This window comes from Tardiphaga sp. OK245, from assembly GCF_900108575.1.
Lineage (GTDB): Bacteria > Pseudomonadota > Alphaproteobacteria > Rhizobiales > Xanthobacteraceae > Tardiphaga > Tardiphaga robiniae.
Window position 1 is genome coordinate 688,825 of sequence record NZ_FNWZ01000001.1, and the last position, 57,462, is coordinate 746,286.

Consider the following 57,462-nt stretch of genomic DNA (forward strand, 5'->3'; position numbering starts at 1 on the left):
CGGAATATTGCGCCCGTGAGCCAGCGCCACGATCGCCCGCATATTGCCTGCCGCATATTGCTGCTGGCAAGCCAGGCGTTGCGCGAACATCACATCGAGCTCGGCATCGGACTTGCCGCCCTTGCCGCGATAATAGGTGCGCAGCTTCTCCTCATCGCGGAACTGGCGCTGGCCAGGCGTATGATCCATCAGTGACATCAGCCGAACGTTCGGCTTCGCCAAGAGTGCCTTCGCTTCCTCGACCACGGTCGGCATCGGAATCTCGCAGCGCAGATGCAGGAAGTGATCGACCCGCAGGAGACTGGCTTCGCCGGCAGAGGCAATCGAATCCACCAGCAGGCCGGCGTAGCTGTCGATGCCCTGGCTTGAGTCCTCGCAGCCGACCCGCACCGAGTCGAGCACCGTGGTGATGCCGGACGTGGCAAGTTGACCGTCATAGGAGACGACGGCAGCGATGGGATCCCAGAACACCTTTGGCCGCGGCATGAAATGGGCTTCGAGATGATCGGTGTGCAATTCGATCAGGCCGGGCATAATCAGATCGCCGCGCGCATCGTCGCTACCGCGTGGCGCATCACCCTCGCCGAATTCGGCGATGCGTCCACCAGCGAAGGCGATCCAGCCCTTGTCGATGACGCGGTCGGCAAGAACGATCCTGGCGTTGCCGATGACGGTTTCGGTCGATGATGCGGTCATGGTTCTCTTTCTCAGGCAGCAGCGGCGAAGGATGCGACGTCCACCAGCCGGCCGGCGATCAAGTGCCGCACTTCGTCGTCATGCACAATGGCAACCATGGCGACGCCGGCACGTTTTTTCTCGGCGACCAGTTCAACGACCACGGCTCGGTTGGCGGCATCGAGCGACGCAGTCGGTTCATCCAGCAGCAGGATCGGCAGATCGGAGATAAAACCGCGCGCGATATTCACGCGTTGTTGCTCGCCGCCGGAGAAGGTCGAGGGCGGCAGCTTCCACAGCCGCTCGGGAATGTTGAGGCGCTTAAGCAACGCACCGGCACGCGCATGGGCCTCCTCGCGCGTTACGCCAGCAGCGAGCAGCGGCTCGGCCACGACATCGATCGCAGCCACACGCGGCACCGCGCGTAGGAACTGGCTGACATAGCCGATGGTGTCACGGCGCACACCCAGGATCTCGCGCGGCTCGGCGGTGGCGATATCGATGACATCACCGTTGTGGCGTACGCCGATGGTGCCGCCGTCGCAGCGATAATTGCCGAAGATCATCTTCAGGATCGACGATTTGCCGGCCCCCGACGGGCCCGACAGCACGACGCATTCGCCGGGTGCCACATGGAACGAGACGTTGCGCACCACCGGCAGGCGGATGCCGTCCTGCAAATGCATCACGAAGGTCTTTTCGGCGTTGCGGATATCGATCATCGGAATCATGTGGACCTCACGCCGGCAGGATTGAGGAAACGAGCAGTTGCGTATAGGGCTCTCTGGGATCGTCAAGCACCTGATCGGTGAGCCCCGTCTCGATCACGCGACCGCCCTGCATCACCATCACGCGATGCGACAGCAACCGCGCCACCGCGAGATCGTGCGTCACAACGATCGCGCTAAGGCCAAGCTCGCTGACCAGCGTACGCATCATGTCCAGCAAACGGGCCTGCACCGACACGTCGAGACCGCCGGTCGGTTCGTCCATGAAGACGAGACGCGGTTCAGTGACGAGATTGCGCGCGATCTGCAACCGCTGCCGCATGCCGCCCGAATAGGTCCGCGGCGCATCGTCGATCCGCTCAGCCGAAATTTCCACACGCTCGAGCCACGAGGTCGCCGTGTCACGAATTTTGCCGTAGTGATTCTGGCCCACAGCCATCAGCCGCTCACCGACATTGGCGCCGGCGGAGACGGCCATGCGCAGCCCCATCGCCGGGTCCTGATGCACAAAGCCCCAGTCGGTGCGAAACAGGAAGCGCCGCTCGGCTTCGCCCATCGCCGCGAGATCGCGGGTCACGCCGTCGCGCATCCGGTAGGAGACGCTGCCGGTGGTCGGCGCCAGTTGGGCGGAGAGCATCTGCAGCAGTGTCGATTTGCCGGACCCGGACTCGCCGACAATGGCCAGCACCTCGCCGGAATAGAGTTCGAAGGACACGTCGCGGCATGCCGCAAGACGGCCATAAGATTTTCCCAGGTTTGCCGCAACGAGCAACGGCTCGTCACTCGCAGTCGCGCGCGCCCCCGGTGCAGTTGAATTCGCTGTCACATCAAGCATTTGCGCTCTCCGCATAGGGCGCAGCATTCTCGCTGCCGCGATACCCCTGTGATTGCCGCGTTTCGCAATAATCGGTGTCGGAGCAGACGAACATCCGGCTGCCCTTGTTGTCGGTGACGATCTCGTCGAGATAGCTATCCTCGGCGTTGCACAGTGCACAGCAGGCCTTGTGCTTGTAGGGCTCGAATGGATGATCCTCGAAATCCAGCGACACCACCGATGTGTAAGGCGGGATCGCATAGATCCGCTTCTCGCGGCCGGCACCGAACAGTTGCAGCGCCGCGCAATTATCCATCTTCGGATTGTCGAATTTCGGTGTCGGTGACGGATCCATCACGTAACGCGCATTGACCTTCACCGGATAGGCATAGGACGTGGCGATATGGCCGAAGCGCGCGATGTCTTCATACAGCTTTACATGCATCAAGCCGTATTCGGCGAGCGCATGCATACGCCGCGTCTCTGTCTCGCGTGGCTCGAGGAAGCGCAGCGGCTCCGGGATCGGCACCTGATAGACCAGCACCTGATGGGCCTGCAGCGTCGCTTCGGGAATGCGATGCCGTGTCTGGATCACCGTCGCATCGCCCGTGCTCGTGGTCACCGCAACGCCGGCAGTTTTCTCGAAGAATTTACGGATCGAGATCGCGTTGGTGGTGTCGTCAGAGCCCTGGTCGATCACCTTGAGCTTGTCGACGGGGCCGAGAATCGCCGCCGTGACCTGCACGCCGCCGGTGCCCCAGCCATAGGGCATCGGCATTTCCCTGCTGGCGAACGGCACCTGATAGCCGGGGATCGCGATCGCCTTGAGAATGGCGCGGCGGATCATCCGCTTGGTCTGCTCGTCCAGATAAGCGAAGTTATATGTCGGCGCGTTCATTCCGCGGCCTCCTGAAGAGCAACTGGCGTCTCGTTGGCATCGGCGAATTCCTTGCGCAGCTTGCGGAGCAGGCCGAGCTCGGACTGGAAGTCGACATAATGCGGCAGCTTCAGATGCTCGACGAAGCCGGTCGCCTGCACATTGTCGGAATGCGACATGACGAATTCCTCGTCCTGCGCCGGCGCCTTGATGTCCTCGCCGAGTTCGCGTGCACGCAGCGTGCGATCGACCAGCGCCATCGACATCACCTTGCGCTCAGACTGGCCGAAGGCGAGACCGTAACCGCGGGTAAAGCAAGGCGCCTCGGTATCCGAGCCCTTGAACTGATTGACCATCTGGCACTCGGTCAGCGTGATCGAGCCAAGCGGCACGGCAAAGCCGACATCCTCGGCCATGAATTCGACCTCGACTTCACCGAGGCGAATCTCGCCGGCGAAAGGATGGTTACGGCCATAGCCGCGCTGCGATGAATAGCCGAGCGACAGAAGAAACCCTTCATCGGCCCGCGCAAGATTCTGAAGGCGCAGATCGCGGTCTGCCGGGAAGCTCAGCGCATCGCGGGTGAGATCGCCGACCGGCTTCTCGGGATCTTCGATGGGCGACGTTTCAATCAGGCCGTCGCGGCCAAGAATATCGGTGACGCGCGGCATCACGCCCGGCTCTGCATCGGTCATGGCCGGCTGCTCGGGCGAGGATTCGCCGGTCAGCACCGGATCGAGCAGACGATGCGTATAGTCGAAGGTCGGGCCGAGCACCTGGCCGCCCGGCATGTCCTTGAAGGTCGAGGAGACGCGGCGACGCACCTGCATCTGCGACGTATCGACGGGTTCACTCGAACCGAACCGCGGCAGCGTCGCGCGGAAGGCGCGCAGCAGAAAGATCGCCTCGATCATGTCGCCGCGTGCCTGCTTGATGGCCAGCGCCGCGAGCTCGCGGTCATAGAGCGAGCCTTCGGTCATCACGCGATCGACGGCGAGGCCGAGCTGATTGGAGATCTGCGCCAGCGATATTTCCGGCACGTCGCGATCGCCGCGGCGTTCATGAGCGAGCAGACGATGCGCATTCTCGATGGCGCGTTCGCCACCCTTGACGGCGACATACATGCTCAGCCCTCCTTCGCGACAAGGCGCGTGGTGCGCGGCAGCGCGACGATGGATTCGCCGGAGACCAGCACGAGATCGATGCCGCGGGGAAACAGCGAGGCATTCAGCGCAAGACGATCCAGCAGATTCGGCACGCCGATCGCGGCGCGCAGGATGGTGGCGCCGTCGATCCCGGGACCGCGCAATTCATAGGTCGGGCCTTCAGTCAGGCTCGCCACCTGCAGAATGATCGTGGTGGAGCGATCCGGATATTCGCCGGTGCCGAAGGCGAAGTGCTCGAAGGACGGTAGCGCAGCGGGATCGGCCACCACGGCAAAGGCGCACACCGCCGGATCGGCAATCACAGGCGCGCTGGTATGAAACTTGATCCACTTGGCGACATCCATGGTCGCCGCCAGCTTGGCATCGAGCCACACCGGCGTGTCCTGATCGAACAGCGTCAGCGCGATGGCCGCCGCGCCGCGCATCATTGGCGCAGGTACGCCCGAAACAGCCTGAATGCGCTGCACGGTACCCGGACGCGCCATCGCATCCATCACCGAACGGAAGGTCGATTGCGCTGCAAGCACCTTGTCCGCGAAACCGGCCGGCATTTCCGCAACTGTCGTCATGATCAGCCCTCCCCGCGCACGAGCGTGTAGAAATCGACTTTGGTTGCCGCCGTCTCTGCGGCCTTGCGCTTGCTATCGGCGACGACGCGCGCGCGCAGCGGCGTGAGCACCTTGGTCTCGACAGCATCTGAAAATTCACAGGTCTGGATGAGTGCATCGCAGAGCGCGATCAGCTGCGCCTTCGCGCCGTCACGACCGAGTGTGTAACCGAAGCCAACCTCGCCGCTGGCAAGCCGTACAGCGGCACGCGACACCGTCGCTTCGCCGAGATTGAATGGCGCGCCATCGCCGCCGATCCGGCCGCGCAGCATCACCAGGCCGTTTTCCGGCTGACGCAGTTGTTCATGGGCGGGAACAGCCACTGCATCGAGATATCCGGCGATATCCGCCGTGGCGCAGTGCCCAAGCACCCCCATCGCCTCACGGCGCCGGGCCTGCTGGTGGTTCAGGGAGGATGAAGTCATGTCACCGTCGCTCAACAAGTTGTATGATTTACTAGACAACTTTATAGGCGGAGGCAATGACCGTTTCGTGACAGCGGCACGATTTTTCGCTAATGCGTGGTCGACATCATTCCGGGACCGATTTTGTGACCATTCAGGACAAGCCAACAGGCGTGGCACTTTGGCGGCATGTGGCCGACGGCATCGAGCGCGGCATTGCAGATGGCCGCTATGGTGCGGGCGAAAAGCTGCCCGGCGAGACTGAACTGGCTGACATCTACCGCGTCAATCGCCACACCGTGCGCCGCGCCCTCGCGACCCTGGCCGAACGCGGCCTGGTGCGCGCCGAGCGCGGGAGCGGCACCTATGTGGAATCGCCAAAGCTTGCATATCCCCTGCGATCACGCACGCGCTTCTCGGAAATTGCCGGTGCCGGCGGGCGCGAGCCGCAAGCGCAATTGATCGGAGCCTGGGACGATGTGGCAACACGCGATCTCGCAAGGCAGCTTGGCCTCAAAGCCGGCGCTCCGCTGATCCGCATCGAGGCGCTGCGCCTCGCTGACAAGACGCCGATCTGCGTCGGCACCAACTGGCTATCCGCCGAACGCTTTCCCGATTTCGGCAAGGTCTATGAGCGCGTGCGCTCGATGACCAAGGCCCTGGCGCATTACGGCATCAAGGACTATCGCCGCGCCTCGACGAAGGTCACCGCAGGGATCATCGATGCGACCGATGCGACACGGCTTGGCGTTGCACTCGGGCGTCCGATCTTGATTGTCGATTCCATCGATGTGGATGCCGACGGCACGCCGCTGAGCGCCACGCATTCGCGCTTCGTCGCCGAGCGCGTCGAATTCGTGGTCGATAGCGGCTCGCTTTAGTTAGAACGGGTCGGTGCCGAGACCCGGCACATCGGCCGGACGCGGCCCCGGCGCCGGCCACAGGAAACGGCGATCCTTCTCGGCAATGGCCACATCGTTGATGCTCGCCTCGCGGCGGCGCATCAGGCCGGCCTCGTCAAACTCCCATTGCTCATTGCCATAGGAGCGATGCCAGTTGCCGGCGTCGTTATGCCATTCATATTGAAAGCGCACGGCAATGTGATTGCCGTCGAACGCCCACAAATCCTTGATCAGCCGATATTCGTGCTCCTTTGCCCATTTACGGGTGAGGAATTCGACGATCGCCGGGCGCCCCTGAAAGAACTCGCCACGATTGCGCCAGGTCGAGTCCTCGGTATAGGCGAGCGACACTTTCACCGGATCGCGTGAATTCCAGGCGTCCTCGGCCATGCGGGCCTTCTGGGCGGCGGTCTCTCGGGTGAAGGGCGGAAACGGTGGACGCGACATGGGACCCTCGGCTTTGCGATGTTGCAGGCATTGTAGCCCTGCCGCATGCGGAGTCGATGCCGTTTCACCTATGGGGCGATTGCTAAATCTGATCGGCCTTCATGGCGATCCGCAGCGCTTTCGGAATCGGCTTGGCGCGGCCGCCGGACACAAAGGCCACCTTGACCTTGGCCTCAAGCAGCAACTCATCGCCGCGGCGCACTTCCTGCCCGAGCAGGATCGAAGCGCCCCTCACCTCTTGTGGAACCGTGACGACGTCAAGCAGATCGTCCAGGACTGCCGGTTTTAGAAAATCAATTTTCATCGAACGAACAACGAAGGCAAAGCCGGGCGCATCCTCTCGCGCTTCTTTCAGAAGCTCTTGTTGACTCGTTCCGAGCAAACGCAAGTAATTCGTTCTGCCGCGTTCCATGAAACGCAAAAAATTCGCGTGATAAACAATCTGGCCGGCGTCAGTATCTTCGAAATAAACGCGGACCGGCATATGATGACGACCGTCGCGAATTTCGCCATCAAGAGAGGCTGTCACAGGGAGATTCCTCTTATCACACTCCGGGGAGTAATCGTCTCGCACAGAGGCACCTTCCCCAGCAAGTGCCAATCGCTTTGGGCTTGAACCTTGCTTGGGATGCACCTGGAATCTTGGTCGCGGGAACGCGCATCTCTTTGTCGAATGACAATCAGCCGGCGTTGGTCAGTGTCCGGCCGATTCCCGGCTCATTTTCTCCAAAAGACCGCGCATCGCGTCGATCTGCGTGCCGAAGCCTGCCCAATCCCCAGACCTCAACAGCTTCATTGCCTCGTTATAGCGATCAAGCGCCTCCTGCGCCCTGTTTTCCGCAGGGCTCGCACGTGGCATTTCCGTCGCAGCACTCAGCGATGTCGGCGACGCGTTAGTTTCGATGAAGAGCGCGGACAAGGCCTCGGCAAGCGTGTCTTTCATGACGACATGCTCGCCGTAGGCGGCGATCACGCGCTTGAGCTCCGGCAAGTGTCCGTGGACCGCGCGCAGGTACAGCGGCGACACGTACAGGATCGAATTCTCGATCGGGATCACCAGAAGGTTTCCGCGGATGACCCGTGAACCCATCTGGTTCCACAACGATATTTGCTGGGAGATCTCCGTGTTCTGATGAATGCGCGCCTCGATCTGGAACGGTCCGTAGACGAGCTTCTCCTTGGGAAATTCGTAGACGATCAATTTTCCATAGTCAGGAGCGTCGCAGCGCGCTGCCAGCCATGCGATCATATTGTCGCGTCGGCTTGGCACCATGGGGATCATGATAAAGAACTCGGCCTGGGTTTCTCCGGGCAGCCGCATCACAATGTAGTAAGGGACCATCGGCGCGACGCCGTCGCCGGCCGGCTGGCGCGGAAACTGCCAAAGATCCTCCCGGTTATAGAAAACGTCGGCAGATGCCATGTGATAGGTCTGGTAAAGCTGCGCCTGAATCAGGAAGAGGTCCTCGGGATAGCGAATGTGCTTTTGCAGATCGGACGGCATCGCCGCAAACGGCTTGAATAGCCCCGGAAAGATTCGCTGGTAGGTGGCCGCGATCGGGTCCGCCTGGTCCATCAGATAAAAGTCGACACTGCCGTTATAGGCGTCGATGACGGCCTTCACGGAATTGCGGATGTAGTTCAGATTGCGGCCGGGCGCAGGCTGCGCAGAGGGAAAATAGTTACTGGTTGTATAGGCATCCTGGATCCAGAACATCCGCCCCTCGCTGATGACCAGATAGGGATCGTGGTCGAGGCTGAGGAACGGGGCGATCGTGCGTAGCCGTTCCCCGATATTGCGCCGGATCATGATCCGGCTGTCGTCGGTGATGTAGCTGGAGAGCAGCAGGTTCATGTCGTTGAAGTGGTGAGCGAAGATGATTTTTCGCACCATACCCGTCAGCGGTACGCCACCGGCACCGTCGTAGACCGTGTATGCGTTTTCACTCCCCTTCGGATAGTCGAATTCCGGCGTGGTCGTCCGGACGACAACGTAGTTGCTCTCCTCTTGTCCATAATAAATGCGCGGTTCGCGGATCTCGGGACCGCCGTCCGCAACGGGAGGAATATCCCGCAGGTAAAGCAGCGGAAGCCCTTCAGCGCTCTTGTGCATTACCGGGCTCATCACCGCTCCATTGCCGTGGGTGAACAGCAGGTGGAGGTTGACCCACGTCTGGGCGTTCGGCGGAAGCAGTGAGGATCTGAGCTCGCGTGCCGATAGCATCACGCTCTGATAGGTGCCGCGAAGCCAGTAGCGGTCGACATCCAGGTCACTTAATTTGTAGTAGGTGCGTATCTCCTGCAGCTGGGCGTAGGTATCCGCCAGCGGCTGCCCGTCCCACAATCTGATGTTCTCGATGGTCGCCTTGTTGGCTTCGAGTGTCGCGAAGGTAAGGTCCTGTTCGGCAGGAAAGGGCTTGGCGGCGATCTTGTCGAGATTATAGGCTTCCCTGGTCAGACGGATGCTGCGTTCGATGTAGGGCCGCTCCAGTTCCAGTTCGTTCGGTTTCACGTAGAACCGCTGAAACAGCATCGGGATCACGCCGGACAGCAGGAAAGCGCCCCCGAAGACGAGCAACATCGCGGCAGTGGGGAGCCAGTAGGTACGCGCCCACAGGTTCGCCCACGCGGCGCATGCCGCGACGATCGAAAGCCCGATCAGCAACCAGAGAACGGGTAGCTGAACGTGGACATCGGTGTAGCTCGCGCCAACCACTACGCCATTGTCTCCGTAGAGCAGCAAATAACGGTCGAGTCCGTAGGACCATGCCTTCACCGCAAAGAGCAAGCCGAGCAGCGCCGAGCCGTGAGCAACCGCTGTCGGTGATATCGACCACCGCTGGACCTGGTATTCGATCTGACCATGCAGCCAATAGATCACTGCGGCGAGAAGTGCGCTCATGAACAGCGTTAGCAATGCCCAATTCTTGATGGCGATATAGGCGGGCAGAGAGAACAGATAGAATCCAATATCTTTGTCATACAGCGGATCATTCGCGCCATATGGCACCTGATAGAGGAACTGCAGAATGATGCTCCAGTTGCCGACCTCCTCCCATGCAACAAGCAGAGCGAGGAATCCGGCGCCGCCAGCGATGGCAAGGCGCCATGGCAACCGATCGCGCATGAATTCGAACGGATCGGGCGGCACCGCAGTGGCCGCGAGCTTCCAGTCGAAGTCGACGGGAAGCCCGCCTCGCCGCCGTCGAACAAGAAAAAGTGCCAGCCTGGCGTTCGCCCACGCAATGACGGCAGTTGCCGCGAAGACGACGGAAAAGACGGCGGCTTTCGCGCCGATCGATGTCCAGAAGACCTGCGAATAGCCGACCGCGGAGAACCACATCCAGTCGACTAGGAAGTCGCCGACAATCGCGAGAAGGATCAGGCAAATTCCGGAGAAGATGGCAGTCACAATCACCCCGACCACGGCGTTTCGCCCTGGCGTCTTCCGTTCGGGCCCGGTAATCCCGATCGTCATGAACGGATCATAGCAGAACGGGAGAGGTGGCGGTGCCTGTCTTGAGCCCTCGCACCTGTTTTTTCTGCGTCGGCCTTCCTACATCAGAACTGAGGCGCGCATCGCCTTAGGTGCGCCCAATCGGGAGAGCGCTTGTCATGACCGATTTCGCCGGTCTTGAAGCCCGTTTTGGTGCAGGAAACTATGCACCATTACCGGTCACGATCGTCCGCGGGGCTGGAGTCTACGTGTGGGACGAGGCTGGCAGACGCTACATCGACATGATGGGAGCGTATTCGGCGGCAAGCTTCGGCCATTGCCATCCGCGCCTCGTCAAGGCGCTGACAGAACAGGCACAACGCCTGGATACGATTTCGCGCGCTTATTTCAGCGATCGGCTGGGGCCTTTCCTCGCGAAGGCTTGTGCACTTACCGGTATGGACGCCGCGTTGCCGATGAACAGCGGCGCGGAAGCCGTCGAGACGGCGCTCAAGGCGGCACGTAAATGGGCCTACAGGGTCAAGGGAGTGCCGACTGACCGGGCCGAAATCATCGTCGCGGAGGGAAATTTCCACGGCCGTACCATCTCGATCGTCGGCTTTTCTTCGCAAACCCAATATCGCGACGGCTTCGGGCCGTTCCCGCCCGGCTTCACGCGCGTGCCGTTCGGCGATGCGCCGGCGCTTGCCGCGGCCATTACCCCTGACACCGCGGCCTTTCTGGTCGAACCAATTCAAGGCGAAGGCGGGATCAATGTGCCGCCCCCTGGATATCTCGCTGAGGCCGCGCGCATTTGCAAGGCGAACAACGTGCTGCTGCTGTGCGACGAGATCCAGAGCGGTCTGGGACGCACCGGACGTCTGCTCGCGTGTCAGCATGAAGGAATAACACCCGACGGTCTGATGCTCGGCAAGGCGCTCGGTGGCGGGATGTTGCCGGTTTCGCTTTTCCTCGCCCGTCGCGAGGTCATGCAGGTTTTCACTCCGGGTGACCACGGCAGCACGTTCGGAGGCAACCCGATCGCATCAGCGGTTGGATTAGCCGCCCTCGACACACTGATCGACGAGCGATTGATTGAACGCGCCGCGACTGTCGGCGCGCATCTCCTCGATCGGCTCTCCGCGATCAAAAATCCGATCATTCGCGAGGTACGCGGTCGCGGTTTGTTTGCGGGGGTCGAGTTACACCGCAACATGGCTAGTGCCGGTACGGTGATCAGCCGCTTGCTTCAGGCGGGAGTGCTGACCAAAGATACTCACCGGAACACGATACGCTTTGCGCCCCCCTTGATTATCGACAAGTCACAGGTGGATTGGGCCGTAGACCGATTGACCGAAGTACTGGACGAGATCGCCGCATCGACGGTTCAGGCCTAGCCGCCGCCAATATGGGGCAAGGCTGCTATCTGAGAACTACCGAAGCCAAACGAAAAATTTGCCTGCATGCGATGCAGGCCGTCGGCGATGGCGCCGTCGAGATGGAAGGTCGTAGAACCGGTCATAACGAAAAGCCGTGAGCTGCGAGTGGCAGCACATGATCGCGCGTCAAGGGCGCCAGGACGATAGCCTCGGGCGCAGTTGGATTGATCCAAATCGCTTCGGCGATCTCGGCCTGGGGTGCGATCGCTCCATCCACCTTCACCGCATAAACACTGGCCTGCACCCGCCATCCCGGCTCATTCGCGGCGACGCTGTTGAATTGCCCAAGTGCTTGCGCGGAGCCCCGCACCATCCGGCAGCCGAGTTCCTCGCTGATCTCGCGCTCCAGCGCGGCCAGATCGTCCTCGCCAGCATCACGCTTGCCGCCCGGCTGCATGAAGGCCTCGGTGCCACGCTTGCGCACCACCAGCATGCGCCCTGCGTCATCGCGGATCAGCGCAGCGACGACGCCGATGATCTTGTCAGTCATTGCGAACTACTCCTCGTCGCCCGAACCGAACAATCCGATCTGGCTCTCATCCCGTTTCGGCTCACTCAGTCCGAGATGCTTGAACGCATGCGAGGTGAGCAGCCGGCCGCGCGGGGTGCGCTGCAAATAACCGCACTGGATCAGATAGGGCTCGATGATGTCCTCGATGGCATCACGCGGCTCGGACAGCGCGGCCGCCATGGTCTCGACACCAACGGGGCCACCAGCATAGTTCATGGCGATGGTGGTGAGATAGCGGCGATCCATCGCATCGAGACCCGCACTGTCAACTTCCAATGCGGACAGCGCGTGGTCGGCGATTTTGCGATCGATCGCTGACGCATCCGCAGCGGAGGCAAAGTCACGCACACGGCGCAACAGACGCCCGGCGATGCGCGGCGTGCCGCGGGCGCGGCGCGCAATCTCGTTAGAGCCTTCAGGGGTCATGCCGATGTCCAGCACGCGGGCACCGCGGGTGACGATCTTTTCGAGCTCGTCGATCGTGTAGAAATTCAGCCGCAGCGGAATGCCGAAACGATCGCGCAGCGGATTGGTCAGCAGACCCGCACGGGTGGTCGCGCCGACCAGCGTGAATTTCGACAATTCGATTTTCACCGAGCGTGCCGCAGGGCCTTCGCCGATGATGAGATCGAGCTGGAAATCCTCCATCGCGGGATAGAGCACTTCCTCTACTGCAGGGCTGAGACGGTGGATCTCGTCGATGAACAGCACATCGCGCTCTTCGAGATTGGTCAGCAATGCCGCGAGATCGCCGGCCTTGGCGATGACGGGACCGGATGTCGCGCGAAATCCGACGCCGAGTTCGCGCGCCACGATCTGCGCCAGCGTGGTCTTGCCGAGGCCGGGCGGCCCCACAAACAATGTGTGATCCAGCGCCTCACCGCGCTTGCGGGCGGCATCGATGAAGATCTGCAAATTCGCGCGCGCCTGTGCCTGGCCGACGAAATCGGCCAGCGACTGCGGGCGCAGCGTGGTGTCGCCGACATCGTCGGAGCGGCGCTCAGGTGTAACCATGCGATCGGGTGGCGTATTCATGATGCGACGTTACCACGGTGCAACGGCCGCGCGAACCACCAGCACAGGCTGGCTGGAATCACGGCAATGCCCGCGAGCAATGCGGACAGCGACAGCGCTTGCGTGAGCGATCGAACGCCGGGCAAAATCACTGCCGACGATTCCGAGGGCTGAACGAACATTCCAAAACCGATGAAGCCGGCAATGCCGACGGCCGCAGCGAGCCACGCCATCCAGATCGTGTTTTGCCCAGCATAGACGGCGGACAGCGCAAAGACGACGCCGGCACCGAGCGACGGCAGCAGCGCGGCCAATGCAGCAACGAATGCCAGCAACCACAGTGCAATCGAGACAAGCGATCTGAAACCATCGAGATCGGCGACAGAGAAGATCAATTGCAGGATCGAAGCACCCAGACCGACGACGAGCAACGATACGAGCGCAGCCACGGATAGCGAACCGACAATACCGAAGATCGCGACAATGCCGATCACACGGGCGATTCTGGCAAGGCTCACTTCGCCAATTCCTTCAGCCCGAGCTTGATGAGTTGCGCCGTTTCCGCACCCTCGCCTGCGCTGCGCGACGCGGCTGCGACGGCGGCCGCAGCCTGTGGCTGGCCATAGCCGAGATTGACCAGCGCGGAGATCGCATCCCTGACGGCGCCTGGTGCGCGGTTGTCGTCCATCGCACCGGCGAGTTGCGCGACCACCGGATCGACCGACGCAAAGGCCGGCGCCTTGTCCTTTAATTCGCTGACGATGCGCTCGGCCACTTTAGGGCCGACGCCCGGCGTGCGCGCCACGGCCGTCTTGTCGCGCAGCGCGATGGCATTGGCGAGGTCGGCCGGCGGCAGCGTGCTAAGCACGGCGAGCGCGACCTTGGCACCAACGCCCTGCACGGTCTGCAGCAGGCGAAACCATTCGCGCTCCATATCGCTGCGGAATCCGAACAGCTTGATCTGGTCTTCGCGGACATAGGTTTCGATGGCGAGCACCGCAGCTTCGCCCGCCTGCGGCAGTGCCTGCAGCGTGCGAGCGGAACAATGCACCTGATAGCCCACGCCCTGTACGTCGAGGATCACATAGTCCTCGCCATAGCTGTCGATCAGGCCTTTGAGCTTGCCGATCACGCGCCGACGACCTTGAGGCGCAGTGCCGTGCTCTGACGGTGATGCGCATGGGTGATGGCGATGGCCAGCGCGTCGGCCGCATCGGCGGATTTCGGCTCAGCCTTCGGCAGCAGGATCTTCAGCATCATCTGGATCTGGTTCTTGTCGGCGTGGCCGGCGCCGACCACGGTCTTCTTCACCTGATTGGGCGCGTATTCGGCGACGGCAATGCCAAACATCGCCGGCGTCATCATGGCGATACCGCGCGCCTGGCCGAGCTTCAGCGTCGCGACGCCATCCTTGTTGACGAAGGTCTGTTCGACCGCAGCTTCGGCCGGTTGGAAGTCGCCGAGGATCTTGGCGAGACCTTCATGAATGCCGAGCAGCCGGCTCGCCAGCGGAAGATTGTCCGGCGGTTCCACCGAACCGCAGCCGATATAGGTCAGCCGGTTGCCGTCGATCTCGATCACGCCCCAGCCGGTGCGGCGCAGGCCCGGATCGATGCCGATGATACGGACAGGAGGGCGAATCGGAGGGTTTGTCATCCCACAGGGATAACGCCGGACGGCAGGGAACGAAATAGAAACGCGAAGCCGTCCCAAAGGAAAGAGAGGGAAGCTGAGCCCCTGCTCAGCCGCCCATCTTGGCCATCAGCGCGTCGGACACCTCGAAGTTGGCATAGACGTTCTGCACGTCGTCATGCTCGTTCAACAGGTCCATCAGCTTGATCAGCTTTTCGCCGGTCTCGTCATCGACCGAGAGCGTGTTCTGCGGCTTCCAGATCACCGCCGCCTTACGGGCTTCGCCGAATTTGGCTTCCAGTCCCTTGGCAACCTCGCGGAACGTCTCCTGCGAGGCATAGACTTCGTGGCCGCCCTCGCCCGACACCACGTCATCCGCGCCAGCCTCGATGGCGGCTTCGAGCATGTCATCGGCCGAGGCCTTGTCGGCGTCATATTCGATCACGCCGACATGGTCGAACATGAAGGAAACTGAGCCGGTTTCACCGAGATTGCCGCCCGATTTGGTGAAGTAAGAACGGATGTCGGACGCGGCGCGATTGCGGTTGTCGGTCAGCGCCTCGACGATGACGGCGACGCCGCCGGGGCCGTAGCCCTCGTAGCGGATTTCATCGTAGTTCTCGCCGTCGCTGCCGATCGCCTTCTTGATGGCGCGCTCGATGTTGTCGCGCGGCATGTTCTCCTGCCGGGCGGCGATCACGGCGGAGCGCAGCCGGGCATTCATCGACGGGTCGGGCGTCCCCATCTTGGCAGCGACGGTGATTTCGCGCGCCAGCTTGCTGAACAGCTTGGACTTCTGGGCATCCTGCCGGCCCTTGCGGTGCATGATGTTCTTGAATTGGGAATGTCCGGCCATGCGGTCTCTCTTGAAGCGTCAGGGTAGTTAGGGCTGCGGCGCGGGGTTATAGGCCGCGAAATCGGCAAAATCAAAAATTTGCAGCCGAATCCGGCAGATCTTCGCAATACCGCGACCGACCTTAACCATCACTTCACGCCGAGGTGCAAGGCTACCCGCATAGATTGTATTCATTGGGGTCACCGATGGCGTTTGGACTGTTCCGCAAGCGGCAGCCGGAAGCGGCTGAAGCGGTGATGATTGCTGAAAACGCAGCACCTTCTGTGGCACCGCAGCATCCTGAACCAGATACCGCTCGGGACATCCTTGAGTTGCTGGAACTCGAGCTGGGCGCGCTTATCCGCCAGCTCGAGCGTGCCGCGACATCCGTCGCCGGCGGCGCCAAATCGACCGCCACTACCCTCTCCGCCATCCGCGCCCGCACCGACGTGCTGGCCGACCGCAGCAGCGCCGCGCAATCCACCGCCACGACCTTCGCGCAGGCCGCCGACAAATTCACCCACTCGGCCGAGGGTATCGGCGCCCAGGTGCGCGATGCCAGCCGGCTTGCGGACGAGGCCGGCGCCGCCGCGCATGAAGCCAGCGCCAATGTGGACCGGCTGCGCGATTCCTCGGCCGCGATCAGCAATGTGCTTGAGCTGATCGCGCAGATCGCCCGGCAGACAACGATGCTGGCGCTGAACGCAACCATCGAGGCAGCACGCGCCGGCGCCGCTGGCCGCGGCTTCTCGGTCGTCGCCACCGAGGTCAAGGCGCTGGCGGTGCAGACGCAGAACGCCACCGAAGAGATCAGGAAGAAGATCGACACCCTGCAGCGCGACGCTGCGAGTTCGGTCGATGCGGTGCATCGCATCTCCACCGCCATCGACGCGATCCGCCCGGTGTTTGCCAATGTCAACGGCGCGGTCGCCGAGCAGAACGCGACGACCAGCGAGATGTCGCACAATGCCACCACCGCCTCGCAATTCATCGTCTCGGTCGGCAACAGTGCCGCGGAAATCGATAGCGCTGCAAAGGAAGCGGCTGCCCATGGCGAGCATGTCGCGCAGGCCGGCCAGGCCGTCACGATGTTTGCCTCACGGCTGAAGTCGCGCTGCGCGGTACTGCTCAAACAAAGCGAGCGCGAAGACGAGCGACGACGCGAAAAGCTGCCATGTCACCTCAATGTCGATCTTCAGGCGCGCGGCGGCCAGATCCGCGCACCGGTCTATGAAATCTCGATGGACGGGATCCTCATCGGCGGACCAGACGCGAACCGGCTTCCGTTGCACGACATCGTTGCTGCTGAACTCAGCGAGGTCGGCCCCTGCCGCCTGCGCATTGCCGAACATTCCCCCGCCGGCGCACAGGCACTGTTCGTCGCGCCCGACAACCATCTCATCAGCCGGATCGAAGACCGGCTATGGGCTATTCATGACGAAAACACCGAATTCGTCACCCGCGCCATTGATGCCGGCGCCGCGCTCAACAAGATCTTTGCCGACGGTATTGCATCCGGCGCTATCAGCATCGACGACATGTTCGACGACAACTACGTCGAAATCCCTGGCTCCAGTCCGGTGCAGTACCGGACAAAGATTCTCGGCTGGGCCGACCGCGCACTCCCCGAATTCCAGGATGCGTTTCTGGCCAAGGACACCCGCATGGCGTTCTGCGCCATGATCGACCGCAACGGCTATCTACCGGTACATAACAGCATCTATTCCAAGCCGCAGCGCCCGGGTGATGTCGCCTGGAATACGGCCAACTGCCGCAACCGCCGCATCTTCAACGATCCGGCTGGATTGGCCGCCGGTCGCAATACACGTTCCTACCTGATCCAGAGTTATGCCCGCGACATGGGCAACGGTCAGACCGTGATGATGCGCGAGATCGACGTGCCTGTGCGCATACAGGGACGCCATTGGGGCGGCTTCCGCACGGCGTACAAATTATGATTTGGGTTTGTAAACGGCGCTGCGCTGCCACCTGAGACCTGGCGCAGCGCCGCCTATTCCGTCTGCGAGTGGGCTAGCAGCCGAAACTGCCAAGGCGTCCTAGCCGCCGCTCGTTCGACCTTCCGCATTGTCATCTCCGCCGTATGAACCGCCGCCATATCCATATGGCGCGCGGTATCCATATGAACCGGGGCCGGCACCAAATCCGCGATAGACCGTTACGGGGGCGCTTCCCTCATACCGCGCGTGAGAGGACATGATCCGTCGATGCTTGCTGGCAGCGCTATGCCCGTCCTTGGCCTGCGCGGTCCAGCTCGCAGTGCCGGCGATCAGTAAAGCGGCGCCCAACAGAATGAATTTATTCATCACATCTTTCCTTGGTCAATCAGCCCCGCGACCTCAGATGCGCACACTTGGCTCTCAAGGTAGCGCCAATCACGCGTAGTTGAATTTCGGCTTGCGGTACCCCGTCCTGCATGGACAGCGGCGGCGAGACCCATCGGGGCCATTTCCCCATTCGCCCCGGGGCCTGGGAGGCAGTGTCACACCGCTGACATTTGCATCGGTCCATAACCGTGGACCCATTCGATACAAGCGGAGCTGCCATGACCGAACATTCCCTCGACGACGCGCAAGCAATCCACGACCGCATTCGTGCAGAGATGCTGGACGGCTTCGACGAAGAACTCGAGCTCGAGATCGATGACGACCGTCTCGACGCCCTGACCAACGAAATGTCCGACCACAGCCCGGCGGAGACCATCGAGCGACGCCTCTATTTCAAGGAACTGTTCCGCCTGCAGGGCGAATTGGTGAAGTTGCAGAGCTGGGTGCAGCAGAACAAGCTCAAGGTCGTGGTGATCTTCGAGGGTCGCGATTCCGCTGGCAAGGGTGGCGTCATCAAGCGGATCACCCAGCGGCTCAATCCACGCGTTTGCCGCGTTGCCGCACTCCCCGCGCCGAATGAGCGCGAACGCACCCAATGGTACTTCCAGCGTTACGTCTCGCATCTCCCCGCCGGCGGCGAGATCGTACTGTTCGATCGTAGCTGGTACAACCGCGCCGGCGTCGAGCGCGTGATGGGTTTCTGCACCGAGGATGACGTGGAGGAATTCTTCCGCTCGGTGCCGGAATTCGAACGCATGCTGGTGCGCTCGGGCATCATCCTGGTCAAATACTGGTTCTCGATCACCGATGAAGCGCAGCACCTGCGCTTCTCGATGCGCATCGCCGATCCGCTCAAGCAGTGGAAGCTCAGCCCGATGGATGTCGAGGCGCGCACCCGCTGGGAGCAATACACCAAGGCAAAGGAAGCGATGCTCGAGCATACGCATATTCCGGAAGCCCCGTGGCATGTGGTGCAGGCCGTCGACAAGAAGAAGGCCCGCCTGAACTGCATCGCGCATCTGCTCGAACAGCTTCCCTATCAGGAAGTCGAGCATCCGCCTGTGGTCCTGCCTGCACGCGTACGCAATCCCGACTATCACCGCACGCCGGTGCCAGCCGAAATGTATGTGCCGGAGCGGTACTAGCCCCACAGTCGGCAGATCGCGTAACGTTTTTCGGGCAGGCCGAGCCTAACGCAACCGCAATATTCTTTTGAATAAAAGTCATCCGACGCCCACGAGGAGGGCGTCGGATGACGTCGCGCAGATTTTACCGCGATTTATCCGACAGACACGCTCGCGCGACATACAAACCAATGTATAGTCCTGCTGCATCTTATTGCTGCTTTTGAAATGATGACCGTACGCCTATAGTACCGTCGTTGGTCGATGACGAACCATTCGCCATTGCATCATCGAGTCGAGCAAACGGGGGTCTCACTGTGGCAAATCTCAATATCAACGGCGAGCAGAAGTCCTTCGACGCACCAGACGACATGCCTCTGCTCTGGGTGCTGCGCGATATTCTCGGCATGACCGGCACAAAATTCGGCTGCGGCGTTGCGCTATGCGGAGCATGCACTGTGCATATCGACGGCAAGGCCGTGCGCTCCTGTCTGCTGCCGGTCAGTGCGGTGAGCGGACGCGCCATCACCACAATCGAAGGCGTCGGCACCACACCGGTCGGCGCCAAGGTGCAGAAAGCCTGGCTCGACCTCGAAGTCATTCAATGCGGTTACTGCCAGTCCGGGCAGATCATGTCAGCGGCGGCGCTCCTCGCTTCTACGCCAACCCCTGACGATTCTGACATCGATGCCGCCATGGCCGGAAATATCTGTCGCTGCGGCACCTATGTCCGGGTGCGTGAAGCGATCAAGCATGCTGCCTCCGAACGGCAAACCTAGGAGTCGGCCATGAAACTTGCAGACAACATGCTTGTTGCGACCAGTCCTGCAAACAAGCCTTCTGGCCTGTCACGGCGCAATCTGCTCGCTGGCGCCTTTGCCGGTGGCTTTATGTTCGCCTTCCAGCTTCCGGTCCGCGCGGCCAATGAGCCGACGCAACCTCCCGATACGACGGAGGGCAAATTCGCCCCCAACGCCTTCATCCGCATCGACACCACCGGCAAGACGACACTGGTGATGCCGCAAGTCGAGATGGGGCAAGGCATCTATACCGCCATCGCCATGATCCTCGCCGAAGAGCTCGACGCCGACTATGCGCAGATCACGCTGGAACATGCGCCGCCCAGCGACAAGCTCTACGGCAATCCAATTTTCATCATCCAGGCGACCGGCGGATCGACTTCGGTGCGTGCATTCTGGAAACCTCTACGCAATGCCGGCGCAACCGCGCGTGCGATGCTGGTGCAAGCCGCAGCTGAACAGTGGCAGGTCGAACCTGCGAGCTGCACGGCGTCGAACGGGCAAGTGATGCATACGGCCAGCGGGCGCAAACTGTCTTATGGCGAGTTGTGCGACGCCGCCGGCAAACTCACGCCGCCGAAGGACGTCGCGCTCAAGGACCCGAAAGACTTCTCGGTGATCGGCAAGCCGCTGAAGCGCTTCGATACACCGGACAAGGTCAACGGCAAAACGATCTACGGTATCGACGCAATGATACCGGGCATGACATTCGCGACGCTGGCACAATGCCCGGTGTTCGGCGGCAAACTCGCCAAGGTCGATGACCGCGCGGCGAAGAAGATTCCGGGCGTGCGGCAGATCGTGGTGCTCGACGACCTCGTGGCCGTGGTCGGCGACCACATGTGGGCCGCTAGGTCCGGGCTCGAAGCACTCGACATCACCTGGGACGAAGGGCCCAACGCCAAGATCAGTTCAAAGGACATCTGGGCGCATTTGCGCACGGCCAGCGAAACGGACGGCGTGATCGCCAAATCCGTTGGCGACATCGCCAAGGGTCTCGCCACCGGCGAACGGATCGACGCGTCCTACGAGATGCCGTTCCTTGCGCATGCGACGATGGAGCCCTTGAATTGCACGGTGCACTTCAAGGGAGATTCCTGCGAGGTCTGGACGGGCACGCAGATCATGTCGCGGGTGCAGTCCGAGGCTGCCAAGGCCGCTGGCTTGCCGGTCGACAAGGTGACGGTCAATCAGCACATGATCGGCGGCGGCTTCGGCCGCAGGCTTGAGCCTGACATGGTCGTGGCGGCGGTGCGCATCGCCAAACAGGTCAATGGACCGGTCAAGGTGGTGTGGACCCGCGAAGAGGACATCCAGCACGACATTTATCGCCCCGTCTATCGCGACAACATTTCGGCGACACTGTCCAACGGCAAAGTGGTCGGCTTCAAGTACAAGATCGCAGGCTCGGCCGTGATCGCGCGTTGGCTGCCGCCTGCGTTCCAGAAGGGCATCGACATCGACGCCATCGATAGTGCTGCGGACCAGCCCTACGACTTCCCGCATTTCCAGTGTGAATATGTCCGTGTCGAACCGCCGGCGGTGCCGACCGGCTTCTGGCGCGGCGTCGGCCCGAACAATAACGTGTTCGCGATCGAGAGCTTCATGGATGAGCTCGCTCGCAAGGCCGGCAAGGATCCCGTCGTGTTCCGGCGTGAATTGCTCGGCAAGGCACCACGGATGCTGGCGGCCCTCAATCTCGCGGCGGAGAAGGCCAACTGGGGTCAGCCGCTGCCAGCGCGCGTCGGACGCGGCGTGAGCATCCAGCCCACCTTCGATACTTCGATCGCGACTGTGGTCGAAGCGGAGGTGGATTCTCAGGGCGAGATCCGTCTGCGTCAGGTCAACGTGGCGGTCGACACCGGCATCGCTGTCAATCCCGACACCATCGTGGCGCAGATCGAAGGCGGCATCGTGTTCGGCCTCACCGCCGCGCTCTATGGCGACATCACCATCGAGAAGGGACGTGTGCAGCAGTCCAATTTCCACGACTATCGCATGCTTCGGATCGACCAGATGCCGAAAATCAATGTCCACCTCATCAAGAGCGGCGAAGCGCCCGGCGGCATAGGCGAGTGCGGCGTGATCGGTGGCCCGCCGGCACTGCGCAATGCGATCTATGCCGCGACTGGCGTTGCGTTGCGCAGGATGCCGATCGACCGTGATGCGATCGCCGAGAGGAAGAAGTCATGACGCCCGCCGCACGTCGCATTCTCGGCAGCGTCATTGTGATCGGTGTCGTGGCTGCAGCCGGCGCTGCGCTCTATGTGCGCGGCCCCGGACCGATGGCCTTCTCGGGTGGGCCGAAGGTAGCGCTGGCCGACTACAAGGGCGCCAATCCGACCGGCGTTCCCGCCAACATGACCAGCGCCAGCCCGATCGAGCGCGGTGAATATCTCGCGCGTGCGGCGGATTGCATGGTCTGCCACACTGCGCCCGGCGGCAAGGAATATGCCGGCGGCTTCGCATTCAAACTGCCGTTTGGCACGCTGTATTCGACCAACATCACACCGGACAAAGAGACAGGCATCGGCAACTACACCGACCAGCAGTTTCTCGACGCCGTTCGAAGCGGCAAGCGCCACGACGGCGCCCGGCTCTATCCGGCAATGCCCTATACGTCCTACACCTATATGACCGATGCGGACACGCTCGCGGTCAAGGCCTATCTGTTCAGCCTCGCACCGGTGCGCGCAGCGCCGCCTGAGAATACGCTGGCCTTTCCGTTCAATCAGCGCTGGGCAATGACATTCTGGTCGGCATTGTTCAATCCCGATACGCGCTTCGAACCCGATACGTCGCAAAGCCCGGAATGGAACAGGGGCGCCTATCTCGTCGAGGCGCTGGCGCATTGCGGCGAATGCCACACGCCGCGCAATCTCGGCTTCGCGCTCGACAACCGCAAGAAATTTGCTGGCGCGCTGACCGCCGGATGGCGGGCCTTCAATATCACCTCGGACAAGACGACGGGCCTTGGCAACTGGAGCGACGACGATGTCGTTTCCTATCTGTCGGTCGGACATGCCAAAGGTCACGGCACCGCTTCAGGGCCGATGGGCGAAGCCGTGGACCACAGTTTCAGCAAGATGGCGCCGACGGATATCAAGGCGATGGTCGCATTCCTGCGCACGGTGCCGGCGGTGCCCTCACCTGATCTGCCCGCGAAACTCGCGCCACCCGCACCGCCCTCGCACAGGGACGGCATGACGGCGAACGCGCTTGGCAAGACGGTCTTCCAGGGCGCCTGCGTGAGCTGCCATGGCTGGACAGGCGAGAGCGCACTCTCGCCCATGGCCACGCTGACTGGCGCGTGGGCCGTTAACGATCCCGGCGCGACGAACGTCGCGCAGATCGTGATCTCCGGCACCAAGCGGCATACGCCGCAAGGCGCACTCTCGATGCCAGCTTTCGGCAAGAGCCATTCAGATACGGAGATCGCGGCTGTCGCGAATTACGTGACCGCGCGCTTCGGCAGCAAGGGATCGCAGATCACGGCAAGCGATGTCGCGGATTTGCGCAAACAGACGGAGCAGTAGGCCGAACTAGGTCAGCCAGAACTCGGGCACGGCCTGCGACAGCCGGCCACCGAGCCGCACAGGCGCGATCCGTGATGCGAGGCCGGTCTTGTCATCGGTTTCGACCGCAACGCCCGACAAGGTCGCCGGGCCGAAGGCGGGCTCGAAACGGCCGGAGGGAATGCCGGTCGTGAAGCGCCTGACAGGCTCTTCCTTCTGCATGCCGATCACGGAATCATAGTCGCCGGTCATGCCGGCATCGGTCATGTAGGCGGTGCCGCCTGCGAGGATCTGATGATCAGCGGTCGGGACATGCGTATGCGTGCCGACGACGAGGCTCACGCGGCCATCGCAGAAGTAACCCATGCCCTGCTTTTCGCTCGAGGCTTCGCCGTGGAAATCCACCACGATGGCGTCCGCGGCTTCCACCAGCGGACAGGCATCGATCTCCTTGCCGACAGCGCTGAACGGATCGTTGAGTGGCTCCATGAAGACACGCCCCATGGCGTTGATTACAAGCGCACGCGCACCGTTCTTGGCGTCGATCAGCGCAGCGCCGCGGCCCGGCGTGTGGCGCGGGAAATTCAACGGACGGATCAGACGCGGCGCGCGTTCGATGAAGACCAGCGCCTCTTTCTGATTCCAGGCGTGATTGCCGAGCGTCACCGCATCGGCGCCAGCGTCGATAAGATCATTATAGATCGTCTCGGTGATACCGAAGCCGCCGGCGGCGTTCTCGCCATTGATGATGACAAGATCGAGTTTCCAGTCGCGGATCAGGCCCGGCAGTTTTTCGAGGATCACCACGCGGCCGGTTTTGCCGACCACGTCGCCGATGAAGAGAATACGCAAGTCAGATGCTCCGAAAATCGATCGTCCGGGTTTCGGTTAGCACATAATCCAGCGCCACGTCGTGTGGTTGCATGGGAATGGCCTCGATTTCCTGGGTGTCGAAGGCCACGCCCACGGCGATAAATGGCTTGATGGCGTGCAGTTGCGCGAAGGTGCGATCGTAATGCCCCGCGCCATAGCCAATGCGGTGGCCGGCGCGGTCGAATGCCGCGAGTGGGACCAGCAGGATATCGGGGATCAGTGGCGGCGCGTCCGGTGCTGGTTCCGGAATGCCCAGTGAACCGCGCACCAGCGCATCACTCGGGCTCCAGATCCGGAACATCAGGGGCTCATCACGGGCGATGATCACCGGGAGCGCCAGTCGCGCCCCCTGGGCGGCGAGATGCTGCATCAGCGGAATTGGATCGATCTCGCTGCGGATGGGAGAATAGCCGGCGACGATGTCGCCGGCCCTGACCGGAAAAGGCAGCCCACGCGCTGCGATGGCTTGTGCGGCTGCCGACCGTTCGGCCTCGCTCAGCGCCGTGCGGCGTGCCAGCGCGGCGATGCGGAGCTCAATCTTTGTCGGAGTGGGCGGCGTGTCGGACATGCCATACGATAGGCTGTCCGCAGGGACTGCGGAAGCGCAGCACCGGTCTTCGCGATCATCTTTGGCGATCGAGGCTAAGATTGCACGGCAAACGCCACGCAAGGGCCACAGCCATCAAAAAAGTAAAAGTGCGAAGCCACGATGGCCGTTGAAGCACTCGATCCCGGAGCACCTACGAAAGTAGGTGGGCACCATGTGACCAGGTCCACGGACCTGGTCAGGGACAGTTCCCTGAAGGATCGATAAGGCCCCGGGGATATATGGCTCCTGACGCGCGACGCAGCCTCGCCTGAGCAATGTAGGGGTTATGAGACGGATGCGCCAGTGCCCGCTTGGCATCAAAGCCTGCGTTATCCAATAGCAACGCCGCCGCCGATGGTGCGGTTGAGCACCTGGGTGGTCTTCTCGATCCGCTCTGCCGCAGCATTCAGGGCCGCGGCAACCGCCGTCTGCGTCGCCCGTGCGCGATCCGCGGCGACAACGCGCACATCGCGTAATGCGGCGAGTTCTTCCTGCAGGGCACGGATCTGCTGATTGGCATCGACCAGTTCGTCGGCAATGGTCAGTGCCGCCATCACCGTCAACCGCGCATCGCCGATCTCACCGAATTTGCCACGCAGGTTTTCGACGCGGGATTCAAGACTTTCCGCCAGCCGCAGCAGGCGGGTCTCCTGCCCCTCCTCGCAGGCCATGCGATATTGCCGGCCATTGATTGTAACGTTGACGTGGCTCATCTCGCTTTACTCATGCGCATTGTCAGTCGCCAGCACCGCACGGATGGTGCCAATGGCGGTGTCGAGCTTGTCGGCGATCTCGCGATTGGCGCGCTCCAGCCGGCGCGATTTCACCAGCGTGCCATCAAGCTCATCCGCCAGCCGGGACCGGTCAGCGCCAAGCGCCTGAATGCGGGTGGCCAGCTCATCCTCGTCGCGATCCGCCTCACGACGGCGCTCGACCGCACTTTCCAGAGCATCCAGCGCTGCCATCAACCGCCGCGTGGCAGAGTCAATCTCCGCCGCACCGCCATTGGCGGGATCGGAGGCTGTGAGATGGGCGGGTCGTTCGATCATACTGGGTTACGCGGGACCTTGGGTGTGATGCGACGGGAGCTCAAAAACCACGGCTCCGCAAGCCTTTAGGCCCTGAAACTTAGGTTGCAAGCGAGCCGGACGCAACAAAGCTTAAAAGCTATGCACCGCAAAGCCGACAAAAACCGCCGGTAGATATCCACAGACCAGAACTGTCCGGGAGACCTTGGACTCCCAGGAACCCAGATGCTATCCACCAGTTTCTCCTAAGCGATCCCAACATCTCGCTGCAGACCGCCCCTCTTGCGGACGCAGAATATTCCATTCCCTTCAATTTAAACGGAAACCGACATGGCGCAGGTTGATCACTCGAAAATGGCCAACGCGATTCGTGCCCTCGCCATGGACGGCGTGGAAAAGGCCAAATCCGGTCACCCTGGGCTGCCGATGGGCGCCGCCGACGTCGCCACCGTGCTGTTCACACAGTTCCTCAAATTTGACGCAGCCGATCCGAAGTGGCCGGATCGCGATCGCTTCATCCTCTCGGCCGGTCACGGCTCGATGCTGCTCTATGCCCTGCTCTATCTGACGGGCAACAAGGAGATGACGCTCGACCAGTTGAAGAACTTCCGCCAGCTGCATTCCAAAACTCCGGGTCATCCCGAGAATTTCCACACCTCAGGCGTCGAGACCACCACGGGTCCGCTCGGTCAGGGCATCGCCACCTCCGTTGGCTTCGCGCTCGCCGAGCGCATGCTGGCCGCCGAATACGGCGATATCGTCGATCACTACACTTACGTGCTGTGCTCCGATGGTGACCTGATGGAAGGTGTCAGCCACGAAGCTCTGGCCATGGCCGGTCATCTCAAGCTGTCGAAGCTGATCTTCCTTTATGACGACAACGGCATTTCCATCGACGGTCCGCTGTCGCTTGCCGACAGCGTCGATCAGGTCGCACGCTTCAAGGCCCATGGCTGGAATGCCGTGCATGTCGATGGCCACGACCAGGTCGCCATCGCCGCTGCGATCAAGCAGGCGCAGGCGTCCGACCGCCCATCGATGATCGCCTGCAAGACCAAGATTGGCTTTGGTGCGCCAACCCGCGCCGGTACCTCGAAGGCCCACGGCGAACCGCTCGGCGCGGAAGAACTCGCAGGCGCCAAGAAGGCACTGGACTGGAATTACGGCCCGTTCGAGGTGCCCGATGATATCCTGCAGGCCTGGCGCAATGTCGGCAAGCAGGGCGCATCGGCGCACGCGGACTGGCAGAAACGTTTTGATGCCCTTCCGGACGACAAGCGCAGCGAATTCACCCGCCGCAACGATCACGTTCGACCGACAGCCATGGCGGACGCGATCCTCACGCTGAAGAAGAAGCTGATCGCCGAGCCGCAGACCGTCGCGACTCGCAAGGCGAGCGAACTCGCGCTCGAAGCGCTGGTGCAGGTCGTGCCGGAAATGGTGATCGGTTCGGCCGATCTCACGCCATCGAACAACACCCGCACCAAGGGCGCCATCGAAGTGAAGCCCGGCGAATTCAAGGGTCGCTACATTCACTACGGCATTCGCGAAATGGGCATGGCCGCAACCATGAACGGCATCGCGCTGCATGGCGGCTTCATCCCGGCCGGCGCGACCTTCATGTGCTTCACCGACTATGCGCGACCGGCGATGCGCATCTCGGCGCTGGCGCAGATCCCGGTCATCTACATCATGACCCACGACTCGATCGGCCTCGGCGAAGACGGCCCGACCCACCAGCCGGTGGAGCATCTGGCCGCGATGCGCGCGATGCCGAACATGCGCGTGTTCCGCCCCGCGGACACGGTCGAGACTGCCGAATGCTGGCAGCTCGCCATGGAGAAGACCAACGGCCCAACCATGCTGGCCCTGTCGCGCCAGAACCTGACGCCGGTGCGCACCACCCATCACGACGACAATCTCTGCGCCGCTGGCGGCTATGAGTTGATCGCGGCCAAGGGCAAAGCCGCCGTGTCGATCTTCGCCTCGGGTTCGGAAGTCGAGATCGCCGTCGCTGCGCAGAAGCAACTGGCCGACAAGGGCATCGCGACGCGGGTCGTATCGGTCCCCTCGCTCGAACTACTGCTGGAGCAGCCTGAAGAGCGCCAGAAGGCGATCATTGGCGACGCGCCGATCAAGATCGCCGTCGAAGCCGCGGTCCGGTTCGGCTGGGATGCCGTGATCGGACACGATGGCACCTTCATCGGCATGAAGGGCTTCGGCTCGAGCGCGCCGGCCAAGGAGCTTTACAAGCTGTTCGGCATCACGGCCGAGGCCGTGGTCGAGGCTGCAACCAGCAAGCACAACGCGGCTTAACTCTATCGGAACGCTGGTAAATTTGACACATTGCACCAGCGTTCCATTCAGGGCATGAAACGCCCGTCACACGTCACTATATGAAGGCCCTCACGCGAGGTTTGAGCCTAATAAAAGGGAGAAGTTGAATGGCAGTCCGGGTTTCGATCAACGGTTTTGGCCGCATCGGCCGCAACGTCCTGCGGGCGATCTACGAGTCCAAGCGCACCGACATCGAAGTCGTCGCCATCAACGATCTGGGGCCGGTTGAAACCAACGCCCACCTGCTGCGCTTCGACAGCGTGCATGGCCGCTTCCCCGGCGACGTCACCGTCGACGGCGACAGCATCCAGCTCGGCAACGGCAACAAGATCAAGGTCACTGCGGTGCGCGATCCGAACACGCTGCCGTGGAAGGATCTCGGCATCGATATCGCGCTCGAATGCACCGGCATCTTCAGCGCCAAGGCGAAGGCGACGTCGCATCTGACCGCAGGCGCCAAGCGCGTGCTGGTTTCGGCTCCGTCCGATGGTGCTGATGCCACGATCGTCTACGGCGTCAACCACAAGAGCCTGACCAAGGAGCATCTGGTCGTTTCCAACGGTTCGTGCACCACCAACTGCCTGGCGCCTGTCGCCAAGGTGCTGAACGAGACCGTCGGTATCGAAACCGGCTTCATGACCACGATCCACGCTTACACCGGCGACCAGCCGACGCTGGACACGCTGCATAGCGATCTCTATCGCGGCCGCGCCGCTGCGATGTCGATGATTCCGACCTCGACCGGCGCCGCGAAGGCCATCGGCCTCGTGATGCCCGAACTGGCCGGCAAGCTCGACGGCGTTTCGATCCGCGTACCGACCCCGAACGTCTCGGTGGTCGATCTCAAGATCATCGCCAAAAGGAGCACCACAAAGGAAGAGATCAACGAAGCGATCAAGAAGGCTGCGGCCGGCGAGCTGAAGGGCGTGCTCGGCACTACTTCGCACCCGAACGTGTCGATCGACTTCAATCACGATCCGCATTCGTCGACCTTCGCCTTCGACCAGACCAAGGTGCAGAACGGCACGCTGGTGCGCGTGCTCTCCTGGTACGACAACGAGTGGGGCTTCTCCAACCGCATGGCCGATACCGCCGTCGCGATGGGCAAGCTGCTCTAAGACACGACCGTTATCCCGGACGCAGCATAAGACGCCGCGTCCGGGAGCCAACGAATGTAGCGGTCCCCGCTTCGCGGCGCGCCGCTCTGCGCTGACCGGCGTTTGGGACACAACATCATGACCAATTCTTTCCGCACCCTCGACGACGTCGATGTGAAGGGCAAACGCGTTCTCGTGCGCGTCGATCTCAACGTACCCATGGATGGTGGCAAGGTTACCGACGCAACGCGGCTTGAACGCATCGCGCCGACCATCACCGAAATTTCCGACAAGGGCGGCAAGGTCATCCTGCTTGCGCATTTCGGCCGCCCCAAGGGCCGCGACGACAAGAACTCACTGAAGCCCGTTGCTGCAGCACTTGCCGATGTGATCAAGAAGCCGGTCGCCTTTGCCTACGACTGCGTCGGCGACGTCGCAGCCAAGGCCGTTGGCGCCATGAAGGACGGCGACGTTCTCTGCCTTGAGAACACGCGCTTCCATTCCGCTGAGGAGAAGAACGATCCGGCTTTCGTCGCCGAACTCGCCAAGCTCGGCGACATCTGGGTCAATGACGCATTCTCGGCGGCGCATCGCGCCCACGCCTCCACCGAAGGTCTCGGCCACAAGCTGCCCGCTTATGCCGGCCGCACCATGCAGGCCGAGTTGGACGCGCTCGGCAAGGCGCTGGACGCACCGACCAAGCCGGTGATCGCCATCGTCGGCGGCGCCAAGGTCTCGTCGAAGATCGATCTCCTCGAAAATCTCGTCACCAAGGTCGATGCGCTCGTGATCGGTGGCGGCATGGCCAACACCTTCCTGCATGCGCAGGGTGTCAAGGTCGGCAAGTCGCTGTGCGAGAAAGATCTCGCCGCCACCGCGCTGCGGATCATCGACAAAGCTGAAGCGTCGGGCTGCGCCATCATCCTGCCGGTGGACGCCATCGTCGCATTCCACTTCGCCGCCAACACACCGTCTCACGCCTACGGCCTCGATGCGATCCCCGATGAGGGCATGATCCTCGACGTCGGTCCGCAGTCGATCGAACGCATCAACTCGGCCATCGACGATGCCGCCACGCTGGTCTGGAATGGCCCGGTCGGCGCATTTGAAATGACACCGTTCGACCGCGGCACGGTTGCCGGCGCCAAACACGCAGCGGCGCGCACCAAGGCGAAGAAGCTGATTTCAGTAGCCGGCGGCGGCGACACGGTGGCCGCGCTCAATCACGCCGGCGTCGCCGATGACTTCTCCTACATCTCGACCGCCGGCGGCGCCTTCCTCGAATGGATGGAAGGCAAGCCGCTGCCGGGCGTGGAAGTGTTGAAGAAGTAGCAGCGGTAAATTTTTGCCCGCAAGACTTGTGGTCGCCGCAATGTTTATGGTATGTTCCTGCTATGGCAGACGAACCGATCAAGATCACGACGGACATCCTCATCGCGATCCGCGATGATATTTCGTCGTTTCGTAGCTCGGTTGAACAGCGTCTTGATCGGCTGGAAGAAATAAGCCGTAAGCAGCGTCGGGACGCTGCCGGCATGCTCGTGATGATGCGTGCGACTGCTGGCGATTTCGACGAGCGCGTGACTGAAGTGGAAGAGCACGTCGCGGCACTCGAAGCTCGCGAACATTAGTTACCGGGAATTCCATTAGCTGGAACGCTGAGCCATCGTGGCGATTAACGTTGGCTGTATGCGCGACTGATGGCGTCTTGGATTCGCCGTCTCCTCGCGCTAAGAGCCATATATCCCTCGGCGCGGCGTTTGCGCCTGTCCCAATTTACAAGGAGCTTCCTGCATGGCCCGTATTACGTTGCGTCAACTGCTCGATCACGCGGCAGAACACGATTACGGAGTGCCGGCCTTCAATATCAACAATATGGAACAGGCGCTGGCGATCATGGACGCGGCCAACTCCGTCGATGCGCCGGTGATCATCCAGGCCTCCCGCGGCGCCCGCTCCTACGCCAATGACATCATGCTCAAGCACATGATGGACGCGGTCACCGAAATCTATCCGCACATTCCCGTCTGCGTGCATCTCGATCACGGCAACGAAGCAGCAACCTGCATGACCGCAATCCAGGCCGGTTTCACCTCGGTGATGATGGATGGTTCGCTCAAAGCGGACGGTAAGACAGCGGCGGACTGGGACTATAATGTCGGCGTGACCAAGACCGTCACCGACATGGCCCATCTCGGCGGCATCTCGGTGGAAGGCGAACTCGGCGTGCTCGGCTCGCTGGAGAGCGGCATGGGCGAGGCCGAAGACGGCCACGGCGCCGAGGGCCAGCTCAGCCATGACCAGCTGCTGACCAATCCCGACGAGGCCGTGAAGTTCGTGAAGGAGACGCAGGTCGACGCGTTGGCGATTGCCATGGGCACTTCGCACGGCGCCTACAAGTTCACCCGCAAGCCGGACGGCGATATCCTCGCCATGAACGTGATCGAGGAAATCCACCGCAAGTTGCCGAACACCCATCTGGTGATGCACGGCTCGTCCTCGGTCCCGCAGGACCTGCAGGATATCATCAACAAGTTCGGCGGCCAGATGAAGCCGACCTGGGGCGTCCCGGTGTCGGAAATCCAGCGCGGCATCAAGCACGGCGTCCGCAAGATCAACATCGACACCGACAACCGGATGGCCATGACCGGCCAGATCCGCAAGGTGCTGAGCGAGAACCCCAGCGAATTCGACCCGCGCAAATATCTGAAGCCGGCGATGGAAGCGATGGTGAAGCTCTGCAAGCAGCGCCTGCAGGAATTCAATACCGCCGGCCAGGCCAGCAAAATCAAAAAGGTGCTGACCACGGCCGAAATGGCCAAGCGTTACGCATCGGGCGAGCTGAACGCGAAGATCGCCTGAGCCCAAACTGCCAATTGACTGCCATTCAGCCTGCCATACAGCCTATGGCAGGCTGAATTTTTGCCGGAATCGGATGCGGAGGGGCTCATTGGCCGGCCAGATGCTCGGATTTTGCCCGAGAACGGTCTAGATTGACCTGCAGGACTAGCCCCGCTCAGGACATGCCCATGAATCTCGCCGAACTCAACAAAATCGCCCGCGCCATGACCGCGCCGGGCAAGGGCTTGCTTGCCGCAGATGAATCGTCAGGCACGATCAAGAAGCGCTTCGATGCGATCAGCGTCGAGTCGACCGAGGACAGCCGCCGCGATTATCGTGAAATGCTGTTTCGCTCGCGCGAGGCGATGAGCAGCTACATTTCCGGCGTGATCCTCTACGACGAGACCATCTGGCAAAACGCCAAGGATGGCACGCCGCTGGTGCGGCTTATCGAGGAAGCCGGCGCCATTCCCGGCATCAAGGTCGATGAGGGCACGCAGGCCTTGCCGAACTGTCCCGGTGAGCTCGTCACAGCGGGCCTAGACAAGCTCGCCGAGCGTCTTGCCAAATATTACGCGCGCGGCGCGCGCTTCGCAAAGTGGCGCGCGGTGATCGATATCGGTGCCGGGATTCCCTCGATGACCGCAATCTCGGTCAACGCGCACGCGCTCGCCCGCTATGCAGCGCTATGCCAGGCCGCACAGATCGTCCCGATCGTCGAGCCCGAAGTGCTGATGGACGGCGATCACGACATCGACCGCTGCGTCGAGGTGACGCAACGCGTGCTCAACAAGACGTTCCAGGAATTGCGAGTCCAGCGGGTCGCGCTGGAAGGCATGATCCTGAAGCCGAACATGGCCGTCTCGGGCAAGAAGTCGAAGACACAGGCTGGTGTGGCTGAAGTGGCCGAGAAGACCGTGCGCATGCTGAAGAACTGCGTGCCCGCATCGGTGCCCGGCATCGCATTCCTCTCCGGCGGCCAATCTGACGAAGATGCGACCGCGCATCTCGACGCCATGAACAGGATCGGCAGCCTGCCCTGGCCACTGACATTCTCCTATGGCCGCGCGCTCCAGGCAGCGCCGCAAAAGGCATGGTCCGGCAAAGCCAACAATGTGCCCGCCGGTCAGCAGGCCTTCACCCATCGTGCACACATGAATTCACTCGCCAGCAAGGGCGAGTGGACGACTGATCAAGAACAGAAGGCGCTATAATCTTGGCTTCCAAACCCGTCCCGCCACCGCCGATGCCGCGCCTCTATCTCGCGACTCCCGTCGTCGAGGATCCGTCAGCGCTGGCCGCGAACCTGCCTACTCTTCTTGAGAAAGCAGATGTCGCTGCCGTCCTGGTGCGACTGGCGACGACCGACCAGCGCACCATGATCACGCGCATCAAGGCGCTGGCGCCTGTCATCCAGACCAACGGCGCCGCGATGCTGGTCGAAGGCAATGTCGAGCTCGTCGCACGCGGCGGCGCCGATGGCGCGCATCTGCCCGGTCTCGCTCCCCTGCAGGATGCACTCCCCTCGCTGAAGCCTGATCGCATTGCAGGCTGCGGCGGATTGTCGACGCGCCATAATGCGATGGCAGCGGGCGAGGCCGGTGCCGATTACGTGCTATTCGGCGAACCCGACCCGAACGGCCAGCGCCCATCGGCTGACGCCATTGTCGAGCGCCTTCAGTGGTGGGCCGAATTGTTCGAACCGCCTTGCGTAGGCTTCGCCACAACGCTCGATGAGGCCAGGGAATTCGCAGCTGCCGGCGCTGACTTCGTGCTGGTCGGCGACATCATCTGGAACGACGCGCGCGGTGCTGCTGCAGCCTTGATGGACGCAGAGAAGGCAATCCAGCAGGGATACGCGACGCTCGTCTCGGGGCAGTCCAAGGTCGAACAGGAATAACGCCGGAATGAAAATTCTGCGTTCCCTCACTGTAATTGCCGGCTGCCTGACCTGGGCAGCCAGCGCGACCGCGCAGATTTCGCTGACACCGCCGGGGGCGCAAACGCCACCACCGGCTGCAAGCAAGGCAGCGCCAAAAAAGGCGCCGGCACCGGCGAAAGCGCCGACAGCCGCGAAGAAAGCTCCTACGCCGCCTCCTGAAAAGTCCGCGCAGCCTGCAGAAGCTGCACCAACCGACCCCAATGCCGATCTGGTCTATGGCGCCTATCAACGCGGCCAGTACAAGACCGCTTTCGACCTCGCCAGCAAGCGCGCGCAGGAGAACAACGATCCGAAGGCGATGACCATGCTTGGCGAACTCTATGCCAATGCATTGGGCGTCAAACGCGATTATGCGAAAGCTGCAGAATGGTATCAGCGCGCGTCGGAACGCGGCGACCGCGAGGCCATGTTCGCGCTGGCGATGCTGCGACTGTCGGATCGCGGCAATGTCGGCAAACGCGATGAGGCCGTGAAGCTGCTGGCATCCTCCGCCAAGCTCGGCAATCCCAAGGCCGCCTACAATCTGGCGCTGCTCTATCTCGACGGACAGACGCTGCCGCAGGACGTCAAGCGTTCGGCCGAATTGCTCCGCGTCGCCGCCGATGCCGGTAACCCCGAAGCGCAATACGCGCTGGCGACGTTCTACAAGGAAGGCACCGGCGTCGAGAAAAGCATCGACAAGGCGGTTCGCCTGCTCCAGGCGGCATCCCTGGCCGACAATGTCGACGCCGAGGTCGAATATGCCATTGCGCTCTATAACGGCACGGGAACCCCCAAGAACGAGGCTGCGGCCATCGCCTTGCTCCGCAAAGCCTCCAAACAGAACAGCCCGATCGCCCAGAACCGCCTCGCCCGGGTACTGGCGCTCCGCACCAATACAGATGACCGGCTGGAAGGTCTGAAATGGCACATCGTCGCCAAAACCGCCGGAAAGGGCGACCTGATGCTCGACGAGCTTCTGGCCCAGGCTACCCCCGAGGAAAAGACCAAGGCCCAGGAAGCCGCCAAGAAGTGGCTGGGCACGACCCAGAAATGACCCCTGTAGCGATCTTGCCTTGACGAGATGCCGCCCGCAGGGCACCCATCGCCTCAGCAACCCCCAATCAGACCTGCCGTCAGGTCGTCGTGAGACGAACGCATGATCAATTCAGCCCTTATGAACGTGATGGTGAAAGCCGCGCGCCGCGCCGGCCGTAGCCTGAAGCGCGACCTCGGCGAGATCGAGAACCTGCAGGTCTCCATGAAGGGCCCCGCAAATTTCGTCAGCCTCGCCGACAAGCGGGCCGAAGAGATGCTCTATACGGACCTCAACAAGGCCCGCCCGGGCTATGGCTTCCTCGGTGAGGAGGGTGGCAACCGCGAGGGTACTGACAAGAGCCACACCTGGATCGTCGACCCGCTCGATGGCACCACCAACTTCCTGCACGGCATCCCGCAATTCGCAGTCTCGATCGGTCTGGCGCGCGAAGGTCAGGTGATTGCCGGCCTGATCTACAATCCGGCCAATGACGAGCTCTATATGGCCGAGAAGGGCTCGGGCGCGTTCCTCAACGACACCCGCCTGCGCGTCGCCGGCCGCAAGCAGCTCAACGAATGCGTCATCGCCTGCGGCCTCCCGCATATCGGCCGCGGCGACTTCGAATTGTCACGCAACGAAATGGCCGCGTTGCAGCCAAAGGTCGCGGGCCTGCGCCGCTTCGGCGCGGCCTCGCTCGATCTGGCTTTCGTGGCAGCCGGTCGCCTCGATGGCTATTGGGAGCGCAACCTGCAGCCTTGGGACGTCGCTGCGGGCCTGATCCTGATCAAGGAAGCCGGCGGCACTGTCGGCGATATCAATGGCGGTGATGTGCTGACGACCGGCAACGTCGTTGCCGGCAACGAGTTCGTCCACGACGCTCTGACGAAGATCCTGCGGCCGCTGACAAAGTAAGATTGATCGCTCGAATAGAAAAAGCCCGGATGGCGTTGCGCCATCCGGGCTTTTTGTTTGATTACCTTAGCTGTGCGACACGGACGGCGATGCGGTCGGCCCGTCCTGCTTTGCCTCTTCCGTCTTCGGCGCCTTGTCCGGCGAGAACAGCCGCTGCACCGACACGAAGAACACCGGCACCATCAGCAGCGCCAGGATCACAACCGCGATCATGCCGCCGGTCACCGACGTACCAAGCGCCTGCTGGCTGGCACCGCCGGCGCCCGATGCGACGACCATCGGCAACACACCGCAGATAAAGGCGAGACCGGTCATCACGATCGGGCGGAAGCGCAGGAAACAGGCCTCCATCGTGGCATCCACCAGCGACTTGCCCTGCGCGCGCAGGTCCTTGGCGAATTCGATAATCAGAATCGCATTCTTGGCCGCGAGACCGATGATCGTAATCAGACCGACCGTGAAGTACACGTCGTTCGGCAGGCCGCGCAAATTCGCCGCCAGTACGGCGCCAACGATGCCGAGCGGCACCGTCATCAGCACGGCCACCGGGATCGTCCAGCTCTCATAAAGCGCTGCGAGCACCAGGAACACCACCAGCGCCGACAGCGCGAGCAGGAACGGCGCCTGCGAGCCCGATAGCTTCTCCTGCAGCGACTGGCCGGTCCACTCGAAGCCGAAACCGCGCGGCAACAGGCCGGACAGACGCTCCATCTCCTTGATGGCGTCGCCGGACGTGAAGCCGGGCCGTGCTTCGCCGGAAATTCGAACTGCCGGATAGAAGTTGAAGCCGGCGATCTGGGTCGGACCCTTTGCCCATTCCACTGTGGCAAATGACGAGAATGGCACCAGTTGTCCGCGGCTGTTCTTGACATTGTAGTTCAGGATGTCGGCCGCGTTCATCCGGTTGGCGGCCTCGGACTGCACCACGACGCGCTGCATGCGGCCGCGGTTCGGGAAGTCGTTGATGTAGTTCGAGCCGAGATTGGTCGAGATCGTGCTGTTGATATCCTCGAAGGTGACGCCGAAGGCGCCTGCCTTTTCGCGGTCGATCATCAGATTGACCAATGGCGCTGGTGGCAGACCTTCGACGAACACCTTCTGCAACACCGGGCTGGCATTGGCGTCAGCAATCAGCTTGTCGGATGCAGCATTAAGCGCGACGAACCCCTTCTGACCGCGGTCCTGGAGGCGGAAGCTGAAGCCTGAAGAGTTGCCGAGGTTATCGATCGGCGGCGGCTGCAAAGCGGAGATCTTGGCGTCGCGGATCGACGACAATTCCCGATTGATATCGTTGACAAGCGCCGCGGCGGAATCGCCGGGTGGGCGTTCAGCCCAGTCCTTCAGAGTGATAAAGGCCTGCGCGGTGTTCATGCCCTGCCCGAGGAAGCTGAAGCCGGTGAGGAACACGACGCTCTCGATGCCGGAACGTTTCTTCAGATATTCCTCGACCTTTTCGATAGCGCTTTCAGTGCGGGCAAACGACGAGTCCGACGGCGTCTGCACGTCAGTGGTGATGAAGCCCTGATCGTCGATCGGCAGAAAGCCGCCGGGCATCCGCATGAAGCCCCAGGTCAGTCCCATCAGCAACGCGACATAGACGATCAGCAAGCGTCCGGTGCGCTGGATCGACCAGCCCACTGTCCTTGAATAGCCATCGCGGGTGGCGTCGAGCTTGCGATTGAACCAGCCGAACACGCCCTTCTTGGCATGGCCGTGTCCTTCCTTGATCGGCTTCAGGAAGGTTGCGCAAAGCGCCGGGGTCAGCGACAGCGCCAGCAGCGCGGAGAACGCGATCGAGGCAACCATGGTGACCGAGAACTGGCGATAGATGATGCCCACCGAGCCGGGGAAGAACGCCATCGGCACGAACACGCCGATCATCACCAGCGTGACACCGATGATGGCGCCGGAGATCTGGCCCATCGCCTTCTTGGTGGCTTCCTTCGGCGGAAGCCCCTCCTCGCTCATGATGCGCTCGACGTTCTCGACCACGACGATGGCATCGTCAACGAGGATGCCGACAGCCAGCACCATGCCGAACATGGTCAGCATGTTGATCGAATAGCCGGCCAACAACAGCATCGTGCAGGTGCCGAGCAGCGCGATGGGCACGACGATGGTCGGGATCAGCGTGTAGCGGAAATTCTGCAGGAAGATGAACATCACGATGAAGACGAGGACAACCGCCTCGATCAGCGTCATCACCACCTTCATGATCGATGCTTTGACCACCGGCGTGACGTTGTACGGAATGTCATAGGCAATGTTTGCAGGAAAGAAGTTCGACAGCTCCTTCATCTTGGCTTCGATCGCGGAGGCTGTCGCCAGCGCGTTGCCCTTCGGGGACATCAGCACCGACAGGCCGGCCGTCGGCTGGCCGTTCAGGCGCGTGGTGAACTGGTAGCTGAGGCCGCCGATCTCGATCCGGGCGACGTCGCGCAGCCGCACGGTCGAGCCATCGGAATTGGCGCGTAGCACAATGGCGCCGAATTCTTCCGGCGTGGAGAGCTGGCCTTTGACGAGCACCAGTGACGACGTCTTGGTGGTCGCTGTCGACGGCTCGGCACCGACGCTGCCGGAGGCAACCTGGGCGTTCTGTGCGGTGATGGCCTTGTTGACGTCGTCGGAGGTCAGATTGTAGCCAACCAGCTTGGCGGGATCGACCCAGACGCGCAGCGAGCGCTCGGTGGAATACAGCGAGGCACGGCCGACGCCCGGAATACGACGAATTTCACCGAGGATGTTACGGATCATGAAGTCGCCGAGGCCGACTTCATCCAGGCTGTTATCGGTGGAGCGCAGCGTGATGATGTTCAGCACCGCGGCAGAGGCTTCCTCGACCAGGATGCCCTGCTGGATCACGGCACGCGGCAGACGCGCTTCCACGCGCTTCAGGCGGTTCTGCACCTCGACCGACGCCTGGCTGGTATCGGTGCCGGGCTGAAAGTTCGCGATGATTTCGACGGCACCCAGCGAATCGCTCGTCGATTCGAAGTTCAGGATGCCCGCAGCGCCGTTGAGCTCCTCTTCAATCAGCCGCGTCACGCTGTTGTAGAGATTCTCTGGCGACGCGCCCGGATAGCTCGTCGAGATCGAAATCGATGGCGGCGCGATGATCGGATACTGCGCAATCGGCAGCTGCGGAATCGCGATAGCGCCGAAAAGACAAATGAAAAGCGCGACGACCCAGGCAAAAATCGGCCTGTCGATGAAAAAACTAGCCATTTTGAATTACTCAGGGACGAGCTTGAGTGGTTTTCTGCCCCTCGGGCGGCAGACCCGCAGTGGCATTCGCATCAGTCCAGGCGGTCGCCTTGACCTTGTCGCCTGCAGCAAATTTCTGGAAGCCCTCGACCACGACGCGCTCGCCGCCCTTCAGGCCTTCAGTCACGAACCACTGACCGTCCTGCACGGCACCCGTTCGTACCATCTGGACCGCAACATGACCGTCATCCTTGACGACGAATACTTCGGCGCCGCCGCCGCCATTGCGCTGCACTGCCTGCTGCGGAACGGCAATGGCGTCGGTGTCGATGCCCTGCTCGATCTGCACGCGGACATACATGCCCGGTAACAGCTCACGCTTCGGGTTCGGAAACTCGCCGCGCAGCGTTACCTGACCCGTGAAGGTGTCGACCTTGGCTTCGGAGAACAGCAGCTTGCCCGGCAGCGAATAGAGCGTGCCGTCGTCAAGCATCAGTCTCACCTTGGCCGCGCCAGGCGCGATCCGCTCGAGATCGCCGGTCTCGAAAGAGCGGCGCAAGTTATTCAATTCGGACACCGACTGCGTGAAATCGGCATAGATCGGATCGAGCTGCTGAATGGTGGCGAGATTCGTATTGTCGTTCTGCGCAAGCAGCGCACCTTCGGTCACCAGAGCGGCTCCGACAATGCCGTCGATCGGCGCGCGGATGGTTGCATAGTCCAGATTGAGGCGCGCACGCGCGACGTCGGCTTTCTTGGATGCAATCTCGGCTTCAGCCTGACGCTGCGCACCGACTGCTTTCTCGGCTTCCGCTTCGGAGACTGCTTTCTGCAGTGCAAGACCCGACACGCGCTTGGCCTGCATCGACGCGAGGTCATAGGCAGCTTCCGCCTTGTGAAGCGACGCCTTTGCGGACTGCAATTCCACCTCGAACGGCTTCGGATCGATGCGATACAGCGTGTCACCCGCCTTCACCTCGGTGCCCTGATGAAACGCGCGCTCGATGATAATGCCCGACACACGCGAGCGCACATCGGCAACGCGCGTCGGCGCGATACGTCCGGGCAATTCGCGAACCAGCGCACGTCGCTGTTGCGTGACGGAAATGATGCTGACTTCAGGCTCGCTCACCTGCGGCGGCGCTGACGCCACCGCGTCCTTGGGTTCGTTGCATCCTGCGAGCACGGGCGCTAGTCCCGCCAGCAGAAGCGCGAAGCCTGCAGAGCGTGCGTTCAACATCGTCATTTACTTTGATATCCCAAGTTGCGAATTCGAACATGCATCAACGGATACGCCGGACCTCTGTGGTCTTCATGCGCGTAGCCGGATTTATCGAACTTCTTTGATAGCCTAGAATAAAAACCGCGGTGCTGCGGCGCAATACATATCGAGGCGGCGCATTGCCACACGGTCTATCGCATTGAACTCACAAAGGCTTTCGAGGCTCACGCGAACGTGAATCGGATGGAACCGGCACATGTTTAGTTAACGGCGGCCATTCGATAGTGACTCACGCCCCCACTTGCTTCCATCCACATAGACAAACAACCCCGCGGTCACAGAAAGCCAGCGGCCGGCGCCGCATCCATATGCAGAGTTGCGTTCATGGACCAGACGTAGGATGCGCTCAATCTCGCCGCGATGGCGATCGAAATTGTCCAGCCAGTCATTCGCCATGCGTGCGTAGCGCGTGCCGCTCCAGCGCCAGCCATGACTGCACGTGTCATCAGCTCGCGCCAGTTCATCATGTGTCATCATATGCTCGAACATCTCGATCAGCGTCGGGAAGAGCCATTGCGAGATTTCAGCGCCGCCCCCGGAACCGGCCATGGCGCACTGCATGCGCCGACAATGCCGAGCGAGAAGGTCCAGATCGGATCGCGCAGCCGAAGTTGCCGGAGCGCTGCTGCGCCACCCATGCACGTGACATCAGAACCGAGAGCGAGACCGCAATTGTCACCAGCGCCTGCAAGTATAGAAGCGCCATGCAGGGCCCGTAAACGGCTCAACAAAAAGGTCTTTTCTAAATACGCGGCAGATCGCGCCGGGTCTCAACTGGAAGTTCCCGGTGACATCGCTGATTCCGGCGGTATCCGATCTTTTTTTGTCGCGGGGCTGTGCCATATTGCGCGTCGAACCTTTCCTCGCATGCAGATGATCAGCACATGGCGCCTGGCTCCTCCTCCCGCTCCGCGATGGAAATCGAACTGACCAAGCTCTCATCGCCCCGGATCTTCCTGGTCCGAATGCTGGTGTTTCTGGTGCTCTGCGGTCTGATCATGACCGTGCTCTACAAGCAGATCGTTCTCGCTTTCTTTGCCAATCCCGGGCTCAACGCGCTGATCGGCGCGGTATTGGCGATCGGCATTATCCTGTCGTTCCGGCAGGTCATCCGGCTCTATCCGGAAGTCTCGTGGGTCAACAGCTTTCGGATTTCCGATCCTGGCCTCGCGCTGGACCGACGCCCGACCCTGCTGGCGCCGATGGCTGCGATCCTCGGCGGCGAACGTACCGGCCGTATGACCATCTCGCAGCAGACCATGCGGCATCTGCTCGATTCGATCGCGACGCGCCTTGACGAATCCCGCGACATCTCGCGCTATATGACCGGCCTCCTCGTATTTCTCGGGCTGCTCGGCACCTTCTGGGGCCTGATCGAGACCGTTGGCTCCGTCGGCAAGGTGATCGAAGGCCTCAAGGTCGGCGGCGATGCCGGCTCGCTGTTCGACACGCTGAAGGAAGGCCTCGCCGCGCCACTCGCCGGCATGGGCATCTCGTTCTCGTCATCGCTGTTCGGCCTCGCCGGCTCACTGATCCTCGGCTTCCTCGACCTGCAATCCAGCCAGGCGCAGAACCGGTTCTATACGGATCTGGAAGACTGGCTCGCCTCCACCGTGAAGGAATATTCCGGCGAGACAGCCCCCGTTACCTCATCTGGCACCCCGGCCGAGTTACAGGATGCCATCGAGCGCCTGCGTCGCTCCATCGAGGACGGCAACAACAACCGTGGCACCACGACCGCCATGGCCAATCTCGCCGATGCGATCCAGAGCCTTGTGGCGCATATGCGCAGCGAGCAGGAGATGATCCGCGAATGGGCCGATGGCCAGGGCGAACAGAGCCGCGAGATCAAGAAGCTGCTGGAACACATCGCTCGCCAACCTGAGAAGAACTGATCCATGGCATTGGCACGCAATCGCCGCGGCTCTTCCGAATTCAACTACTGGCCGGGCTTCGTCGATGCGTTGTCGACGCTGGTGCTCGCAATCGTCTTCCTGCTGTCGATCTTCCTCGTCGTGCAATTCTATCTGTCGCAAGAAGTCACCGGCAAGGACAAGGCGCTGGAGCAACTCACCGCCAAACTGGCTCAGCTGAACGATCTGCTGTCGCTGGAGAAGCTCGGCAAACTCAATCTGGACGAGCAGCTATCTCAGATGCGCGCCGGGCTGTCCGCTGCGGAATCCGAGCGCGACCGGATCAAGGGCCTGTATGACGGCCTCGCCGGTGCGGGCTCCGATGCCGCAGGCCGCAACACCGAGCTCAACAAGGCGCTGGATTCCGAGAAGCAGCTTTCGGCCCGCGCGCTGGCGCAGGTCGAGGTGCTGAACCAGCAAATCTCGGCGCTGCGCCGCCAGCTCGCGGCACTCGAAGAAGCACTGGAAGCGTCCGAGAAACGAGACAAGGAATCGCAGGGACGTATCGTCGATCTCGGCCAGCGCCTCAACGTCGCGCTCGCGCAGCGCGTTCAGGAGCTGTCGCGCTATCGCTCCGAATTCTTCGGACGCCTGCGCGCCATTCTCGGCAACCGCCCTGACATTCGCGTTGTTGGCGATCGCTTCGTGTTTCAGTCCGAAGTATTCTTCGATGTCGGCCAAGCGGCTTTGCTTCCCGAAGGCCGTGCCGAACTGGACAAGGTCGCAAGCGCTCTGATTGAGCTCGACAAGCAAATCCCCGCCGAAATCGCCTGGGTGATGCGCGTCGACGGCCATACCGACTCGCGGCCGATCCTCAACAGCCCGCTGTTCAAGTCGAACTGGGAATTGTCGTCGGCGCGTGCGATCTCGGTCGTGCAATATCTGATCTCGCTCGGCGTCCCCGCACAACGCCTCGTCGCCGCCGGCTTCGCCGAAAACCAGCCGCTGGATACGGCCCAGACCGAGGAAGCCTACAAGCGCAACCGCCGCATCGAACTCAAGCTCACCGAGCGCTGAGGACATGCCCGAGGCACTCCAGCTGCGGTCCTATCGCGAGAGCGATGAAGACTCATCTATAGCCCTGTGGCTGGAGACATGGCGACAGGCCTATCCCTCGATCAATTTCGACGCCCGCGTCGACTGGTGGCGCGAGCGATGGCGCACCGAACTGGTACCCGTAGCGCAGATCGTGGTCGCCGAGCAAAACGGTGCGATGGTCGGCTTCGTCACCATCGACGGCACGGGTTATCTCGACCAACTGGTGGTCAGCCCTGCTCAATGGGGATCCGATGTCAGCCGCGCGCTGGTCGATGAAACCAAACGACTATCGCCCACCGGCGTGACGCTGAAGGTCAATGCCGACAATATCCGCGCAATCAAATTCTATATGCGTAACGGCTTCGTCAAAACCGGCGATGAAGTGAACACGTCAGGCCGTGCCGTCGACCTGATGGAATGGAAGCCGTAGCAAGCCTCCCATCGTCGACACTCACACCCCGAACTGCAGCCGCGCCAATCGTGCATAAAGCCCGTTCGCCGCGACCAGTGAGGCGTGCGTGCCCTGCTCGACGATGCGGCCATGATCCATGACGAGGATGCGATCGCAAGACAGCACGGTGGCGAGCCGATGGGCGATCACCAGCGTGGTGCGGTGCTTCATCAGCTCTTCCAGTGCGGTCTGCACCAGCGTCTCGGATTCGGCATCGAGTGCAGACGTTGCTTCATCGAGCAGCAGCAACGGTGCGTCGCGAAGGATGGCGCGTGCGATGGCGATGCGCTGACGCTGGCCGCCCGAGAGCGTGACGCCCCGTTCGCCGAGTTGCGCCTCGAATCCATCAGGCAGGCGGCGGATGAATTCGGTGGCATGCGCCAGTGATGCCGCGTGCTCGACTTCAGCGTCCGTCGCATCGGGACGACCGAAGCGGATGTTCTCGCGGGCGGTTGCTGCAAACACGACGGAGTCTTGCGGCACCAGTGCGATGCGCTTGCGCAATTCGCGCGGATCGGCGTCGCGGATCGGCACGCCATCGACCGAAATGGCGCCGCCCTTGGGATCGTAAAAGCGCAGCAGCAAATGAAACAGCGTGCTCTTGCCAGCGCCGGACGGGCCGACGATGGCGACCTTTTCGCCAGCCTTCACCGACAGCGACACGCCAGCGGCCGACAGGATGTCCGGCCGGGTCGGATAGGCAAAGGAGACATTGTCGAACACGACGTCGCCGCGTGCGGGCTGCGGCAATGCCCGCGGCGATGCCGGGGCCACCACGGCGGACTTCACGTTGAGGATTTCGAACAGTCGTTCCGCCGCGCCCGACGCCGCCGAAATCTCGCCCCAGACTTCGCTGAGCTGGCCGAGGCTGGAGGCCGCGAAGGCCGCATAGAGCACGAACTGGCCGAGCCGGCCCGGTGTCAGTGCGCCCGTCAGCACGTCATGCGAGCCGACCCAGAGAATGCCCACGACGCTGGAGAACACGATGAAGATGATAACCGCAGTCAGCACAGCGCGCGCGCGCGTAGAGCCGCGCGCGGCGTCATAGGCCTGCTCGACCTCCTTGCCGAAGCGCGCATTCGCCAACTGCTCGTTGGTATAGGCCTGCACGGTACGGATCGAACCGACGAGTTCGCCGGCATAGGCCGAGGCTTCCGCCAGCGTATCCTGCGCGTTGCGCGACAGACGCCGCACCCAGCGCCCGAACGCCACCAGCGGGATCACGATCAGCGGGATCGCCGCGAGCACGAAGCCGGAGAGCTTCGGGCTAGAAACGACCATCATGGCTGCCGCGCCGAGAAACAGCACAAGGTTGCGCAACGCGATGGATACGGACGCGCCGACCGCTGACTTGATCTGCGTGGTATCGGCCGTGAGCCGCGACACCAGTTCGCCGGAGCGCGACGTATCGAAGAACGACGGCGACAGCGCGGTGAGATGCTGGAACACGTCGCGGCGCAGATCGGCGACGATGCGCTCGCCGATGGTCATGACGAGGTAGTAACGGGCCGCGCTGGCCAGCGCGAGCACGACCACCACAGCGATCATGACGCTGAAATAGTTGTTGATCATCGCGATGCCTTCGGGGCTGAAGCCGAAGTCAATCATCCGCCGTGCCGCCACAGGCACGACGAGCGTGGTCACAGCCGCAACGGTCAACGACACCAGCGCCAGCAGGGCCCGACCGCGATACCGCGCCACATAGGGCGCCAACGCCAGGAGCGGCCGCAATTTGGCTCGGCTGGGTGGTACCTGGGGCTCCACAACGGTATCCGCCAGCGACGGCTCCGGAAGCACCGGATCGGGCTGCGGAAGCGTCGGCTTGGCCGCGCGGGGGATCTCAAGCCGTTCGACTGCACTCATGATTTATAACCGTTCTTGTCGTTGCCCTGAGATAGGCCGGAGCGGGCCCCGAGGCAAATGACCTAGGTCAATTGCATGGGCAATGATCCACGACGGGAGTCCTTGTCTCCCGCACGTTCCTGCGATATAGAGCGGCCAAATCCGCCATCGAAATCACAGAGATTCAGGCGCCGGCGCGCCGAAGGAACCGTCATGAAAGCCGAAATTCACCCGGATTATCATAACATTACGGTCGTTATGACCGATGGTACGGAGTATCAGACCCGTTCCACCTGGGGCAAGGAAGGCGACAAGCTGAACCTCGACATCGATCCGAGGTCGCACCCAGCCTGGACGGGTGGCACCACCCAGCTTCTCGACCGCGGTGGCCGCGTGTCGCGCTTCCAGAAGAAGTTCTCGGGCTTCCTCAAGAAGGAAGATTGATCTTCGCAAGGAAGATCGGCCTTTCAGGCTTATCCGATTGCCTTTCAAAACGCCTCTGCAGCCAGCAGGGGCGTTTTTCGTTGCTGGCCGACATTGCCACGGCGGTACCTTAAAACCGCCTCCGTTGCCCTCCCTATAAGGTGCGCCACATCATCTTGCGCGGGGGCGCAACGAGACCATGCCGACCAATACCGGGCACCACCGCAAGAAGCCGCGTCAGGCGCGCTCCGTTGCGACCGTGGGCATCCTCCTGGACGCCGCTGCCCTCGTGCTGGTGGACGAAGGCTACGAACGCGCCACCACCAACAGAATCGCCGAACGCGCCGGCGTCAGCATCGGATCGCTCTATCAGTATTTTCCAAACCGGGACGCGCTGTTCGGGGCCCTCCATGGCCGGACGGAAGCCCAAATGTCAGAAAATATCTGGCAGACCATTTCAGGATTCGAAGGGCTGGATCTGCGTGGATTCGTCCGCTCCGGTCTGAACACCGCGATCAGCCAGCATGCCCGCGTGCTGCCGCTGCTGAAGGTCTTGATGGAGACCGCCTCCGGCCGTCCCCCTGTTCAGTGGCCATTCGACCGCTTTCCGCAACGGCAAGGCCTCTTGCGTGGCATGTTTGACAGCCATGCCGACGAGCTACGCCCTGGCTTCAATCGCGAAGCCGGAAGTTTCTTCATTCCGAGAATGGTCGGCTCGGCACTCGATGCGGCGATCGCATTCCGTCCGGATGCCTTCGCCAATGGCGAGCTGGAACAGGAGCTGGATACGATGTTGTCGTACTATCTGATCGGGGAGCGCTAGAAGCGTGAGCTAGCGTGCGCCGTATTGGCCACGCTGTGCAATCGCACGTGCTATCGCACGCCGACGTCGAACGAATAGGCCACACCGACGCCGTAGGTCACCTGATTGGTGGATCCCCGGAATTTCACCAGCGGACTGTCAGCGATGCTACCAAGCAGCTTGTCGTATTCCACATAGCCGCGTACTTCCCATTGCGGATCGAGCTTGTAGCGCAATTGCGCGCCCGCACCGACCGAACTCGAACCGCCCTTGGCGTCGTAAACCGGCAAACCTGACGCAAGCGCCTCGATATTGTTGACGCTGAAGTAAGTCTCCGCATATTTCGCATCCGTCACCCGGTAGCGTGGGCCGGCAGCAAAGGTCATCCGCTCGTTGATCGGCACAATCACGTCAGCCGAGAAATCCGCGACGATGCCTTCGTGGCCACCGAGACCGCGGCGCAGTTCGGAGCGCAGGCGAAGCCAGTCGAAGGCGTAGTATTCGGCGAAACCACCGAGTTCGACCGCGAAATCGACGTCCCTCAGGCCACGCAGCTCGCTGTGATCGGCGGCCTTGCGCGCTGCTTTATAGTTGCCAACGGGACCGGCGCGAAAGCCGCCCACGTCGATCAGGGCGAAGCTTGCATTGTCGCGCATGCTCTTGAAGCGGGCCGGCGTGCCAGCACGGCGAATCGAGATGATCGGCTTTGGCGCAAGTTCAGAACTCCCGGCGCCTTCATAGGATGGCTGCATCTCGCCGCCGATCCCGACGGTCACGGTCCAGCCACCGGAAGCCGAGGGCACGAAGGGCACCGATGGCAGCATCACCACCGGATCAGCCGCAACCGCGACCGCCGGACAAGCCAACACACCAATGAGACCGAACAGACGAGGAGACAAAGACATCAGATTCCTACTTGGATCGGCGCGGAATTTCGGTGTGGCCGCGCTTCAATGCCACATCGTTGCGGTTGCTCCCGTGCGACATGGAGTCACCGCAACAATGCGAAGATAGCCGGCGCCACCTGTCTTCAAAACTCGCATTGCTCTCGGGCCAACGCTCTGGCTTCCTGTCAGGAAACCCTATGGCAGCAGTACTTTGCGGGAGATGAAGCCCTTCGTGCAGTGGCATCGCTCACATTTGCGGGCAGTTTGGCGGTGATATCTGAAAGAATGGACCGCCAGTGTCTGCGGCATCGCGCCGCACCGCTCACAGCATCTCCGGCTGGCTTACGCCTTCACCGGCGCGTCGCTTCTCCGCGGGATGAACCGCTGCGTGATCCAGTTGCGCCCGGGCATCTCGACGAAGCGATAGCTCACTTCCGCCAGCGCCCAGATGATGGCGAAACAGACCAGCGATGCGGCGATATAGACAACCTCAGTCTGGCCTAAATGCCGCCAGGTCCTGATAGCGAAACTGACGAACAGCGGGTGGATCAGATAGATCGAGTACGAGATGATGCCGAGCCGGTAGACCAGCGCGTTGCCGAACAGCAGTTGCGCCATCCGGCCATCACGCGAGAGCACCGCGACCAGCGGGATGTACAGCAGATACATCAATCGATCGCTGGCATCGGCGAGACCGACCGCGATGATGGCCAGCGGCAGCGCGACCACCAAAATGTCCTGCACGCCCGCCGACAGGCGGTCGACCACATCCCCAAAGCGAAAAATCGCGAGGCCCAGCGTGAAGCCTCCCACCGCGCGCAGCAGCGGATAGAGCGAATTGCCGTTGACCACATCGAGCGGTCCGCCCGACCCGCGGCCGCTGATGCTGACGGCATAGATGCCGAGCAACGCCACGATCACGGAGAGACCCGCGATCCACTTGCTGCCGCGCTGAGTGAAGGGCATCAGGATCGGCAGTAGCAAATAGGAGCCCATTTCGGCGCTCGCCGCCCAGGCCACGCCGATGATCGGAAAAATATAGAAACCCCAGCCGGTCATCATCAGCAGGTTGCCGGTCCAGTCCCAAGCCGAATACATCTCCAGCTTCTCGCCGGACAGACCAGCCGCGATCTTGGCGACATAGAACAGGCCAATGATGAAATAGGCCGGGTACAGCCGCGCGACCCGCTTCAGCATGAAATGCGCAAAGGCCTTGCCGGTGAGATGCAGGAACGCGTCGCGATAGGTCAGCGCCATCACATAGCCTGACAGCATGAAGAACAGGTCGACGAGCAAATAGCCGTAGGGAATGCGGAAGAATGAGCCCGTGCCACCGGTTGCGAGCTGCACGTCACCGAAATGATACACGACGATGACAGCGGCTGCGACGCCGCGCACCCCGGTCAATGCCCTGATATCGTCTGCCATCGCAAATGCCCCCGCTGCGCCTAGCTCATGTTTAGCGCATGAGCGGCGAGCGAGGAACAGCGTTCAGGAATGTGAGGGACGCGCGATCAGCGTTCGAACGCAGCCTTCAGGCGATTGAGCTGCGGCACCAGCGGATTGCCGATCGGCGCATGCGTGGTGGTCGCGGCATGGATCGAGATGTCGAGGCGACGAACCTTGGTCTGCAGCACCATCGAACGCGTGATCAGGATCTGCAGCTGCTCGGGCAGCTTGAGCAGCATTTCTTCCGGACTCGGATCGGCGGCGCTGAGCTTGACCTTGGTCTTTTCACGATTGGCCTGGGTCAACGTCATCTCGCCTTCCTTCACCGCACGGTGCAGCAGCAGCCATGAGGCAAGCTGCATGAGGCGGGTGGTGAGGCGCATGCTTTCGGTGGCGTAAGTCAGGCTGACAGAGCGATCCAGTGCCTTGGCCTCGCTACGGCCGACGCCGTCGAGATAGGCCGCGGTCTCTTCGACCAGATCCATCCCCTCGCGAAACAAGGCGCCGAAGGCAGCAGAATTGGTCAGCCGCTCGCTAAACTGAACGAGAGCGGGTTCGCTGTGCAAACGATCCGACATAGTTAACGCCTCACGCAAATGGTTTCGCAGCCAGCTCTGAACGGCGGGCTTATGATGAACAAATCATTACGCGTGCGTGCGTGAGAGTCCAGCGGCGTAAAATTAAAGAAGTATTTATGGTTTCCAACGCGATTTAACGATCGCGGACGCCCCGAAAGAAGACATGAGTACCAAAAAAAGAGCCGCCGTTTCCGGCGGCTTTAAAGTTGATAACAGGGAGGCGTCAAACAGAGTGGACAGGAGCCACTCGGTGTCCAAACAAGGACAATTTAAGTAATATGCGAGAAAGCTTAATTGCGCGTAAATACGCAGGCTTTCTTCACGATCCGTTTGCCATGCGCCGCCTCGCAAACTGTATCGGAATGAGACAATGTCGGGATCGCGATTGAGGAAGCGTCGGCGGTATTACACAGGCCTCTCGTCCGTCATTGCGAGCAGAGCGAAGCAATCCAGTTTTCTTCGCGTATGGCTTCTGGATTGCCGCGTTGCTTCGCTAAGAGGAAAGCTGCAGGACAGCTTTCCTTCACCTCTCAATGACAGAGAGCCGGGAGAGCGCCGTTCAATAGCCCGTCACGATTTGAAAAAGCGATCCGCCGCATCGCGCGTCGCGCGCTTCAAGGTCATGCTCGATTGCAGCCGCGCTATCTCGCCATTGAGCAGCGCGATCCGCTCGGCGAGTTCCTCGACCGATAGCAGCGAGAGGTCCTGCCCGACCTCATGGCTGACCTTCTTCTTCGGTTTGTCGTCGTCGTCGATCGCCATTTGGGGCCCTCCCCGTCTCAAATTCGAATATGCAACGGATGTTGCCAGCGTTGATCCGGCTGTTTAATCAGATGGCCAGCCGACATCCCGTACGCCGCAAGGACAAATCATGGAAAAGCTGCCCACGCAAATGACCGTCGTTGGTATCAGCAAACCGGGCGGCCCCGAGGTGCTGATTCCCGAAACGCGCCCCGTTCCAAAGCCGGGTCCCGGCGAAATCCTGGTGAAGGTCGCAGCCGCCGGTGTGAACCGTCCGGACGTCGCACAGCGCTCCGGCGCCTATCCGCCGCCGCCTGGCGCCAGCGATCTGCCCGGCCTCGAAATCTCCGGTGAAGTCGTCGCCCTCGGCGAAGGCGCCACCAAACACAAGCTCGGTGACAAGGTGATGTCGCTGGTCGCCGGCGGCGGCTACGCGCAATATTGCATCGCGCAGGATGCGCAGGCGATGACGGTCCCCGAAGGCTTCTCGATGACCGAGGCCGGCGCCACCGCTGAAACCCTGATGACCGTCTGGCACAACGTGTTCGAACGTGGCGGCTTGCAGCCCGGCGAAACCGTGCTGATCCATGGCGGCTCCTCGGGCATCGGCACCATGGCGATCCAGCTCGCCAAGGCGCTAGGTTCCAAGGTGATCGTCACCGTCGGCTCCCAAGACAAGGTCGATGCCTGCCTCAAGCTCGGCGCCGATCACGCCATCAACTACAAGACCGAGGACTTCGTCGAACGCGTCAAGGAAATCACCAAGACCGGCGTCGAGCTGATCCTCGACATGGTGGGCGCGGATTATGTGGAGAAAAACTTCGATGCCGCCGCAGTCGATGGCCGCATCGTGCAGATTGCGGTGCTGAACGGCCCGAAGGCCACCATCAACGCCGCCAAGATCATGGTGAAGCGGCTGCACTATACCGGCTCGACTCTGCGCCCCCGCACCAATGCCGACAAGGCCGCCATGGTCAGGGCAATCGAGGCCAATGTCCTGCCGCTGCTCAAGTCTGGCAAGGTTAAGCCCCTGATGGACAGCACTTTCCCGCTGGAAAAGGCTGCGGACGCGCACAAACGCATGGAAACCAGCGCACATATTGGCAAAATTGTGTTGGTCGTTTAGGGCTGGAGAACAGCCGGAAACCCTTTGATTTATCTCGCTTTCATGTCATTTATCGCGCGTCGGGAAATGGCCCTGCTTCTGCGTGACGCAGGGTCGATGTTTTGTTGATCGCGGAGAATGACATTGCGTTTGATCAGGTGGCTCGCGCCGCTCGCGCTCGGCCTGATGATTGTTGTTGCCGCAGCACCGGCACAGGCTGTTGACGCTGTCAGCGTCCGCGGTGACGCGCCTGCGATCGATCTCACCGGCATCCTCGAATATCAGCATAGCGACACCGACCGCATCCAGGTCTCCACCGCACCCGGCACCGACGGCATCGTTCGCCGCATCGAGGTGCGTGGCCGCGAAGCCGGTCAGAACTGGGTGGTGTTCGCGCTCGCCAACAACACCGACGATCAGCTCGATCGTCTGATCGTCGCGCCGCATTATCGCATCGTGTCGTCCGGCCTCTTGTGGCCCGATCTTGGCCTCTCGCGCATTGCGACGATCACGCCGTCGACCGGCGACCGTCCGGAACGTCAGGATAGCGCCACCGCAGATATCTTCCGCGTCACCCTCGATCCCGGTGCCGTCATCACCTTCGTCGCCGAACTGCGCACCAACAAGCTGCCGCAGCTCTATCTGTGGGAGCCGGAAGCCTACAAGGACAAGGTCAACTCCTTCACACTGTACCAAGGCATCGTCATCGGCATCTCGGGCCTCTTGGCGCTGGTGCTGACGATCCTGTTCGTCGTGAAGGGCAGCATCATGTTCCCGGCCGCCGCGGCGCTGGCCTGGGCCGTGCTGGTCTATATCGGCGTCGACTTCGGCTTCTGGGGCAAGGTGCTCGACATGTCCCAGGGCGCCGAGCGCGTCTGGCGCGCCTCGGGGGAAGCGATACTGGCGGCGACGCTGCTGGTGTTTCTCTTCGCCTATCTCAATCTCAGTCGATGGCACGTGCGCTACTCGCACATCACGCTCGGCTGGCTGGCCTTCCTCGGTTCTCTTGTCGGTCTCGCGCTGTTCGATCCTGCCGTCGCCTCGGGCATCGCGCGCATCTCGCTGGTGCTGATCGCCTTCGCCGGCTTCGCGCTGATCGTCTATCTCTCCACCCATGGCTTCGACCGCGCGGTGTTACTGATCCCGACCTGGTTCCTGCTCGTGGTCTGGGTTGTTGCCGCGGGCATGACCGTCGCCGGCAGCGTCACCAATGACATCGTCGGCCCGGCGCTGCTCGGCGGGCTCGTGCTGATCGTGATGCTGATCGGCTTCACCGTCATGCAGCACGCCTTCGCGGGCGGCGGCGCCACCAATGGCATCGTGTCGGACGTCGAGCGCCGCGCGCTGGCGCTGACCGGCTCCGGCGACCTGATCTGGGACTGGGACGTCTCCGCCGACAAAGTGTTCACCTCGCCCGAGACCGAAGCACTGCTCGGCCTCAAACGCGGCACGCTGGAAGGCCCCGCGGCAAGCTGGCTCGAAGTGCTCCACCCGCTCGATCAGGATCGCTTCCGGGCGGCGCTGGACAGCGTGCTCGACCAGCGTCGTGGCCGCCTCGTGCAGGACTTTCGCCTGCGCACCCCCGACGGTCACTTCATGTGGTTTGCGCTGAAGGCGCGTCCGGTGGTCGGCTCCGACGGCGAAGTGTCACGCGTGGTCGGCACCCTCACCGACGTCACCGAGATGAAGAATGCCGAAGAACGCATGCTGCACGACTCGGTGCACGACAATCTCACCGGTCTGCCGAACCGCAAGCTGTTCATTGACCGCCTCAACGCCGTCGCGAATTTCTCCAAGACTGTGCCGACCATGCGGCCAACCATCATGGTGATCGATCTCGATCGCTTCAAACAGGTCAACGATTCCGTTGGCATCGCCGTCGGCGACTCGATCCTTCTGACGCTGGCCCGCCGCCTCACCCGCATCCTCAAGCCGCAGGACACCCTGGCCCGCCTCGCCGGCGATCAGTTCGGCCTGATCCTGATGTCCGAACAAGACGCGGCCAAGATCACCGCCTTCGCCGAAACCATCCGCAAGACCATCCGTGCCCCGATTGCCTTCAACGACCGCGAAATTTTCCTGACGGCATCGATAGGCTTGGCGCTTTCTGATCCAGCTGTGCCGCTGACCGACGAGCTCATCAAGGACGCCGAGCTCGCGATGTATCATTCGAAGCGGATCGGTGGCGACCGTATCGACGTCTACAAACCGGCAATGCGCGCCCGCAAAACGGATCGCCTGACGCTCGAATCCGAACTGCGCCGCGCCATCGAGCGCCAGGAAATCACCATCCTGTATCAGCCCATCGTACGGCTGGAAGATCGCTCCATCGCCGGTTTCGAGGCGCTGGCGCGTTGGGACCATCCCAAGCTCGGCCGCATGTCGCCGTCGGAATTCATCGCGATCGCGGAAGAGATCGGCCTGATCATCGATCTCGGCATGTTCGTGATGGACCAGACGGCACGCCAGCTCGCGATCTGGCAGCGCGCGATGCGCTCACGCGAACCGATCTTCGCCAGCGTCAACGTGTCCTCGCGGCAGCTGCTGCGCCACGACCTCCTGCATGACATCCGCACCGTGCTGTCACGCTCGTCAGTCGCGCGTGGCACGTTGAAGCTCGAACTCACGGAATCGCTGGTGATGGAAAATCCGGAACATGCAGCGCAGATGCTGCACCGGATCCGCGAACTCGGTACGGGCCTTTCGCTCGACGATTTCGGCACTGGCCACTCGTCGCTATCCTATCTGCAGCGCTTCCCGTTCGACACGCTGAAGATCGACCAGTCCTTCGTTCGCACCACCTCGCGCGGCACCCGCCCGGTGATCCTCAAATCCATCATCGCGATGGCCCACGATCTCGGCATGGACGTCGTCGCTGAAGGCGTCGAGACAGATTCGGATGCGGTGGAGATGTATCAGCTCGGCTGCGAATACGCCCAGGGCTTTGCCTTTGGCGAGCCGATGGATGCGGATGCGGCGATGCGCATGCTAACGGAAGAGCGATTGGAAGCGGCGAGCTGATTCGAGCCGGATACCACTCGTAAACCATACCTGCGCACCTGCGACCTCTTGCCCTCTGCAAGGAGAGATTGCGCGATTCACATTTAGCAATTCGGCAAGATTCACTTGGTAGGCAAGCTCCATATTCATTTGTGGTTGCATCGCTCATCGTGACGTCAATTTCCACCCATGAACTGCCATTTCTGGCGGACGCCGCGGCTGCGGCCCCACGTCCTCACGACCGGTTTCGGCCGTTTTTTGTTGTGGCGGGCGCGATGGCGATCGGCGCGGTCTATGCCGGATGGGCTGGCGAGGATGCCAATTGGGATTGGCAGAATTATCACGAATACAACGTCTGGGCATTGCTCAATGGCCGTTACGATCACGATGTAATCCCACCGGGCTTCCAGACCCACTTCAACCCTATCATCTACTTCCCCTGGTACTATCTCCGTCACGCGCTGCCGCCGGCTATTGCCGGGATGACCATGGGCGCGGTGCATGGGCTCAACCTCGCGCTGGTCTATTGGCTGTCACGGATCGTGCTCGGGCACGCAGCCAACGCGATGACTATTGTCGCTGCGTTGCTGCTGGCTGCGCTGGGGCCGATGACGCTGTCGGAAGTCGGCACCAGTTTTTCCGACATTCTCACTGCGATCCCAATTATCGCCGGGCTGGCGCTGATGCTGGCGGCCGATGAGCCGCGACCAATACGTTACATCGTCGCCGGAATTTTGGTCGGCCTCGCGCTCGGCTTCAAACTCACCAACATCGTCTTCGCAATTGGCCTGGCGGGCGCCGCACTTGCCGCGACACGCCCTCTGGTGGCCGTGACCTGCCTCGCCATCGGCGGCGCGATCGGCACGATCATGACGGGCGGCGTCTGGAGCCTGATGCTGTGGCGTGAATTCGGCAATCCGTTCTTTCCGCTGTTAAATAGTCTGTTTCCCTCGCCGGAAATGCGAGAAATTACGCTGCTCGATCGGCAGTTCATTCCGAAGGGAATTCTGGATGGCCTAGCCTATCCATTTCATTGGCTCGTCGGAAATTTCCGCAGCTCGGAGCTACCGTTTCGCGACGCACGCTTTGCGATGCTATGCGTGTTGCTTCCGATCGCCTTCATTGCTCAAATGAAGCATGCGCGCGCTATTTTTTCGAGGCGCGACTTGCAGCTCCTGATCTTCTTTGTCACGTCTTATGCGGTCTGGCTGATTTTGTTCTCGATCCAGCGCTATGCCGTCGCGCTGGAATTGCTGACCGGGCCACTAATCGTGTTGTTGCTGGTACGCATCGTCAAGGCATTTCGCTCGACCATCCCCACGCATCCTGTCAGCCAATACGCAAGCCGCTCGATCTTCATCATTGCAGCGATCACCGCTGCGTGGTCGCAGCCAACCGACTGGTGGCGACGACCATGGTCAAATCCATACGCGCCAATGATTTCATCGCGGCTTTCACAGCCCGCGACCTATCTGTTACTCGACAAGCCGCTGGCTTTCGTCGCACCACTCCTGCCTGCTGGATCCCGCTTCTACACGATTGCCGATCTCGCTTTGCCGATCCTGCCTGCCGGCAAATACGATAATCGTATCCGAGCGGGTTTGAAGGAGCCGTTGCCCGGCGGCGTGTGGGAGATGCACATCAAAGGTCGGCCGTTCCGTGCAGAAGCACTGGCTGCCTATGACCTGATGATCGATGCGTCGCAGCCCTGTGTGGAGATCGAAGGTGCCCAACTGGGCTCCACCAACGTGGCGTGTCCGTTGCGCTCCACCGGCTCCTGACGTCAGGCGTGCCCGGCCTCCGCCGACAACATCCCCGGGGCGATCCCGATCTTCTGCAGCGCGCGAAGATACTTCTCCTCAACATCACCGCCGAAGATGAGATCCTCATCAGCTGCGCAATGCAGCCAGCCGTTGCCCTGGATTTCGTCTTCCAGCTGGCCCGGCGCCCAGCCGGCATAGCCCAGCGCGAGAATCGCGTGCTTGGGTCCACCGCCATTGGCGATGGCGCGCAGGATATCCACAGTCGCAGTGAGGCAGACGCCGTCGTCGATCGGCAGCGTCGCATCCTTGATGAAGAAATCGCTGGAATGGAGCACGAAACCTCGGCCGGTCTCGACCGGCCCCCCCTTCAGCACTTTCATGCTTTCGGCGCTTTCCGGGAGCTTGATGCTGTCGGACTTTTCGATGATGTCGAGTTGAACCAGCAATTCGGGAAAATCGATGCTCCCTGCAGGCCGATTGACGATGATGCCCATGGCACCTTCCGACGAATGCGCACAGACGTAAATCACCGAACGGGCGAAGCGCTCGTCTTCCATCACAGGCATGGCGATCAGCAACTGCCCGTCGAGGTAGTTGCCAGTGTCGCCGGCGCTGGATTTCGCGCGGCTTTTCCGGGGGCGCCTGCGAGTGGGTTCCATCAGCAAACCGCTCTCATTTCGTTGCCTATCCTGATATTGGGTCTGGGTTCTGTCAATCAGCCTTCCGCAACGCATACGAAAACCGGATCACAAGCAGTTCAATAGCTTAAGACAGGTTTGGCTTTATGACAGGCCCACCCTGTAAGGACGCCCGATGACCGCATCTGTTCCGCACCACATTGTCGCTGTCTGCGCCGCGGGCCTGCTCCTCACCTGCAGCGCACAGGCGGAGGACACCTCACCTTGGCAGATAGACAGTCATTCGCAGATCAGGCTTGTGGCAGGCTCGCGTAGCGGGCCGGTAATGCTGGGAGGCATCGCGATCCAGCTGCAGCCCGGCTGGCACACCTATTGGCGGAATCCCGGTGATTCCGGGGTACCGCCCCGCTTCGATTTCTCCAAATCGGAGAACCTGG

The 57,462-nt window shown here is 61.7% G+C and carries 55 protein-coding genes and 1 other RNA gene (2 of these 56 cut by a window edge); 25 read left to right on the top strand and 31 right to left on the bottom strand.

The genetic code is table 11. The annotated features are described in order from the left end of the window. The 7 genes in view from BLW80_RS03105 to phnG are tightly spaced (at most 11 nt apart) and all read right to left on the bottom strand, a layout consistent with a single transcriptional unit that may run on beyond the window. Positions 1–696, bottom strand: partial view of an alpha-D-ribose 1-methylphosphonate 5-triphosphate diphosphatase gene (locus BLW80_RS03105; RefSeq protein WP_093756775.1) — the 5' portion only. It extends 459 nt beyond the left edge of the window; only the first 696 of its 1,155 coding nucleotides appear in the window; the start codon lies at positions 694–696; the stop codon falls past the left edge of the window. 11 nt (positions 697–707) lie between these two features. Then, a complete protein-coding gene (gene phnL, locus BLW80_RS03110) occupies positions 708–1,406 on the bottom strand; it encodes a phosphonate C-P lyase system protein PhnL (RefSeq protein WP_093756776.1) in 699 nt (232 codons plus the stop codon). Between the two features lie 7 nt (positions 1,407–1,413). Next, positions 1,414–2,238, bottom strand: a complete 825-nt coding sequence (gene phnK / locus BLW80_RS03115; RefSeq protein ID WP_093756777.1) for a phosphonate C-P lyase system protein PhnK — start codon at positions 2,236–2,238, stop codon at positions 1,414–1,416. Then, positions 2,231–3,115 (bottom strand): alpha-D-ribose 1-methylphosphonate 5-phosphate C-P-lyase PhnJ, encoded by an 885-nt coding sequence (locus BLW80_RS03120; RefSeq protein ID WP_093756778.1) that lies wholly within the window; start codon positions 3,113–3,115, stop codon positions 2,231–2,233. The genes phnK and BLW80_RS03120 overlap by 8 nt, the downstream gene beginning before the upstream one ends. Then, positions 3,112–4,218, bottom strand: coding sequence for a carbon-phosphorus lyase complex subunit (locus BLW80_RS03125; RefSeq protein ID WP_093756779.1), 1,107 nt, complete (start codon positions 4,216–4,218; stop codon positions 3,112–3,114). Before BLW80_RS03125 ends, BLW80_RS03120 begins: the two co-directional genes overlap by 4 nt. A gap of 2 nt (positions 4,219–4,220) precedes the next feature. Beyond that, positions 4,221–4,829 carry a phosphonate C-P lyase system protein PhnH gene (gene phnH, locus BLW80_RS03130; RefSeq protein WP_093756780.1) on the bottom strand — a complete coding sequence of 203 codons (609 nt, stop codon included), beginning with the start codon at positions 4,827–4,829 and terminating at the stop codon, positions 4,221–4,223. A gap of 2 nt (positions 4,830–4,831) precedes the next feature. Further along, positions 4,832–5,293 carry a phosphonate C-P lyase system protein PhnG gene (phnG, locus tag BLW80_RS03135; protein WP_093756781.1) on the bottom strand — a complete coding sequence of 154 codons (462 nt, stop codon included), beginning with the start codon at positions 5,291–5,293 and terminating at the stop codon, positions 4,832–4,834. 125 nt (positions 5,294–5,418) lie between these two features. On the opposite strand from phnG, the gene phnF reads away from it, so the two are divergent. After that, positions 5,419–6,153: a phosphonate metabolism transcriptional regulator PhnF gene (gene phnF / locus BLW80_RS03140; RefSeq protein WP_068735417.1), complete on the top strand. Its 735-nt coding sequence runs from the start codon at positions 5,419–5,421 to the stop codon at positions 6,151–6,153. On the opposite strand, the gene BLW80_RS03145 is transcribed toward phnF, so the two are convergent. From BLW80_RS03145 to BLW80_RS03155, 3 genes are all read right to left on the bottom strand, one after another. Next, positions 6,154–6,621: a nuclear transport factor 2 family protein gene (locus BLW80_RS03145; protein WP_093756782.1), complete on the bottom strand. Its 468-nt coding sequence runs from the start codon at positions 6,619–6,621 to the stop codon at positions 6,154–6,156. Positions 6,622–6,703: 82 nt separating this feature from the next. Then, on the bottom strand, positions 6,704–7,150 hold the full coding sequence (ybgC, locus tag BLW80_RS03150; protein ID WP_093756783.1) for a tol-pal system-associated acyl-CoA thioesterase: 447 nt from the start codon (positions 7,148–7,150) through the stop codon (positions 6,704–6,706). 165 nt (positions 7,151–7,315) lie between these two features. Beyond that, entirely contained in the window at positions 7,316–10,099 is a 2,784-nt protein-coding gene (locus tag BLW80_RS03155; RefSeq protein WP_093756784.1) for a UPF0182 family membrane protein, read from the bottom strand. 137 nt (positions 10,100–10,236) lie between these two features. On the opposite strand from BLW80_RS03155, the gene rocD reads away from it, so the two are divergent. Continuing rightward, the gene (rocD, locus tag BLW80_RS03160) at positions 10,237–11,454 is read left to right on the top strand and encodes an ornithine--oxo-acid transaminase (protein WP_093756785.1); all 1,218 of its coding nucleotides are present in this window, start codon (positions 10,237–10,239) and stop codon (positions 11,452–11,454) included. 121 nt (positions 11,455–11,575) lie between these two features. Here the strand turns inward: rocD and BLW80_RS03165 are convergent, their stop codons facing one another. From BLW80_RS03165 to BLW80_RS30175, 7 genes are all read right to left on the bottom strand, one after another. Beyond that, a complete protein-coding gene (locus tag BLW80_RS03165) occupies positions 11,576–11,986 on the bottom strand; it encodes an NUDIX hydrolase (RefSeq protein WP_093756786.1) in 411 nt (136 codons plus the stop codon). 6 nt (positions 11,987–11,992) lie between these two features. Beyond that, positions 11,993–13,042 (bottom strand): Holliday junction branch migration DNA helicase RuvB, encoded by a 1,050-nt coding sequence (gene ruvB / locus BLW80_RS03170; protein ID WP_093756787.1) that lies wholly within the window; start codon positions 13,040–13,042, stop codon positions 11,993–11,995. Further along, positions 13,039–13,539, bottom strand: coding sequence for a hypothetical protein (locus tag BLW80_RS03175; RefSeq protein WP_244527924.1), 501 nt, complete (start codon positions 13,537–13,539; stop codon positions 13,039–13,041). Before BLW80_RS03175 ends, ruvB begins: the two co-directional genes overlap by 4 nt. After that, positions 13,536–14,153, bottom strand: a complete 618-nt coding sequence (ruvA, locus tag BLW80_RS03180) for a Holliday junction branch migration protein RuvA (protein ID WP_089265378.1) — start codon at positions 14,151–14,153, stop codon at positions 13,536–13,538. The genes BLW80_RS03175 and ruvA overlap by 4 nt, the downstream gene beginning before the upstream one ends. After that, on the bottom strand, positions 14,150–14,677 hold the full coding sequence (ruvC, locus tag BLW80_RS03185) for a crossover junction endodeoxyribonuclease RuvC (protein ID WP_093756789.1): 528 nt from the start codon (positions 14,675–14,677) through the stop codon (positions 14,150–14,152). The genes ruvA and ruvC overlap by 4 nt, the downstream gene beginning before the upstream one ends. A gap of 85 nt (positions 14,678–14,762) precedes the next feature. Next, entirely contained in the window at positions 14,763–15,509 is a 747-nt protein-coding gene (locus BLW80_RS03190) for a YebC/PmpR family DNA-binding transcriptional regulator (RefSeq protein WP_089265380.1), read from the bottom strand. Positions 15,510–15,536: 27 nt separating this feature from the next. Next, positions 15,537–15,683, bottom strand: coding sequence for a hypothetical protein (locus BLW80_RS30175; RefSeq protein ID WP_170849562.1), 147 nt, complete (start codon positions 15,681–15,683; stop codon positions 15,537–15,539). 11 nt (positions 15,684–15,694) lie between these two features. On the opposite strand from BLW80_RS30175, the gene BLW80_RS03195 reads away from it, so the two are divergent. From BLW80_RS03195 to BLW80_RS03215, 5 genes are all read left to right on the top strand, one after another. Then, positions 15,695–17,446, top strand: coding sequence for a methyl-accepting chemotaxis protein (locus tag BLW80_RS03195; RefSeq protein WP_093756790.1), 1,752 nt, complete (start codon positions 15,695–15,697; stop codon positions 17,444–17,446). A 605-nt stretch (positions 17,447–18,051) separates the two neighbouring features. Then, positions 18,052–18,978 (top strand): polyphosphate kinase 2, encoded by a 927-nt coding sequence (gene ppk2 / locus BLW80_RS03200; RefSeq protein WP_092144861.1) that lies wholly within the window; start codon positions 18,052–18,054, stop codon positions 18,976–18,978. A gap of 296 nt (positions 18,979–19,274) precedes the next feature. Then, the gene (locus tag BLW80_RS03205; protein WP_165826854.1) at positions 19,275–19,736 is read left to right on the top strand and encodes a (2Fe-2S)-binding protein; all 462 of its coding nucleotides are present in this window, start codon (positions 19,275–19,277) and stop codon (positions 19,734–19,736) included. 9 nt (positions 19,737–19,745) lie between these two features. Beyond that, positions 19,746–21,950 carry a xanthine dehydrogenase family protein molybdopterin-binding subunit gene (locus tag BLW80_RS03210; RefSeq protein ID WP_244527926.1) on the top strand — a complete coding sequence of 735 codons (2,205 nt, stop codon included), beginning with the start codon at positions 19,746–19,748 and terminating at the stop codon, positions 21,948–21,950. Further along, the gene (locus tag BLW80_RS03215; protein WP_093756791.1) at positions 21,947–23,293 is read left to right on the top strand and encodes a c-type cytochrome; all 1,347 of its coding nucleotides are present in this window, start codon (positions 21,947–21,949) and stop codon (positions 23,291–23,293) included. Before BLW80_RS03210 ends, BLW80_RS03215 begins: the two co-directional genes overlap by 4 nt. A gap of 6 nt (positions 23,294–23,299) precedes the next feature. Here the strand turns inward: BLW80_RS03215 and BLW80_RS03220 are convergent, their stop codons facing one another. From BLW80_RS03220 to BLW80_RS03240, 5 genes are all read right to left on the bottom strand, one after another. Continuing rightward, positions 23,300–24,124 (bottom strand): TIGR00282 family metallophosphoesterase, encoded by an 825-nt coding sequence (locus tag BLW80_RS03220; protein ID WP_093756792.1) that lies wholly within the window; start codon positions 24,122–24,124, stop codon positions 23,300–23,302. A gap of 1 nt (position 24,125) precedes the next feature. Continuing rightward, positions 24,126–24,713, bottom strand: coding sequence for a 5-formyltetrahydrofolate cyclo-ligase (locus tag BLW80_RS03225; RefSeq protein WP_093756793.1), 588 nt, complete (start codon positions 24,711–24,713; stop codon positions 24,126–24,128). Between the two features lie 129 nt (positions 24,714–24,842). Then, positions 24,843–25,002, bottom strand: a non-coding RNA gene (ssrS, locus tag BLW80_RS03230) — 6S RNA. A 61-nt stretch (positions 25,003–25,063) separates the two neighbouring features. Beyond that, the gene (locus BLW80_RS03235) at positions 25,064–25,447 is read right to left on the bottom strand and encodes a cell division protein ZapA (RefSeq protein WP_068735170.1); all 384 of its coding nucleotides are present in this window, start codon (positions 25,445–25,447) and stop codon (positions 25,064–25,066) included. A gap of 6 nt (positions 25,448–25,453) precedes the next feature. After that, a complete protein-coding gene (locus tag BLW80_RS03240) occupies positions 25,454–25,783 on the bottom strand; it encodes a DUF4164 domain-containing protein (RefSeq protein ID WP_093756794.1) in 330 nt (109 codons plus the stop codon). A 309-nt stretch (positions 25,784–26,092) separates the two neighbouring features. On the opposite strand from BLW80_RS03240, the gene tkt reads away from it, so the two are divergent. From tkt to BLW80_RS03285, 9 genes are all read left to right on the top strand, one after another. After that, entirely contained in the window at positions 26,093–28,078 is a 1,986-nt protein-coding gene (gene tkt / locus BLW80_RS03245) for a transketolase (protein WP_093756795.1), read from the top strand. Between the two features lie 128 nt (positions 28,079–28,206). Further along, on the top strand, positions 28,207–29,217 hold the full coding sequence (gene gap / locus BLW80_RS03250) for a type I glyceraldehyde-3-phosphate dehydrogenase (protein ID WP_093756796.1): 1,011 nt from the start codon (positions 28,207–28,209) through the stop codon (positions 29,215–29,217). Between the two features lie 117 nt (positions 29,218–29,334). Then, positions 29,335–30,528 (top strand): phosphoglycerate kinase, encoded by a 1,194-nt coding sequence (locus BLW80_RS03255; RefSeq protein WP_093756797.1) that lies wholly within the window; start codon positions 29,335–29,337, stop codon positions 30,526–30,528. A 62-nt stretch (positions 30,529–30,590) separates the two neighbouring features. Further along, complete coding sequence (locus BLW80_RS03260; protein WP_093756798.1) at positions 30,591–30,827, top strand: hypothetical protein; 237 nt, start codon at positions 30,591–30,593, stop codon at positions 30,825–30,827. 163 nt (positions 30,828–30,990) lie between these two features. Then, positions 30,991–32,058, top strand: coding sequence for a class II fructose-bisphosphate aldolase (fba, locus tag BLW80_RS03265; RefSeq protein WP_093756799.1), 1,068 nt, complete (start codon positions 30,991–30,993; stop codon positions 32,056–32,058). A 167-nt stretch (positions 32,059–32,225) separates the two neighbouring features. Continuing rightward, positions 32,226–33,251, top strand: a complete 1,026-nt coding sequence (locus tag BLW80_RS03270; protein WP_089265393.1) for a class I fructose-bisphosphate aldolase — start codon at positions 32,226–32,228, stop codon at positions 33,249–33,251. 2 nt (positions 33,252–33,253) lie between these two features. Then, the gene (locus BLW80_RS03275; RefSeq protein WP_093756800.1) at positions 33,254–33,937 is read left to right on the top strand and encodes a thiamine phosphate synthase; all 684 of its coding nucleotides are present in this window, start codon (positions 33,254–33,256) and stop codon (positions 33,935–33,937) included. Between the two features lie 7 nt (positions 33,938–33,944). Continuing rightward, on the top strand, positions 33,945–35,015 hold the full coding sequence (locus BLW80_RS03280) for a tetratricopeptide repeat protein (protein WP_093756801.1): 1,071 nt from the start codon (positions 33,945–33,947) through the stop codon (positions 35,013–35,015). A gap of 102 nt (positions 35,016–35,117) precedes the next feature. After that, a complete protein-coding gene (locus BLW80_RS03285; protein ID WP_093756802.1) occupies positions 35,118–35,909 on the top strand; it encodes an inositol monophosphatase family protein in 792 nt (263 codons plus the stop codon). Positions 35,910–35,975: 66 nt separating this feature from the next. On the opposite strand, the gene BLW80_RS03290 is transcribed toward BLW80_RS03285, so the two are convergent. From BLW80_RS03290 to BLW80_RS03300, 3 genes are all read right to left on the bottom strand, one after another. Further along, complete coding sequence (locus BLW80_RS03290; RefSeq protein WP_093756803.1) at positions 35,976–39,134, bottom strand: multidrug efflux RND transporter permease subunit; 3,159 nt, start codon at positions 39,132–39,134, stop codon at positions 35,976–35,978. A 10-nt stretch (positions 39,135–39,144) separates the two neighbouring features. Further along, positions 39,145–40,359 carry an efflux RND transporter periplasmic adaptor subunit gene (locus BLW80_RS03295; RefSeq protein WP_089265398.1) on the bottom strand — a complete coding sequence of 405 codons (1,215 nt, stop codon included), beginning with the start codon at positions 40,357–40,359 and terminating at the stop codon, positions 39,145–39,147. Between the two features lie 240 nt (positions 40,360–40,599). After that, the gene (locus tag BLW80_RS03300) at positions 40,600–40,944 is read right to left on the bottom strand and encodes a hypothetical protein (RefSeq protein ID WP_093756804.1); all 345 of its coding nucleotides are present in this window, start codon (positions 40,942–40,944) and stop codon (positions 40,600–40,602) included. Positions 40,945–41,279: 335 nt separating this feature from the next. On the opposite strand from BLW80_RS03300, the gene BLW80_RS03305 reads away from it, so the two are divergent. From BLW80_RS03305 to BLW80_RS03315, 3 genes are read left to right on the top strand one after another with little or no spacing between them, the layout of a single operon-like run. Further along, the gene (locus BLW80_RS03305; protein ID WP_089265399.1) at positions 41,280–42,290 is read left to right on the top strand and encodes a flagellar motor protein MotA; all 1,011 of its coding nucleotides are present in this window, start codon (positions 41,280–41,282) and stop codon (positions 42,288–42,290) included. Between the two features lie 3 nt (positions 42,291–42,293). Next, complete coding sequence (locus tag BLW80_RS03310; protein WP_089265400.1) at positions 42,294–43,325, top strand: peptidoglycan -binding protein; 1,032 nt, start codon at positions 42,294–42,296, stop codon at positions 43,323–43,325. A gap of 4 nt (positions 43,326–43,329) precedes the next feature. Continuing rightward, positions 43,330–43,776: a GNAT family N-acetyltransferase gene (locus BLW80_RS03315; RefSeq protein WP_093756805.1), complete on the top strand. Its 447-nt coding sequence runs from the start codon at positions 43,330–43,332 to the stop codon at positions 43,774–43,776. A gap of 21 nt (positions 43,777–43,797) precedes the next feature. Here BLW80_RS03315 and BLW80_RS03320 read toward each other — a convergent pair whose 3' ends face one another. Then, the gene (locus BLW80_RS03320; protein ID WP_093756806.1) at positions 43,798–45,660 is read right to left on the bottom strand and encodes an ABC transporter ATP-binding protein/permease; all 1,863 of its coding nucleotides are present in this window, start codon (positions 45,658–45,660) and stop codon (positions 43,798–43,800) included. Positions 45,661–45,852: 192 nt separating this feature from the next. Between BLW80_RS03320 and rpmE the strand changes: the two genes are divergently transcribed. Beyond that, on the top strand, positions 45,853–46,083 hold the full coding sequence (gene rpmE, locus BLW80_RS03325; RefSeq protein WP_089265403.1) for a 50S ribosomal protein L31: 231 nt from the start codon (positions 45,853–45,855) through the stop codon (positions 46,081–46,083). Positions 46,084–46,321: 238 nt separating this feature from the next. Further along, a complete protein-coding gene (locus BLW80_RS03330; protein WP_244527928.1) occupies positions 46,322–46,885 on the top strand; it encodes a TetR/AcrR family transcriptional regulator in 564 nt (187 codons plus the stop codon). Between the two features lie 50 nt (positions 46,886–46,935). Here the strand turns inward: BLW80_RS03330 and BLW80_RS03335 are convergent, their stop codons facing one another. The 4 genes from BLW80_RS03335 to BLW80_RS03350 all read right to left on the bottom strand — a co-directional run bounded on the left by BLW80_RS03335 (position 46,936) and on the right by BLW80_RS03350 (position 50,540). Continuing rightward, positions 46,936–47,769, bottom strand: a complete 834-nt coding sequence (locus BLW80_RS03335; protein WP_089265405.1) for a MipA/OmpV family protein — start codon at positions 47,767–47,769, stop codon at positions 46,936–46,938. A gap of 324 nt (positions 47,770–48,093) precedes the next feature. Beyond that, a complete protein-coding gene (locus BLW80_RS03340; RefSeq protein WP_093756807.1) occupies positions 48,094–49,179 on the bottom strand; it encodes an acyltransferase family protein in 1,086 nt (361 codons plus the stop codon). A gap of 86 nt (positions 49,180–49,265) precedes the next feature. Further along, positions 49,266–49,778: a protease adaptor protein RcdA gene (rcdA, locus tag BLW80_RS03345; protein ID WP_089265407.1), complete on the bottom strand. Its 513-nt coding sequence runs from the start codon at positions 49,776–49,778 to the stop codon at positions 49,266–49,268. A gap of 570 nt (positions 49,779–50,348) precedes the next feature. Further along, positions 50,349–50,540 carry a DUF1192 domain-containing protein gene (locus tag BLW80_RS03350; protein ID WP_089265408.1) on the bottom strand — a complete coding sequence of 64 codons (192 nt, stop codon included), beginning with the start codon at positions 50,538–50,540 and terminating at the stop codon, positions 50,349–50,351. Positions 50,541–50,649: 109 nt separating this feature from the next. Here BLW80_RS03350 and BLW80_RS03355 point away from each other — a divergent pair, with 109 nt between their 5' ends. The 3 genes from BLW80_RS03355 to BLW80_RS03365 all read left to right on the top strand — a co-directional run bounded on the left by BLW80_RS03355 (position 50,650) and on the right by BLW80_RS03365 (position 56,405). Further along, positions 50,650–51,645, top strand: coding sequence for an NAD(P)H-quinone oxidoreductase (locus BLW80_RS03355; RefSeq protein ID WP_093756808.1), 996 nt, complete (start codon positions 50,650–50,652; stop codon positions 51,643–51,645). Between the two features lie 123 nt (positions 51,646–51,768). Next, a complete protein-coding gene (locus tag BLW80_RS03360; RefSeq protein ID WP_170849563.1) occupies positions 51,769–54,645 on the top strand; it encodes an EAL domain-containing protein in 2,877 nt (958 codons plus the stop codon). Between the two features lie 149 nt (positions 54,646–54,794). After that, positions 54,795–56,405: a glycosyltransferase 87 family protein gene (locus BLW80_RS03365; RefSeq protein WP_244527932.1), complete on the top strand. Its 1,611-nt coding sequence runs from the start codon at positions 54,795–54,797 to the stop codon at positions 56,403–56,405. Positions 56,406–56,407: 2 nt separating this feature from the next. Here BLW80_RS03365 and BLW80_RS03370 read toward each other — a convergent pair whose 3' ends face one another. Further along, the gene (locus BLW80_RS03370) at positions 56,408–57,046 is read right to left on the bottom strand and encodes a YqgE/AlgH family protein (RefSeq protein ID WP_093756809.1); all 639 of its coding nucleotides are present in this window, start codon (positions 57,044–57,046) and stop codon (positions 56,408–56,410) included. Between the two features lie 154 nt (positions 57,047–57,200). On the opposite strand from BLW80_RS03370, the gene BLW80_RS03375 reads away from it, so the two are divergent. Next, on the top strand, positions 57,201–57,462 hold the 5' end (the start) of the coding sequence (locus BLW80_RS03375) for a protein-disulfide reductase DsbD domain-containing protein (protein ID WP_093756810.1). Its footprint extends 566 nt past the window's final position; only the first 262 of its 828 coding nucleotides appear in the window; its start codon is at positions 57,201–57,203; the stop codon falls past the right edge of the window.

Excerpts from the sequence above, each read along its gene's own strand:
- phnL (WP_093756776.1), bottom strand. The coding sequence starts at position 1,406 with ATGATTCCGATGATCGATATCCGCAACGCCGAAAAGACCTTCGTGATG.
- phnK (WP_093756777.1), bottom strand. The coding sequence starts at position 2,238 with ATGCTTGATGTGACAGCGAATTCAACTGCACCGGGGGCGCGCGCGACT.
- BLW80_RS03120 (WP_093756778.1), bottom strand. The coding sequence starts at position 3,115 with ATGAACGCGCCGACATATAACTTCGCTTATCTGGACGAGCAGACCAAG.
- BLW80_RS03125 (WP_093756779.1), bottom strand. The coding sequence starts at position 4,218 with ATGTATGTCGCCGTCAAGGGTGGCGAACGCGCCATCGAGAATGCGCAT.
- phnH (WP_093756780.1), bottom strand. The coding sequence starts at position 4,829 with ATGACGACAGTTGCGGAAATGCCGGCCGGTTTCGCGGACAAGGTGCTT.
- phnG (WP_093756781.1), bottom strand. The coding sequence starts at position 5,293 with ATGACTTCATCCTCCCTGAACCACCAGCAGGCCCGGCGCCGTGAGGCG.
- BLW80_RS03145 (WP_093756782.1), bottom strand. The coding sequence starts at position 6,621 with ATGTCGCGTCCACCGTTTCCGCCCTTCACCCGAGAGACCGCCGCCCAG.
- BLW80_RS03155 (WP_093756784.1), bottom strand. The coding sequence starts at position 10,099 with ATGACGATCGGGATTACCGGGCCCGAACGGAAGACGCCAGGGCGAAAC.
- rocD (WP_093756785.1), top strand. The coding sequence starts at position 10,237 with ATGACCGATTTCGCCGGTCTTGAAGCCCGTTTTGGTGCAGGAAACTAT.
- BLW80_RS03165 (WP_093756786.1), bottom strand. The coding sequence starts at position 11,986 with ATGACTGACAAGATCATCGGCGTCGTCGCTGCGCTGATCCGCGATGAC.
- ruvB (WP_093756787.1), bottom strand. The coding sequence starts at position 13,042 with ATGAATACGCCACCCGATCGCATGGTTACACCTGAGCGCCGCTCCGAC.
- ruvC (WP_093756789.1), bottom strand. The coding sequence starts at position 14,677 with ATGACAAACCCTCCGATTCGCCCTCCTGTCCGTATCATCGGCATCGAT.
- BLW80_RS03190 (WP_089265380.1), bottom strand. The coding sequence starts at position 15,509 with ATGGCCGGACATTCCCAATTCAAGAACATCATGCACCGCAAGGGCCGG.
- BLW80_RS30175 (WP_170849562.1), bottom strand. The coding sequence starts at position 15,683 with ATGAATACAATCTATGCGGGTAGCCTTGCACCTCGGCGTGAAGTGATG.
- BLW80_RS03195 (WP_093756790.1), top strand. The coding sequence starts at position 15,695 with ATGGCGTTTGGACTGTTCCGCAAGCGGCAGCCGGAAGCGGCTGAAGCG.
- ppk2 (WP_092144861.1), top strand. The coding sequence starts at position 18,052 with ATGACCGAACATTCCCTCGACGACGCGCAAGCAATCCACGACCGCATT.
- BLW80_RS03210 (WP_244527926.1), top strand. The coding sequence starts at position 19,746 with ATGAAACTTGCAGACAACATGCTTGTTGCGACCAGTCCTGCAAACAAG.
- BLW80_RS03215 (WP_093756791.1), top strand. The coding sequence starts at position 21,947 with ATGACGCCCGCCGCACGTCGCATTCTCGGCAGCGTCATTGTGATCGGT.
- BLW80_RS03225 (WP_093756793.1), bottom strand. The coding sequence starts at position 24,713 with ATGTCCGACACGCCGCCCACTCCGACAAAGATTGAGCTCCGCATCGCC.
- BLW80_RS03235 (WP_068735170.1), bottom strand. The coding sequence starts at position 25,447 with ATGAGCCACGTCAACGTTACAATCAATGGCCGGCAATATCGCATGGCC.
- BLW80_RS03240 (WP_093756794.1), bottom strand. The coding sequence starts at position 25,783 with ATGATCGAACGACCCGCCCATCTCACAGCCTCCGATCCCGCCAATGGC.
- tkt (WP_093756795.1), top strand. The coding sequence starts at position 26,093 with ATGGCGCAGGTTGATCACTCGAAAATGGCCAACGCGATTCGTGCCCTC.
- gap (WP_093756796.1), top strand. The coding sequence starts at position 28,207 with ATGGCAGTCCGGGTTTCGATCAACGGTTTTGGCCGCATCGGCCGCAAC.
- BLW80_RS03255 (WP_093756797.1), top strand. The coding sequence starts at position 29,335 with ATGACCAATTCTTTCCGCACCCTCGACGACGTCGATGTGAAGGGCAAA.
- BLW80_RS03260 (WP_093756798.1), top strand. The coding sequence starts at position 30,591 with ATGGCAGACGAACCGATCAAGATCACGACGGACATCCTCATCGCGATC.
- fba (WP_093756799.1), top strand. The coding sequence starts at position 30,991 with ATGGCCCGTATTACGTTGCGTCAACTGCTCGATCACGCGGCAGAACAC.
- BLW80_RS03270 (WP_089265393.1), top strand. The coding sequence starts at position 32,226 with ATGAATCTCGCCGAACTCAACAAAATCGCCCGCGCCATGACCGCGCCG.
- BLW80_RS03280 (WP_093756801.1), top strand. The coding sequence starts at position 33,945 with ATGAAAATTCTGCGTTCCCTCACTGTAATTGCCGGCTGCCTGACCTGG.
- BLW80_RS03285 (WP_093756802.1), top strand. The coding sequence starts at position 35,118 with ATGATCAATTCAGCCCTTATGAACGTGATGGTGAAAGCCGCGCGCCGC.
- BLW80_RS03290 (WP_093756803.1), bottom strand. The coding sequence starts at position 39,134 with ATGGCTAGTTTTTTCATCGACAGGCCGATTTTTGCCTGGGTCGTCGCG.
- BLW80_RS03295 (WP_089265398.1), bottom strand. The coding sequence starts at position 40,359 with ATGACGATGTTGAACGCACGCTCTGCAGGCTTCGCGCTTCTGCTGGCG.
- BLW80_RS03300 (WP_093756804.1), bottom strand. The coding sequence starts at position 40,944 with ATGGCCGGTTCCGGGGGCGGCGCTGAAATCTCGCAATGGCTCTTCCCG.
- BLW80_RS03305 (WP_089265399.1), top strand. The coding sequence starts at position 41,280 with ATGGCGCCTGGCTCCTCCTCCCGCTCCGCGATGGAAATCGAACTGACC.
- BLW80_RS03310 (WP_089265400.1), top strand. The coding sequence starts at position 42,294 with ATGGCATTGGCACGCAATCGCCGCGGCTCTTCCGAATTCAACTACTGG.
- BLW80_RS03315 (WP_093756805.1), top strand. The coding sequence starts at position 43,330 with ATGCCCGAGGCACTCCAGCTGCGGTCCTATCGCGAGAGCGATGAAGAC.
- BLW80_RS03320 (WP_093756806.1), bottom strand. The coding sequence starts at position 45,660 with ATGAGTGCAGTCGAACGGCTTGAGATCCCCCGCGCGGCCAAGCCGACG.
- rpmE (WP_089265403.1), top strand. The coding sequence starts at position 45,853 with ATGAAAGCCGAAATTCACCCGGATTATCATAACATTACGGTCGTTATG.
- BLW80_RS03335 (WP_089265405.1), bottom strand. The coding sequence starts at position 47,769 with ATGTCTTTGTCTCCTCGTCTGTTCGGTCTCATTGGTGTGTTGGCTTGT.
- BLW80_RS03340 (WP_093756807.1), bottom strand. The coding sequence starts at position 49,179 with ATGGCAGACGATATCAGGGCATTGACCGGGGTGCGCGGCGTCGCAGCC.
- rcdA (WP_089265407.1), bottom strand. The coding sequence starts at position 49,778 with ATGTCGGATCGTTTGCACAGCGAACCCGCTCTCGTTCAGTTTAGCGAG.
- BLW80_RS03350 (WP_089265408.1), bottom strand. The coding sequence starts at position 50,540 with ATGGCGATCGACGACGACGACAAACCGAAGAAGAAGGTCAGCCATGAG.
- BLW80_RS03355 (WP_093756808.1), top strand. The coding sequence starts at position 50,650 with ATGGAAAAGCTGCCCACGCAAATGACCGTCGTTGGTATCAGCAAACCG.
- BLW80_RS03370 (WP_093756809.1), bottom strand. The coding sequence starts at position 57,046 with ATGGAACCCACTCGCAGGCGCCCCCGGAAAAGCCGCGCGAAATCCAGC.